This is a genomic window from Catenulispora pinisilvae (assembly GCF_015356865.1).
Taxonomy (GTDB): domain Bacteria; phylum Actinomycetota; class Actinomycetes; order Streptomycetales; family Catenulisporaceae; genus Catenulispora; species Catenulispora pinisilvae.
This window is the reverse complement of record NZ_JAAFZA010000042.1, coordinates 1-57,242: the sequence shown is the minus strand read 5'-3', so window position 1 is coordinate 57,242 and position 57,242 is coordinate 1. Positions and strand designations below refer to the sequence as shown.

The 57,242-nt window shown below is 70.4% G+C and carries 48 protein-coding genes and 1 pseudogene; 31 read left to right on the top strand and 18 right to left on the bottom strand.

The annotated features are described in order from the left end of the window. Positions 1 to 351 precede the first annotated feature (351 nt). Positions 352 to 630: a hypothetical protein gene (locus tag IZR01_RS14460; RefSeq protein WP_194897914.1), complete on the bottom strand. Its 279-nt coding sequence runs from the start codon at positions 628 to 630 to the stop codon at positions 352 to 354. Positions 631 to 984: 354 nt separating this feature from the next. On the opposite strand from IZR01_RS14460, the gene IZR01_RS14455 reads away from it, so the two are divergent. From IZR01_RS14455 to ispF, 3 genes are all read left to right on the top strand, one after another. Further along, entirely contained in the window at positions 985 to 1,467 is a 483-nt protein-coding gene (locus tag IZR01_RS14455; protein WP_194897915.1) for a CarD family transcriptional regulator, read from the top strand. 135 nt (positions 1,468 to 1,602) lie between these two features. Then, positions 1,603 to 2,391: a 2-C-methyl-D-erythritol 4-phosphate cytidylyltransferase gene (gene ispD, locus IZR01_RS14450; RefSeq protein WP_228559448.1), complete on the top strand. Its 789-nt coding sequence runs from the start codon at positions 1,603 to 1,605 to the stop codon at positions 2,389 to 2,391. 175 nt (positions 2,392 to 2,566) lie between these two features. Then, the gene (gene ispF, locus IZR01_RS14445; protein WP_194924119.1) at positions 2,567 to 3,049 is read left to right on the top strand and encodes a 2-C-methyl-D-erythritol 2,4-cyclodiphosphate synthase; all 483 of its coding nucleotides are present in this window, start codon (positions 2,567 to 2,569) and stop codon (positions 3,047 to 3,049) included. A gap of 206 nt (positions 3,050 to 3,255) precedes the next feature. Here ispF and IZR01_RS14440 read toward each other — a convergent pair whose 3' ends face one another. After that, positions 3,256 to 4,890, bottom strand: a complete 1,635-nt coding sequence (locus IZR01_RS14440; protein ID WP_194897925.1) for a phytoene desaturase family protein — start codon at positions 4,888 to 4,890, stop codon at positions 3,256 to 3,258. 147 nt (positions 4,891 to 5,037) lie between these two features. On the opposite strand from IZR01_RS14440, the gene IZR01_RS14435 reads away from it, so the two are divergent. Further along, positions 5,038 to 6,267: a tetratricopeptide repeat protein gene (locus tag IZR01_RS14435; protein WP_194924118.1), complete on the top strand. Its 1,230-nt coding sequence runs from the start codon at positions 5,038 to 5,040 to the stop codon at positions 6,265 to 6,267. Positions 6,268 to 6,329: 62 nt separating this feature from the next. Here the strand turns inward: IZR01_RS14435 and IZR01_RS14430 are convergent, their stop codons facing one another. Next, entirely contained in the window at positions 6,330 to 7,394 is a 1,065-nt protein-coding gene (locus IZR01_RS14430; RefSeq protein ID WP_194924117.1) for a serine hydrolase domain-containing protein, read from the bottom strand. 213 nt (positions 7,395 to 7,607) lie between these two features. Between IZR01_RS14430 and IZR01_RS14425 the strand changes: the two genes are divergently transcribed. Then, complete coding sequence (locus IZR01_RS14425; RefSeq protein WP_194924116.1) at positions 7,608 to 8,327, top strand: GbsR/MarR family transcriptional regulator; 720 nt, start codon at positions 7,608 to 7,610, stop codon at positions 8,325 to 8,327. A 170-nt stretch (positions 8,328 to 8,497) separates the two neighbouring features. Here IZR01_RS14425 and IZR01_RS14420 read toward each other — a convergent pair whose 3' ends face one another. Further along, positions 8,498 to 9,700, bottom strand: coding sequence for a multidrug effflux MFS transporter (locus IZR01_RS14420; protein WP_194924115.1), 1,203 nt, complete (start codon positions 9,698 to 9,700; stop codon positions 8,498 to 8,500). Between the two features lie 122 nt (positions 9,701 to 9,822). Between IZR01_RS14420 and cysS the strand changes: the two genes are divergently transcribed. The 10 genes from cysS (at position 9,823) to IZR01_RS14370 (ending at position 22,023) form a co-directional block, all read left to right on the top strand. After that, a complete protein-coding gene (gene cysS / locus IZR01_RS14415; protein ID WP_194897922.1) occupies positions 9,823 to 11,232 on the top strand; it encodes a cysteine--tRNA ligase in 1,410 nt (469 codons plus the stop codon). A 161-nt stretch (positions 11,233 to 11,393) separates the two neighbouring features. Further along, positions 11,394 to 12,419 carry a 23S rRNA (guanosine(2251)-2'-O)-methyltransferase RlmB gene (gene rlmB / locus IZR01_RS14410; protein ID WP_194924114.1) on the top strand — a complete coding sequence of 342 codons (1,026 nt, stop codon included), beginning with the start codon at positions 11,394 to 11,396 and terminating at the stop codon, positions 12,417 to 12,419. 174 nt (positions 12,420 to 12,593) lie between these two features. Next, a complete protein-coding gene (gene speB / locus IZR01_RS14405; protein ID WP_194924113.1) occupies positions 12,594 to 13,577 on the top strand; it encodes an agmatinase in 984 nt (327 codons plus the stop codon). 28 nt (positions 13,578 to 13,605) lie between these two features. Beyond that, entirely contained in the window at positions 13,606 to 14,451 is an 846-nt protein-coding gene (locus IZR01_RS14400; RefSeq protein ID WP_323747004.1) for a PHP domain-containing protein, read from the top strand. A 125-nt stretch (positions 14,452 to 14,576) separates the two neighbouring features. Next, positions 14,577 to 15,425: a carbon-nitrogen hydrolase family protein gene (locus IZR01_RS14395; protein WP_194899381.1), complete on the top strand. Its 849-nt coding sequence runs from the start codon at positions 14,577 to 14,579 to the stop codon at positions 15,423 to 15,425. Next, positions 15,422 to 17,140, top strand: a complete 1,719-nt coding sequence (locus tag IZR01_RS14390; protein WP_194899382.1) for a flavin monoamine oxidase family protein — start codon at positions 15,422 to 15,424, stop codon at positions 17,138 to 17,140. Before IZR01_RS14395 ends, IZR01_RS14390 begins: the two co-directional genes overlap by 4 nt. 147 nt (positions 17,141 to 17,287) lie before the next feature. Next, the gene (locus IZR01_RS53220) at positions 17,288 to 18,133 is read left to right on the top strand and encodes an AraC family transcriptional regulator (RefSeq protein WP_369125481.1); all 846 of its coding nucleotides are present in this window, start codon (positions 17,288 to 17,290) and stop codon (positions 18,131 to 18,133) included. A gap of 67 nt (positions 18,134 to 18,200) precedes the next feature. Continuing rightward, complete coding sequence (locus IZR01_RS14380) at positions 18,201 to 18,782, top strand: dihydrofolate reductase family protein (protein WP_194899383.1); 582 nt, start codon at positions 18,201 to 18,203, stop codon at positions 18,780 to 18,782. A gap of 132 nt (positions 18,783 to 18,914) precedes the next feature. Then, positions 18,915 to 20,102, top strand: a complete 1,188-nt coding sequence (locus IZR01_RS14375; RefSeq protein ID WP_194899384.1) for a mannosyltransferase family protein — start codon at positions 18,915 to 18,917, stop codon at positions 20,100 to 20,102. A gap of 1,501 nt (positions 20,103 to 21,603) precedes the next feature. Next, positions 21,604 to 22,023 (top strand): MFS transporter, encoded by a 420-nt coding sequence (locus IZR01_RS14370; RefSeq protein ID WP_194924112.1) that lies wholly within the window; start codon positions 21,604 to 21,606, stop codon positions 22,021 to 22,023. Here IZR01_RS14370 and IZR01_RS14365 read toward each other — a convergent pair. Together IZR01_RS14365 and IZR01_RS14360 are read right to left on the bottom strand one after the other, a co-directional pair. After that, positions 22,009 to 22,878, bottom strand: a complete 870-nt coding sequence (locus tag IZR01_RS14365) for a LysR family transcriptional regulator (RefSeq protein WP_194924111.1) — start codon at positions 22,876 to 22,878, stop codon at positions 22,009 to 22,011. The genes IZR01_RS14370 and IZR01_RS14365 overlap by 15 nt on opposite strands. A gap of 16 nt (positions 22,879 to 22,894) precedes the next feature. Then, positions 22,895 to 23,752 (bottom strand): NAD-dependent epimerase/dehydratase family protein, encoded by an 858-nt coding sequence (locus tag IZR01_RS14360; protein WP_194924110.1) that lies wholly within the window; start codon positions 23,750 to 23,752, stop codon positions 22,895 to 22,897. 242 nt (positions 23,753 to 23,994) lie between these two features. On the opposite strand from IZR01_RS14360, the gene IZR01_RS14355 reads away from it, so the two are divergent. Continuing rightward, positions 23,995 to 24,762: an SDR family NAD(P)-dependent oxidoreductase gene (locus IZR01_RS14355; protein WP_194924109.1), complete on the top strand. Its 768-nt coding sequence runs from the start codon at positions 23,995 to 23,997 to the stop codon at positions 24,760 to 24,762. Between the two features lie 54 nt (positions 24,763 to 24,816). Continuing rightward, positions 24,817 to 26,229 carry an amidohydrolase family protein gene (locus tag IZR01_RS14350; RefSeq protein WP_194924108.1) on the top strand — a complete coding sequence of 471 codons (1,413 nt, stop codon included), beginning with the start codon at positions 24,817 to 24,819 and terminating at the stop codon, positions 26,227 to 26,229. A 9-nt stretch (positions 26,230 to 26,238) separates the two neighbouring features. Here IZR01_RS14350 and IZR01_RS14345 read toward each other — a convergent pair whose 3' ends face one another. Both IZR01_RS14345 and IZR01_RS50490 read right to left on the bottom strand, forming a co-directional pair. Beyond that, entirely contained in the window at positions 26,239 to 26,688 is a 450-nt protein-coding gene (locus IZR01_RS14345; RefSeq protein ID WP_194924107.1) for a nuclear transport factor 2 family protein, read from the bottom strand. A gap of 15 nt (positions 26,689 to 26,703) precedes the next feature. After that, a pseudogene (locus tag IZR01_RS50490) lies at positions 26,704 to 26,880 on the bottom strand (SDR family oxidoreductase); the annotation flags it as partial. Between IZR01_RS50490 and IZR01_RS14335 the strand changes: the two are divergent. Beyond that, positions 26,870 to 27,133 (top strand): helix-turn-helix domain-containing protein, encoded by a 264-nt coding sequence (locus IZR01_RS14335; protein ID WP_228559444.1) that lies wholly within the window; start codon positions 26,870 to 26,872, stop codon positions 27,131 to 27,133. The pseudogene IZR01_RS50490 and the gene IZR01_RS14335 overlap by 11 nt on opposite strands. A 1-nt stretch (position 27,134) precedes the next feature. Here the strand turns inward: IZR01_RS14335 and IZR01_RS14330 are convergent, their stop codons facing one another. Then, positions 27,135 to 27,323: an antitoxin gene (locus IZR01_RS14330; protein WP_194924105.1), complete on the bottom strand. Its 189-nt coding sequence runs from the start codon at positions 27,321 to 27,323 to the stop codon at positions 27,135 to 27,137. A 157-nt stretch (positions 27,324 to 27,480) separates the two neighbouring features. Between IZR01_RS14330 and IZR01_RS14325 the strand changes: the two genes are divergently transcribed. Together IZR01_RS14325 and IZR01_RS14320 are read left to right on the top strand one after the other, a co-directional pair. Beyond that, positions 27,481 to 28,530 carry an ATP-binding cassette domain-containing protein gene (locus tag IZR01_RS14325; RefSeq protein ID WP_194924104.1) on the top strand — a complete coding sequence of 350 codons (1,050 nt, stop codon included), beginning with the start codon at positions 27,481 to 27,483 and terminating at the stop codon, positions 28,528 to 28,530. Next, a complete protein-coding gene (locus IZR01_RS14320; RefSeq protein ID WP_194924103.1) occupies positions 28,527 to 29,312 on the top strand; it encodes an ABC transporter permease in 786 nt (261 codons plus the stop codon). Before IZR01_RS14325 ends, IZR01_RS14320 begins: the two co-directional genes overlap by 4 nt. Here the strand turns inward: IZR01_RS14320 and IZR01_RS14315 are convergent. The 4 genes from IZR01_RS14315 to IZR01_RS14300 form a co-directional block, all read right to left on the bottom strand. Beyond that, positions 29,290 to 32,517, bottom strand: coding sequence for an ATP-binding protein (locus IZR01_RS14315; RefSeq protein ID WP_194924102.1), 3,228 nt, complete (start codon positions 32,515 to 32,517; stop codon positions 29,290 to 29,292). The two genes, IZR01_RS14320 and IZR01_RS14315, sit on opposite strands and share 23 nt — an antisense overlap. Before the next feature lie 49 nt (positions 32,518 to 32,566). Beyond that, a complete protein-coding gene (locus tag IZR01_RS14310; protein ID WP_194899873.1) occupies positions 32,567 to 34,021 on the bottom strand; it encodes an APC family permease in 1,455 nt (484 codons plus the stop codon). Between the two features lie 69 nt (positions 34,022 to 34,090). Continuing rightward, positions 34,091 to 35,296 (bottom strand): alanine racemase, encoded by a 1,206-nt coding sequence (locus tag IZR01_RS14305; protein ID WP_194924101.1) that lies wholly within the window; start codon positions 35,294 to 35,296, stop codon positions 34,091 to 34,093. A 15-nt stretch (positions 35,297 to 35,311) separates the two neighbouring features. Continuing rightward, the gene (locus tag IZR01_RS14300) at positions 35,312 to 36,556 is read right to left on the bottom strand and encodes an ROK family protein (RefSeq protein ID WP_194924100.1); all 1,245 of its coding nucleotides are present in this window, start codon (positions 36,554 to 36,556) and stop codon (positions 35,312 to 35,314) included. A gap of 337 nt (positions 36,557 to 36,893) precedes the next feature. Here IZR01_RS14300 and IZR01_RS14295 point away from each other — a divergent pair, with 337 nt between their 5' ends. The 8 genes from IZR01_RS14295 to IZR01_RS14260 all read left to right on the top strand — a co-directional run bounded on the left by IZR01_RS14295 (position 36,894) and on the right by IZR01_RS14260 (position 46,377). Continuing rightward, positions 36,894 to 37,655, top strand: a complete 762-nt coding sequence (locus IZR01_RS14295) for a polysaccharide deacetylase family protein (RefSeq protein ID WP_228555196.1) — start codon at positions 36,894 to 36,896, stop codon at positions 37,653 to 37,655. A gap of 193 nt (positions 37,656 to 37,848) precedes the next feature. Beyond that, the gene (locus tag IZR01_RS14290) at positions 37,849 to 38,679 is read left to right on the top strand and encodes a glycosyltransferase family 2 protein (protein ID WP_194896493.1); all 831 of its coding nucleotides are present in this window, start codon (positions 37,849 to 37,851) and stop codon (positions 38,677 to 38,679) included. Then, positions 38,649 to 39,260: a hypothetical protein gene (locus tag IZR01_RS14285; RefSeq protein ID WP_194924099.1), complete on the top strand. Its 612-nt coding sequence runs from the start codon at positions 38,649 to 38,651 to the stop codon at positions 39,258 to 39,260. The genes IZR01_RS14290 and IZR01_RS14285 overlap by 31 nt, the downstream gene beginning before the upstream one ends. After that, entirely contained in the window at positions 39,257 to 40,435 is a 1,179-nt protein-coding gene (locus IZR01_RS14280) for a glycosyltransferase family 4 protein (RefSeq protein ID WP_194896495.1), read from the top strand. Before IZR01_RS14285 ends, IZR01_RS14280 begins: the two co-directional genes overlap by 4 nt. A 56-nt stretch (positions 40,436 to 40,491) precedes the next feature. Further along, complete coding sequence (locus IZR01_RS14275; RefSeq protein ID WP_194924098.1) at positions 40,492 to 42,879, top strand: DUF2206 domain-containing protein; 2,388 nt, start codon at positions 40,492 to 40,494, stop codon at positions 42,877 to 42,879. Continuing rightward, positions 42,876 to 44,048, top strand: a complete 1,173-nt coding sequence (locus IZR01_RS14270; protein WP_194924097.1) for a glycosyltransferase family 4 protein — start codon at positions 42,876 to 42,878, stop codon at positions 44,046 to 44,048. The genes IZR01_RS14275 and IZR01_RS14270 overlap by 4 nt, the downstream gene beginning before the upstream one ends. 3 nt (positions 44,049 to 44,051) lie before the next feature. Next, positions 44,052 to 44,504 (top strand): hypothetical protein, encoded by a 453-nt coding sequence (locus tag IZR01_RS14265; protein WP_194896498.1) that lies wholly within the window; start codon positions 44,052 to 44,054, stop codon positions 44,502 to 44,504. After that, positions 44,497 to 46,377: a lipopolysaccharide biosynthesis protein gene (locus IZR01_RS14260; RefSeq protein ID WP_194924096.1), complete on the top strand. Its 1,881-nt coding sequence runs from the start codon at positions 44,497 to 44,499 to the stop codon at positions 46,375 to 46,377. Before IZR01_RS14265 ends, IZR01_RS14260 begins: the two co-directional genes overlap by 8 nt. A gap of 30 nt (positions 46,378 to 46,407) precedes the next feature. Here the strand turns inward: IZR01_RS14260 and IZR01_RS14255 are convergent, their stop codons facing one another. Both IZR01_RS14255 and IZR01_RS14250 read right to left on the bottom strand, forming a co-directional pair. Continuing rightward, complete coding sequence (locus tag IZR01_RS14255) at positions 46,408 to 47,196, bottom strand: glycosyltransferase family 2 protein (RefSeq protein WP_194924095.1); 789 nt, start codon at positions 47,194 to 47,196, stop codon at positions 46,408 to 46,410. Beyond that, positions 47,193 to 48,437, bottom strand: coding sequence for a cellulase family glycosylhydrolase (locus IZR01_RS14250; RefSeq protein ID WP_194924094.1), 1,245 nt, complete (start codon positions 48,435 to 48,437; stop codon positions 47,193 to 47,195). Before IZR01_RS14250 ends, IZR01_RS14255 begins: the two co-directional genes overlap by 4 nt. A gap of 119 nt (positions 48,438 to 48,556) precedes the next feature. Here IZR01_RS14250 and IZR01_RS14245 point away from each other — a divergent pair, with 119 nt between their 5' ends. Next, a complete protein-coding gene (locus IZR01_RS14245) occupies positions 48,557 to 49,726 on the top strand; it encodes a glycosyltransferase family 4 protein (RefSeq protein WP_194924093.1) in 1,170 nt (389 codons plus the stop codon). A gap of 38 nt (positions 49,727 to 49,764) precedes the next feature. On the opposite strand, the gene IZR01_RS14240 is transcribed toward IZR01_RS14245, so the two are convergent. Continuing rightward, positions 49,765 to 51,012 carry a carboxylate--amine ligase gene (locus IZR01_RS14240; RefSeq protein WP_194896503.1) on the bottom strand — a complete coding sequence of 416 codons (1,248 nt, stop codon included), beginning with the start codon at positions 51,010 to 51,012 and terminating at the stop codon, positions 49,765 to 49,767. Positions 51,013 to 51,364: 352 nt separating this feature from the next. Continuing rightward, positions 51,365 to 52,558: an FAD-dependent oxidoreductase gene (locus IZR01_RS14235; protein ID WP_194896504.1), complete on the bottom strand. Its 1,194-nt coding sequence runs from the start codon at positions 52,556 to 52,558 to the stop codon at positions 51,365 to 51,367. A 61-nt stretch (positions 52,559 to 52,619) separates the two neighbouring features. Between IZR01_RS14235 and IZR01_RS14230 the strand changes: the two genes are divergently transcribed. After that, positions 52,620 to 53,429, top strand: coding sequence for a DUF1295 domain-containing protein (locus tag IZR01_RS14230; RefSeq protein ID WP_194896505.1), 810 nt, complete (start codon positions 52,620 to 52,622; stop codon positions 53,427 to 53,429). Here the strand turns inward: IZR01_RS14230 and IZR01_RS14225 are convergent. Then, positions 53,385 to 56,042: a winged helix-turn-helix domain-containing protein gene (locus IZR01_RS14225; RefSeq protein ID WP_194924092.1), complete on the bottom strand. Its 2,658-nt coding sequence runs from the start codon at positions 56,040 to 56,042 to the stop codon at positions 53,385 to 53,387. The genes IZR01_RS14230 and IZR01_RS14225 overlap by 45 nt on opposite strands. 128 nt (positions 56,043 to 56,170) lie before the next feature. On the opposite strand from IZR01_RS14225, the gene IZR01_RS14220 reads away from it, so the two are divergent. Then, positions 56,171 to 57,242 (top strand): CocE/NonD family hydrolase (locus IZR01_RS14220; RefSeq protein WP_194896507.1); only part of this gene is annotated, 1,072 nt, incomplete at its 3' end.

Genomic DNA, 57,242 nt, shown 5'->3' with positions numbered 1-57,242 from the left:
GGCGGGAGGGTGCTCTTCACGGCGGAACGGCTCCTAGACGGTCCAACTGGCTCACGGGCCGCCGCCGGTGTCGACCGTGGTGGGGCCGCCGATCCGGATGGATTTCGTGCGACTTTCCGACCATCCGATCAACGGCGGCTCGCAGCCAGTCTAAAAGGGCCTCAGATCAGGCCCGGGCCCGGGGGCCGTTCCATCGCCGTGATGTTCGCTACGCCGGCTGACCGAGCACGCCGGAAGGCGCCGTGGCGGAGCGTGTCAGAACCGTGCCGGCGGCGGCACGCGGTACCGCCGCCGGAGATCGGCGCAGAGCGTCTGCAGGCGGTAATGCCGGCAACGCAATAGCGCAGAGCGTCAGCTGTCACCGGGGAAGCGTCGCCAGAAGACCAGGAAGCCGAAGGCGTGCCCGATCCGCCGCACGAGCCGGGCCAGCGCCCGGAACGGCCACGCCAGCACCGCCCCGGTCTTCGCCCGGACCTTGGCCCACGCGACCTCCCGTCGGTAGGCCCGCACCTCGGCGTCGAGGGCGGAGATGTCGTCGGGGACGACCACGACTATGAAGCCGCCGTCGTCACCCGGATCGCCGAAGGAGCCGAAGGACTGATCGCCGTTGTCGCGACCTGGACTGTTCACCGGTGTATGCACCCACCCCACGCGTCGTCGGGAGCCGTAGCGTCATTGTGCGCTTCGCAGAGCGTTGTGCCCAGAGTTGCGGGGGCGTCAATCACGCGGGGAACAAACGATTTCCGCACGGCGCCGGCGATCGACTTCGATCGGGATCGACCAAGATCCACCATCGCGGTATACGGAGCTCGGCCGCCGCGCGATATGGAGATCGAATGGCGCGGATCGACGGCCATTGAACTGCGCAAGCACGGCGCGGGCGGGTTTGTCAAGCCCCCACGGGTACGCTGACCTGCGCAAACGGTCTTCAGAACGGGCGTACAACGTGGTATCCTGGAGAGCCACGGAAGGGGCACATATCACATGACGTTCAAAGTTGGCGAGACCGTGGTCTATCCCCATCACGGGGCCGCGCTCATCGAGGATATCGAGATCCGCGTGATCAAGGGCGAGCCGAAGGAATACCTCGTGCTCAAGGTCGCACAAGGTGATCTGACAGTACGCGTGCCCTCTGAGAAGGCCGAGTACGTCGGCGTGCGCGACGTGGTCGACCAAGGCGGTCTGGAGAAGGTCTTCGACGTGCTGCGCGCGCCGCACACCGAGGAGCCGACCAACTGGTCCCGCCGCTACAAGGCGAACATCGAGAAGATCCAGTCCGGCGACGTCATCAAGGTGGCCGAGGTGGTACGCGACCTGTGGCGCCGCGACCGCGACCGCGGGCTGTCGGCCGGTGAGAAGCGGATGCTGGCCAAGGCACGGCAGATCCTGGTCAGCGAACTGGCGCTGGCCGAGGCCACCAACGAGGACAAGGCGGACGCCATTCTCGACGAAGTCTTGGCTTCCTGACGCCTCTGACATCATCGCTTGTTCTGAATTACTTGGCACCATTCTTCTTTTCAGCATGAGCACGCCATCCGGCCCCGCGGCGATCAGCCGCCGGGGCCGGCGGCTTGTTGTGCGCTAATGTCCCGGGCCGTGAGCATGAGTACTGATCCCGCCGCCGAGGCCGGCCCCGCGACCGGGACCGACACCGGCGCTGACGCCGAGGCCGGACCCGACGCCACCGGCTCCGACACCACCGGCCGCGGCCGGGTGGCCGTGATCGTCCCGGCCGCCGGCAAGGGCGAGCGGCTGGGCCCGGGCGCCCCGAAGGCCCTGCGTGAGCTGGGCGGCTTCCCACTGCTGGTGCACGCGGTCCGCACCCTGGTGACGGCCCGTTCGGTGGACCTGGTCGTGGTGGCCGCGCCGCCGAGCGCCGAGGGCGTGGCCGAGGTGCAGCGGCTGCTGGCCGATCTGCCCGGCGACACCCGCGTGGTGGCCGGCGGCGACACCCGCCAGGAGTCGGTCGCGCTGGCGCTGGCGACCCTGCCGGAGGACTGCGACGTGGTGCTGGTCCACGACGCCGCTCGGGCGCTGACCCCGGTCGACGTGGTCGAAGCCGTGGTCGCGGCGGTCCGGGACGGGGCCGGCGCGGTGATCCCGGTGCTGCCGGTGGCCGACACCATCAAGGCGGTCGACGCGGACCTGGTGACCGCGACCGTGGACCGCTCCACCCTGCGCGCGGTCCAGACGCCGCAGGGCTTCACCCGCGACATACTCACCAAGGCACACGCGGCGGCCGACCCGACGCTCCCGGCGACCGACGACGCCGGACTGGTCGAAGCCCTCGGCCTGCCGGTGCGCACGGTGCCCGGACACGCCGAGGCCTTCAAGATCACCACCCCGTTCGACCTGGTCCTCGCCGAAGCCGTGCTCAGGAGACGCCGATGAGCGCGGCCCGGCACTCTGTCCGCCGCTACCCTGTCCGCCGCTGCCCCGACCGACTCGGGAAGCCGCCGATGACCACCACGAAGCCGCTCCCGCAGGCTGGCGGCACTCTGTCCGCCGCCACCCTGTCCACCGCCGCCACCCTGTCCGCCGCCCCGGCCAACCCAGGAAGCCGCCGATGACCACCGCACTCCCCCTCGTCGGCATCGGCGTCGACGTCCACGCCTTCGAAGAAGGCCGCGAGCTCTGGATCGCCGGGCTGCACTGGCCCGGCCAGACCGGCCTGGCCGGCCACTCCGACGCCGACGTGGTCGCGCACGCCGCCTGCAACGCCCTGTTCTCCGCGGCCGGCCTCGGCGACCTCGGCGCGCAGTTCGGCACCAGCGATCCGGAATGGGCCGGCGCCTCCGGGCTGAAGCTGCTCGGCGAGGCGGCCCGCCGGGTCCGCGAGGCCGGGTTCGAGATCGGCAACGTCTCGGTCCAGCTGGTCGGGGTCCGGCCCCGGGTCGGCAAGCGCCGAGCCGAGGCCGAGCAAGTACTCAGCGAAGCCGCCGGTGCCCCGATCCGGCTGGCCGCCGCGACCACCGACGGGCTCGGGTTCACCGGAAAGGGTGAAGGACTCGCCGGAATCGCGACCGCGATCGTGTTCCCGCGGACGTGAGCCTCAAGCAATCGTCAAACCGCGCCGACGGATTCCCGACCGCCCGGCGATCGCCCGGCGATCGCTCGCGCTCAGCCGCCCGCCGGTCACAGAGTGCCGACGCTGACCACCACGAAAATCATGATGATCACCCACGATCGTGGGTCTTAATTCGCGGACCCGGCACAACGCCGAAACCCCGTGTGCTAGGAATGGAAACGTGAACCTCATATCCCGCTGCTGCGCCTACGACCCGCGTCGGCGACGCGGTCGAGAACTGCACGTGCAGCGTTGTGGCCGGGGATTCCGGACACACCTCCTCCGCGGCGCGCGCCAGCGCCGCAGATGAGCACGTTGTCGATCCCGGTCTCCACGCCCCACTTGCCCACCTGGTCCGCGCGCTCGGCGTAGGGCCAGGACAGGTCCCGGTGGAAGATGTGCCCGCCGGGCATCGCCAGTTCGTCCTGCAGGTCCTCGGTGGTCTTGGCCTCCAGGCAGGGCTTGCCCTCGGCGTCCAGCGCGAGGCAGTCGGCCAGCGGCTCCTCCAGGTACGCGTCCAGCCCGGCCACCGCGCTGCGCACCATCTCGTCCTTCGTCGCGCCGCCGGGCAGCGTGTGCAGCGAGAACAGCGTCAGGGTCTGCACGTCCGGCCGCTTGAGCAGGTCCTTGCCCAGGATCGAGCGGTCGGTGAGGGTGTGGCAGTAGACCTCGGACGGCAGCGGGTCCGGCAGCTTGCCGGCGTGTGAGTCCTGATAGGCCTGCCGCAGGTGCGCGGCGCCCTCGTCGATGTGGAAGGTGCCGGCGAAGGCCACGTGCGGGTCGGCCCCGGACTTCAGCCGCGGCAGGTGGTCCAGCAGCATGTTGATCTTCATCTGGGTGCCCTGCGGCTGCGGGGCGTCGGCGCTGCCCCGGCCGAGCAGCCGGGTCAGTACCGCCGGGGCCACTCCGGCCAGGACGTAACCGGACTGGATCACCTGCTCGGTGCCATTGCGGTCGCGGTAGGTGACCTCGGCGCGGCCGCCGCCGGCGTCCGGTTCGATGTGCGTCACCTCAACCCCGGTGAGGATCCGGGCCCCGGCGTCGACGGCTGATCGGTGCAGCGCCTCGGTGACGCTTCCCATGCCGCCGATCGGCACCCGCCACTCGCCGCTGCCGTTGCCCATCACGTGGTACAGGAAGCACCGGTTCTGCTTCAGGCTGGCGTCCCCGGCCCAGGTGTCGGTGCCGATCAGGGCGTCGGTGAGCACGACGCCGCGCACCGTGTCGTCGCCGAAGAAACGCTCCACCGCCGCGCCGATCGGCTGCTCGAACACCCACTCCCAGGCCTGTCCGGCGCCCTCCTCGCGGACCAGCGCCTCCAACTGCCCGCGGCCCAGCAGCGGGTTCAGCAGGGTCGGGGAGATCGCCCGGGCCAGCCGGCTGAGCTGTTCGTAGAACCGGTTCCAGGCCTTGTACTCGGCCTCGCCCCCGGTCAGCCGGCGGAAGCTGTCCTCGGTGGCGGCGCCGGGGCGGCGCTCGACCAGCAGGCCGGTGTCGGCGCCGGCCCGGCGCACCGGGGTGTAGGAGGAGACCGGACGGCTGCGCAGCTCGATGACCAGTTCCAGGTTGCGCACGATCGTGTAAGGGAGCAGCGACACCAGGTAGGAGTAGCGCGACAGCCGGGCGTCCTGCCCGGCGAACGGAGAGGCGCTCACCGCCGCGCCGCCGACCGTGTCCAGCCGCTCCAGCAGGGTGACGTGCATCCCGGCCCGCGCCAGGTAAGCCGCGGCCACCAGGGCGTTGTGGCCGCCGCCGACCACGACGACGTCGTGCCGCGAGGCACCGGGGCGGGGCGTGCGCGCGGCTCGTTCAGGCAGTGCCACTGTCACGTCGGGCGTCCTTCCCTGGAGGAGTCCCGATCATCCCACGTCCGACTCCGGTAACGGCTGGGGTCTGGCATCCCGGCGTGCCGGTGGGGTATACCAGGCGACTGATAACCGGCGGTGCGTCCGGTCGAGGGGGGTTGCGGGATGTCCGGCGAGGCGAGTGAGCAAGAGGTCTGGTATCCGGCGGCGACGATGGACGCCGCCATCAAGGCCGAGGTCCGGGCAGCCGTCAGCGCGGCCGGGGAGGTGCTCGCCGCGGCCGACGAGGGCGACCCGGCCGGGGCGGCCGATCTCGAGGAAACCATGGTCGTGAAGTACGTTCCCCTTCCGGCCCCGGTGGAATCCGCCCCGGCCCGGGCTGTGACCACAGCGGAACCGACCGGCGGCCCGAGCCCGGACCAGATCGGCCGGCACATCGCCCGCGCCGAGGCGCTGGCCGAACTCGGCCGCCGCCGGCAGGCGCTGGACGTCCTCAACGAACTGATCGCGGCCGGCAGCCAGGACGTCCGGGTCTGGCGCTCGCTGGCCGCGGTCTATCTGGAGACCGGCGACGGCGAGAAGGCACTGCGCGCGGCGGACTGGGTCGTGACCTTCGCCCCGGGCGACGAGTGGGGCTACCGGCTGCGCGCCTCGGCCCTGCGGCTGCTGGAGCGCACCGACGAGGCCGTCGCCGCGGCCGAGGAGGCGGTGCGCCTGGGACCGCGGGTCTGGCAGAGCCGGGCCAGCCTGGCCGCCGCCCTGGAAGCCAGCGGCGACCTGTCCCAGGCCGCCGCCGAGGCCCGCCGCGCCTCCGAACTGGCCGCCGAACTCGACCCGGAATCCGAGCCGGAGGCACGGCACTTCGAGGAGTCGGTCGCCCGGGCCGACGAGGACGTCCCCGAACCGGTCGCCTTCGTCGCCGACCTGGAAGCCGTCCTGGCCTCCCGCCCCGGCCCGGACGACGAAAGCCTGGCCCACGTCGGCAACATGGTCCTGCGCGGCATGGAGTTCAGCGCGATCGCCGGCTGGCTGGTCGCCTTCGGCGGCGTGGCCATCCCCGGCTTCGACATCAGGTTCCTGATCCCGCTGGCGGTCGTGGCGGTGCTGGCCGTCTTCCTGGTCGGCCCGGCCCGCAAAGCCGGCCGCGACCTGTGGCGCTACCTGGTCGAGTACCTGTGGCAGGACACGAAGACCCGGGTGGCGCTGGTGATGACCATCGCCGCCCACGTCTTCATGATCACCGGCAGCTCGCTGGGCCACGTCCAGGGCGGCTCCACACTGATGGTGGGGCTGATCAGCCACCTGGTCGGCCGGCTGACGCTGCACCGGAAGGCACCGGAGCTGAGCCCGGTACGGCGCGGCGGCGCCCCGGCCGCACCGCGTACGGCGGCGTGACCGGGGACGCTCGGTTGAGGGGGACGCTCGGTTGAGGGAGGCGCCCGGTTGAGGGAGGCGGATCAGGCTTCGGCGAAGACCTCCGCCAGAAGCTCCGGGAACAGCTCCAGCGGCGGCATTCCCCAGTCCCCGTTGACGTTCACCACCGCGACCCGACGGCCGTCGCGCGTGCCGAACAGGTAGGTGAAGCTTCCGGAGATCAGGCCGCCGTGGCCGAACAGTTCAGTGCCGTCCGGAAGCGTGAAGGACGATATGCCAAGGCCGTAGCGGTAGCCGTCGAGCCAGACGCCGTCCGGGACCGGCGTCATCGCGAACATCTCGGCCGTCTGCTTCGGCGCCAGGAAGCGGCCGGAAAGCAGTGCGGACAGCAATACGGCCAGGTCTTCGGCGGTGGAGACGACCGATCCGGCGCCGAATCCGTCGCTCGCGTTCCGCTCGGTGACGTCGTGCAGCCGAGCGTCCAGGTCAGGCGAGTTCAGCTTGCTGTACAGCCGAGCCCCCTCGCCCCGATAGAACCGATCGGTGCCGGGGGAATACGTGTGCTTCAACTTCAGCGGCCGCGCGATGCGGTACTCGATGAGGTCCGCGAAGGACATGCCGCCGGCCTTCTCCAGGATCATCGCGGCGAGCACGAAGTTCGTGTTCGAGTATCCGAATCGCTCGCCCACCGGGAACTCGGCGGGATGTGACGTGGCTATCGCCACGAGTTGTTCGGGCGTATATGTGTCGTCGAGGTGATCGGGCAGGGCGGCGGTGAAGTAGTTCTCCATCAGCTGCGGATCACTTGTATAGGGGAAGATCCCACTGGTCTGACCGACCAGCCGCCGGATGGTGACGTCGGTCGGCCGCAGCCCTTCCGGCAGCAGCCCCGGCAGCCACCGCTCGACGGTGTCGTCCAGGCTGAGCTCTCGCTCGGCGGCGAGTTGGAGGACGAGCAGCGCGGTGAAGGTCTTCGTGATGCTGCCGACCCGGAATTCGTCGGTGGGCCGGCGCTCCCGACCGCTGACGATGTCGGCGACACCGGCGGCGTGGAACTCCGAGCGGCCGTCGGCGCGGATCAGGGCGACGGCGCCGGGGTAGTCGGCGACAGCGGCGGTGAGGACGGCCTGGATCGAGGTGGCGGACATGGCTGGCTCCTTGGGCTTGAGGTGGTGGTGCTGCGTGTTTGCGACAATCGAAACGCTATGTTGCGTTCACAGAATCATCAAGCACCGATTCGTGAAGCAAGTGCTGTCGGCACTGGTTAGGGCCTCGGGATTCTTGCAATGAGTTTGAAGGTGAATGCACGGAAGTCGGCATCGATGTTGCAATGAGATCCGGTCCGAGCGCAGACTGGATCCATGCCCGGAGGCCGTCTGACCCACTCCGACCGCCGCGCCATCGCCGCGGGGCTGGCCGCAGACCTGTCGTACAACGAGATCGCGAAGCGCCTGGAGCGTCCGACGTCGACCGTCACGAGAGAAGTGATGCGCAACGGCGGGCCGCTCGCCTATCGCGCGGACGGCGCGCACCAGGCGGCGCACCGCAAGGCCCGCCGCAGCAAGGCGGCGCGCGCCGCCGGACCGGGCGCGCTACCGTCAGCGGACTTCGGCCGCGACCCGGAAGTGGTGCGCGCGTACGCCGAGAGCCTGACGGGGATCCTGGAGAGTTCGGGAATGCCGCGGATGATGGCCGGCGTGCTGGCCTGTCTCTACACGGCCGACTCGGGCGGGATGACGTCCGCGGAGCTGGTGGCCCGGCTGCGGGTGAGTCCGGCCTCGATCTCGAAGGCGGTCGGATATCTGGAAACCCAGGAGCTGATCCAGCGCGGGCGGGGCCCGGACCGCCGCGACCGCTACGTCGTCGACGACGACGTCTGGTTCCGCGCGACGCTGGCCAGCGCGCGGCTGAACGACAGCATGGCGGCGGCGGCCCGCTCCGGCGTGGAGGTGCTCGGCGCCGGCACACCGGCCGGGGAACGTCTCCGCGAGATGAGCCGGTTCCTGGACCAGATCTCGCGCGATCTGGTGGCTTCGGCCGAACGGTGGCGGGCGGTACCGCCCGAGGCTGACGAAGCCTGACGCCCGCTACGCCGCGGACTGCCGCCTCACGCCACCGCGGCCTCACGCCAGCGCCAGCTCAAGCAATCGTCATCTCACGCCACTGCCAGTTCACGCCACCACCGCCACACGCCAGCGTCGGCTCACGCCACCACCGTCTCAACCCACTGCCAGTTCAAGCCACTACCAGCTCAAGCCACAGCCGGCTCCGCGACCGCTTCGCCGCCACCGGCCTCGCCGCCCTCCACCACCGCCGCCGGCGTCCGCACCAGCACCAGCCGCATCACCACCGCGGCGGCGCTCAGCCCGAAGATGACCAGCGCCATCGGCATCCCGCTGCTCTTGCTGCCCAACCCGGTCAGCGGCGCGAAGACGGCGCCGAACAGGAACTGGCCGGTGCCGATCAGCGCGGAGGCGGCGCCGGCCACCGCGGGTTCGTAGCCGGACAGCGCCAGCGCGGTGGCCTGGGGCGAGATCACGCCGATCGAGGACACCATCAGGAACAGCCCGGCCAGGGTCCCGGCCAGGTCGCCGTGGAAGAACGCGGTGGCCGCGAGCAGGATCGCGCTGCCGCCGAAGCACATCACCAGTCCCACACCGAGCAGCCGGGCCGGTGCCACCCGGCCCACCAGCCGGCCGCTGGCCTGGCCGGCGATCATAATGCCCAGGGCGTTGGCCCCGAAGGCGAAGCTGAACTCCTGCTTCGACAGGCCGTGGATGTTCTCCAGCACGAACGGCGAGCCGGAGATGTAGGCGAACATCGCCGCGAAGGCGAAGCCGCCGGTCAGGATGTAGCCCATGAAGCGCCGGTCGCGCATCAGGACCCGGAACGTCCGCAGGGTCGCCGGCAGCCCGCCGCGGGACGCGCCGCGCGCGGACGCGGGCAGCGTCTCCTTGAGCCCGAGCGTCGCGGCCAGCAGCAGCACTGCGCCGATCACCGTCAGCACCACGAACACCCCGCGCCAGCTCATGAACCGGGTCAGCTGGCCGCCGAGCACCGGGGCCAGGATCGGCGCGAGGCCGTTCACCAGCATCAGGGTGGAGAAGAACTTGGTGAGCGCGTCCCCGTCGTAGAGGTCGCGCACGATCGCCCGCGAGATAACCAGTCCCGCGGCGCCCGCGAGGCCCTGGAGTAGCCGCGCGGCGGTGAGTGAGTACACGTCGGGGGCCAGAGCACAGAACAGTGAGGTGGCCGCGTAGGCGACCAGCCCGACCGCCAGCGGCTTCTTCCGTCCCCAGGCGTCCGACATCGGCCCGGCCACCAGCTGGCCGACGGCCAGGCCGATCATGCAGGCGGTCAGCGTCAGCTGGACGTTCGCCTCGGGAGTGCGGAAGGAATGCGCAAGATCGGGAAGGGCCGGGAGGTACATGTCGAGCGACAAGGGCCCGAACATGGAAAGCGCTCCCAATATCAGGAGCAACTTCAAGGGAGCCCCACCTGAACGCTTCACCACCCTATGGAAGCACAACGCCGGAGAGGCCGATTCCGGCTGCCAACCCCCGGTATCCTTGGGGAATGACACTCCGCCTGTATGACACCGCCGCGCGAGCCACGCGCGAGTTCGTACCCGTCACACCAGGCAAGGTCTCGATCTACCTGTGTGGCGCCACCGTCCAGGCCCCGCCGCACATCGGCCACGTCCGCTCCAACCTCTCCTTCGACATCGTCCGGCGCTGGTTCGAGTACCGCGGGTACGACGTCACGTTCGTGCGGAACGTCACCGACATCGACGACAAGATCATCCGCAAGGCGGCCGAGCAGGACGTGGAGACCTGGCGGGTCGCGCAGGCCAACGAGTACGCGTTCCAGGACGCCTACCGGCTGCTGGGCTGCGAGGACCCCTCGGTCGAGCCGCGGGCGACCGGCCACATCCCCGAGATGATCGCGATGATGCGGACGCTCATCGACAACGGCCACGCCTACGCCGCCGGCGGCGACGTCTACTTCCGGGTGCGCTCCCTGCCCGAATACGGCGCGCTGGCCCACTTCAACGTGAACAACCTCGAAGAGCAGCCGCTGGACGACGTGGCCCCGGAGACGCACAAGGAGGACCCGCACGACTTCACGCTGTGGAAGGCGTCGAAGCCGGGCGAGCCGTTCTGGGACACGCCGTGGGGTCCGGGCCGTCCGGGCTGGCACCTGGAGTGCTCCGCGATGGCGCACCGCTACCTGGGGACGAACTTCGACATCCACGGCGGCGGCGTCGACCTGATCTTCCCGCACCACGAGAACGAGCAGGCGCAGTCGCACGCGTTCGGCGACAAGTTCACCAACTACTGGATGCACAACGGCTGGGTCACCCTCAAGAACGTGAAGATGTCCAAGTCGCTGGGCAACTCGGTGCTGGTCACCGAACTGGCCAAGCAGTACCGCCCGGTGGTGCTCCGCTACTACCTCGGCACCCCGCACTACCGCTCGATGATCGAGTACACCGACACCTCGCTGCACGAGGCCGACGCCGCGTACAGCCGCATCGAGGGCTTCGTCACCCGGGCCCTGGAGACGGTCGGCCCGACCGAGGCGGCGGCCGAGGTCCCGGCGGCGTTCGCGGAGTCGATGGACGACGACTTCGGCGTCCCCGGCGCGGTGGCGGTCCTGCACAACACCGTGCGCGAGGGCAACACCGCCCTGGCCGGGGGCGACAAGGAAGGCGTCGCGACGCACCTGGCCTCGGTGCTGACGATGCTGGACGTCCTGGGCCTGAACCCGCTGGCCGAGCCCTGGAGCGGGGCGGCCGGCACCGCCGGCTCCGGCACCGACCTGCGGCCGGTCGTCGACACCCTGGTCAAGGTGGCGCTGGAGCAGCGGCAGGCGGCGCGCGAGCGCAAGGACTACGCCGCCTCCGACGCCATCCGCGACCAGCTGGCCCGGGCCGGCGTCACCGTCGAGGACACCCCCGGCGGTCCGCGCTGGACCGTCAACTAGCGGATAGCTAGCGGGCCACTAGCAGGCCACTAACGGGCCACTAACCAGCGGGGCCGGTCGCCTAGGCGGCCTCACCCGACCGTGCCCCCGCCGCGCTCCAGGTAGCGTGAGGCGGGGGCGCGTTTCCCTGAGCACCGGACTTCACGAAGGAAACAGACATCATGGCGAGCAAGGGCGGCGGCACCGGCGGCCGAGCGAACAAGCCGGGCGCTTCGAGCTCGAGGAAGGGCGCCCAGAAGGGCTCCGGCGGCCAGCGCCGCCAGGGCCTGGAGGGCCGCGGCCCGACCCCGAAGGCCGAGGAGCGCACCGGGCACCCGGCGGCCCGCAAGGCCAAGTCCGCGGCCAAGCGCGGCGCGGCTGCGAACGCCGCGAACACCCGCTCGGCCGCCGGCACGCGCGCCACGTCCCGCCCGGTCCGGCGCACCCCCGGCAAGGGCGAGGCCGAGCAGGTCGCCGGCCGCAACTCGGTGGTCGAGGCGCTGCGGGCGCAGGTGCCGGCCAAGGCCCTGTACGTCGCGCAGTACATCGACAGCGACGACCGGGTCCGGGAGTCCATGAAGCTGGCCATGGAGCAGGGCGTCCCGCTGCTGGAGGCCCCGCGGCACGAGCTGGACCGGATGACCAACGGGACCCTGCACCAGGGCATGATGCTGGTGATGCCGCCGTACGAGTACGCGCACCCGGACGACCTCCTGGAGCAGGTGTTCGCCGCCGGCGACACCCCGCTGTTCGCGGCGCTGGACGGCGTCACCGACCCGCGCAACCTCGGCGCCGTGATGCGCTCGGTGGCGGCCTTCGGCGGGCAAGGCGTGATCGTGCCGGAGCGGCGCGCGGCGGGCATGACGGCCGGCGCGTGGAAGGCCGCGGCCGGCGCCGGGGCCCGGCTGCCCGTGGCCCGCGCCGGGAACCTGACCCGCGCGCTGGAGGCGTACAAGAAGCAGGGCGTGATGATCGCCGGCCTCGCCGCCGACGGCACGGTGCCGCTGCACAACCTGGAGATCGCGACCGAGCCGCTGTGCCTGGTCGTCGGGTCCGAGGGCAAGGGCATGTCGCGACTGGTGTCCGAGCTCTGCGACGTCACGGTCTCGATCCCGATCGCCTCCACGACCGAATCGCTGAACGCCGGTGTGGCGGCCGGGATCGCACTCTACGAGGTCAGCCGGCGGCGCGCCGAGTCGCGTGGTTGAACCTGGTTGAAGCTGGTTGAACCCGCCGCATCGGGGCACCAGGCACTCTCGCAACCCGCACCACTCAGGCACTCACGCACCACGTACGCACCGCCGCAGCACGCAGGCACCACCGCACCACGCAGGTTCCACCGCACCACCGCACCACAAGTTCCACAGCAAGGAGGCGGCTCAATGCCGAGCACCGAAGAGGGCAGCACCGGACGTCCGGCCCCGATAGGCCCGATCGACTCCTCGAAGACCCCGCGCTACGCGGGCTTCGCGACATTCGCCCGGCTGCCACGTCTGGACCAGCTCCCAGCCGGAGAGAAGGCGGACGTCGCGATCCTCGGCGCCCCCTTCGACGCCGGCGTGTCCTACCGTCCCGGCGCCCGCTTCGCCCCGGCGGCGGTGCGTGAGGCCTCGCGGCTGCTCCGGCCCTACAACCCGGGCCTGGACTTCTCGCCCTTCGAGGCGGTGCAGGTCGCCGACGCCGGCGACATCGCCATCAACCCGTTCCTGATGAACGAGGCGTTGGAGCAGATCGAGGCGCACTCCGACGAGCTGGTCCGGGCCGGCTCCAAGCTGGTGACGATCGGCGGCGACCACACCATCGCCCTGCCCCTGCTGCGCACCATGGCCCGGCAGCACGGCCCGGTGGCGCTGCTGCACTTCGACGCGCACCTGGACACCTGGGACACGTACTTCGGCGCGCCGTACACCCACGGCACCCCGTTCCGCCGCGCCTTCGAGGAGCGCATCCTGGACTCCTCGGCGGTGGCGCACGTCGGCACCCGGGGCCCGCTGTACAGCAAGCGGGACCTCAGCGACGACCAGCGCATGGGCTTCGGCATCGTGACGTCCGCGGACGTCATGCGCCAGGGCGTGGACGCCGCGGCGCAGGCGCTGCGCGAGCGGATCGGCGACCGGCCGGTCTACATCTCGATCGACATCGACGTCCTGGACCCCGCGCACGCCCCCGGCACCGGCACCCCGGAGGCCGGCGGCATGACCAGCCGCGAACTGCTGGAGATCCTGCGCGGCCTGGACGACCTGAACCTGGTCGGCGCCGACGTGGTCGAGGTGGCCCCGGCCTACGACCACGCCGAGATCACCTCGATCGCCGCCGCGCACGTGGCCTACGATCTCGTGACGTTGCTGGCGATGCGGGGGCGGTGAGGCGCCGCCCCTGAAAGGGGGAGTTCCGGTGCTGCCACCCGACAACCACGTCCACAGCGAGTACTCGTGGGACGCGCTCGCCGGTTCGATGGAGCGGACCTGCGAGCGCGCCGTCGCGATCGGGCTGCCGTCGGTCGCGTTCACCGAGCACGCGGACTTCAGCATCTCGGAGCTGATGCCGGAGAACTGGTACCCGGAGCAGTGGCAGCGCTACGTCGAGGTGGTTGACGGTCACAGCATTCTCACTCCTCCGGCGATAGACCTCGCCAGCTATCTGGAGACGCTGGAGCGCTGCCGCGACCGCTTCCCGACGCTGCGCATCCTGTCCGGGGTGGAGCTCAGCGAGGCGCACTGGTTCCCGGACCAGACCGCGGATCTCCTTCACCGCGGCGGGTTCCAGCGGATCCTCGCCTCGCTGCACACCTCATCAGCGCGCGACGAGGATTACGCCGACATAACCGCGAGCATCAAGCGGGGCGACCCGATCGCCGAGTACCGCGGGTATCTAGCCGAGGCGGTGCGGTTGATCGAGGAATACGACGGGTTCGAAGTGCTCACGCACATCGACTATCCGGTGCGGAATTGGCCTCACGAGCGGATTCCCTTTGATCTCTCGGTCTTCGAGGGCGACATCCGGCTGGTACTGCGGACACTGGCGAGCGCCGACAAGATCATGGAGTTCAATACCCGGATCCCGCTCGATCCGCGGGTGGTCGGCTGGTGGCGGCAGGAGGGCGGCAAGGGCGTCTCCTTCGCGTCGGACGCACACGTGCCCGAGGCAGTCGCGCGCGGCTTCAAGGAAGCCGCCGAGGTGGCGCGCGCCGCCGGGTTCAAGCCCGGCGCAGATCTGTTCGATTTCTGGGTCCGCGACTGATCCGCGACTGATCCGCCACCGCCCCACCTCGCCGCACCCTCGCCCCACCCACATGTCGAGTCCGCTCCACCACCCTCGCCACCACGGCGAGATGCGATCCGCCGCTCCGCACCTACGCTGAACCTATGACTCTGCGGCTGGCCTGCCTCCAAGCCCCGGCGACCGATCACCCCGACGGCGCTCCCGACCCGGTCGCCGACCGCCGCGCCAACCTGGCCGCGCTGGCCGACGCCGCGGCCCAGGCCTCGGCCGCCGGCGCGCGGCTGCTGATCACGCCCGAGATGTACCTCACCGGCTACCACCTGGGCGCCGAGGTGATCGCCGGGCTGGCCGAGGAACGGTTCGGGCCGTCCCAGCAGGAGGTGTCCGCGACCGCCGCCAAGCATGGGATCGCCATTCTGTACGGCTACCCCGAGCGGGACGGCGACGGCGTCGTCTACAACGCCGTGCAGCTGATCGGCGGCGACGGCGTCCCGAAGGCCAACTACCGCAAGACGCACCTGTTCGGCGACGTGGACCGCGAGGCGTTCGCGCCGGGTTCGGAGCTGGTGGTGCAGGCGGACCTGGACGGCGTCCGGGTCGGCTTCCTGATCTGCTACGACGTCGAGTTCCCGGAGGCGGTGCGCGCACACACCGACGCCGGGACCCAGCTGCTGCTGGTGCCGACCGCCTTGATGCGGCCGTACGAGTACGTGCCGCGGCAGATCGTGCCGGCCCGGGCGATCGAATCGCAGCTGTTCGTGGCCTACGTGAACCGGGTCGGGGTGGAGCGCGACTTCGTCTACGCCGGCGAGACCCGGGTGGTGGCGCCGGACGGCCGGGAGCTGGTGGTCGGCGCGGACCACGAGGAACTGCTGCTGGCCGACGTGGACCCGGCGGACCTGGCCGCCTCCCGCGATCTGAACACGTATCTGCAAGACCGGCGCACCGACCTGTACCGCACCGCCGGCGTGACCCCGAAGGCAAACTCATGACGTCCGCTGTCCCGGCCACCGTCCACGAGGTCACCGACCACGTGCAGTGTGAGTCCCACAAGCCGATCACCATGTTCGGCCCCGATTTCCCGTTCGCCTACGACGACTACGTCGCGCACCCGGCGGGCCTGGGCTCGGTGCCGGAGGCGGCGTACGGGACCGAGGTCGCGGTGATCGGCGGCGGGCTGTCCGGGATGGTGGCCGCGCACGAGCTGCTGAAGCTGGGGCTCAAGCCGGTGGTGTACGAGGCCGACGAGCTGGGCGGCCGGATGCGCTCGACGCCGTTCCCGGGCGTGCCGGGCTCGATGGCCGAGATGGGCGCGATGCGGTTCCCGCCGTCCTCGACGACGCTGTTCTCCTACTTCGACCGCGCGGGGCTGCGCACCGAGCCGTTCCCGAACCCGCTGGACGCCGCGACCCCGTCCACGGTCATCGATCTGAAGGGCGTCAGCCACTACGCCACCGGCCTGGACGACCTGCCGGCGGTCTACCACGAGGTCGCCGACGCCTGGGCCGACGCGCTGGACGACCCGGCGCACGGCGCCGAGTTCTCCGCGATGCAGCAGGCGATCCGGGAGCGGGACACCGCGACGGTGCGCGCGATCTGGGGCCGCCTGGTCCCGCGGCTGGACGACACCTCGTTCTACGGCTTCCTGGCGGCCAGCCCGGCGTTCAAGTCCTTCCGGCACCGCGAGGTCTTCGGCCAGGTCGGCTTCGGCACCGGCGGCTGGGACACCGACTTCCCGAACTCGATGCTGGAGATCCTGCGCGTCGTCTACACCGGCGCCGACGACCACCACCGGCGCGTGGTGGGCGGCTGCCAGCAACTGCCGCTGCGGCTGTGGTCGCAGGCCCCTGACACCCTCGCCCACTGGCCGGCCGGCACCACGGTCCGGTCCCTGCACGAGAACGGCCACCCCCGGCCCGCGGTCACCCGCATGTACCGCACCGGCCGCGGCGTCACCGTCGCCGACGCCGCCAACGAGATCCGCACGTATCCGGCCGCGGTCTTCACCGCGCAGGCCTGGATGATGCTCTCGAAGATCAAGGTGGACGAGGCCCTGCTCGCCACGGACGTCTGGACCGCGGTCGAGCGCGCGCACTACATGGGGGCCTCGAAACTGTTCGTGGTCGTCGACCGCCCCTTCTGGCTCGATCCCTCCCGCGAGGACCCGACCCGCGACACCATGTCGATGACCCTCACCGACCGCATGCCGCGCGGCGTGTATCTGCTGGACGACGGACCGGACAAGCCGGGCGTGATGTGCCTGTCGTACACCTGGGTCGACGACTCGATGAAGTTCGTGCCGCTGTCCCGCGAGGAACGCCTGGAGGTGGTCCTGGCGTCGCTGGCCGAGATCTACCCGAACGTCGACATCCGATCGCACATCATCGGCACCCCGCTGACCGTCTCCTGGGAGACCGAGCCCTACTTCATGGGCGCCTTCAAGGCGAACCTCCCCGGCCAGTACCGCTACCAGCGCCGCCTGTACACCCACTTCATGCAGGAAGGCCTGCCGGAGCACCAGCGCGGCCTGTTCCTGGCCGGCGACGACATCTCCTGGACCGCCGGCTGGGCCGAGGGCGCGGTGACCACTGCGTTGAACGCGGTGTGGGGTGTGATGAAGCACTTCGGGGGATCCACGAGCCCTGAGAACCCGGGGCCGGGCGACGTCTTCGACGAGATCGCGCCGCCGCTGTTGGACGAGGGGTAGTCGGCGGGCGGCGGGGCGGCGGGTCAGCGGGTCGGCATGCCGGTTCTGGCAGCGCGGTGCGCGGCTGGAATGACCGGCAGCATGGTGCGCGGCCGGGGCGGTGCGCGACCGGGCGCTCGCGCGGACACGCTGCGCATAAGGGATGCTGTGCGTGTGGAGTACGTGTCCAGAGTGCCGCGACCGCCCCTGGACGGGCTGATCGATGACCTCTACTACCTGGAGGGCGCGCCGCCGTACGCCCGGCTGATGCTGCCGCCGATGCCGGCGGCGCTGCTCATCGTCAACCTCGGGGAGCCGTTCCGCATCCGCGGCGGCATCGACACCGAGACGGCCGAGTACACCGACGGCTGCGTAATCACCATGCCCACCCGCGCGTTGGAGTTCGGCTACCCACTGCGGACCCGGTCCGTCGGCGTGCACTTCAAGCCGTGGGGGCTGGCGCCGTTCCTGTCGATGCCCGCGGCCGAGCTGTGTGACCGGCCGGTGACGATAGAGCAGGTTTGGGACCGGCCCGCCGTTGCTGAGCTGCGAGACCGGCTGGCCACGGCGGACGGGCCGCACGAGATGCTGGCGCTGCTTGAGCAGGAGCTGACGCGACGGCTGTGCGAGACCGCCGGCCTGGGGCTGGTCCGCCACACGAGCAGCATCATCGCGGCGACCGGCGGGGCGGTGGCGATCGGCGGCCTGAACGCGGCAGCCGGTGTCAGCAGCACTCATCTGGCCCAGCGGTTCAAGGAGCTCATCGGCATCACGCCGAAGCGGCTGGCCCGGACCCACCGCTTCGCCGCCACCGTGTTCGCGATCAACCCCGCCGGCCCCGTCGACTGGGCCGACCTCGCCGGTGACGCGGGCTACTTCGACCAGGCCCACTTCGACCACGAGTTCCGGGCCTTCACCGGGCTCACGCCGACCCGGTACCTCGAAGTCCGGCGGCGGTTCCTGCGCGAACATCCCGGCCACGTGCTGGACAGCTGGCCACTGCCGGCCGATTGATTTCTTACAAGACCGACAGCTCACAACACGTTAACTTCGAGGGACCCCAAAAGCAGAGGAGGGCCCCGTGGGCAAAGTAGTCATGTACAGCTCAGTGTCGGTAGACGGCTTCATCGCGGACGAGAACGACCAGACCGGACCGCTGTTCGACTGGTTGCTCAGCGGTGACGTGCCGTTGGACGAGAGCGGCGTCTTGAAGGTGTCGCAGACGTCCTACGACTACGTCCGGCCGTACTGGGACCAGATCGGGGCGACGATCGTCGGCCGCCACGTCTTCGACATGACGAACGGCTGGGACGGGACCCCTCCGGCCGGGGTCGACCACGTCGTCGTCGTGACCCACCGGGGCAGGCCCGAGGGCTGGTACCCCGAGGCGCCGTTCTCCTTCGCCGACGGCGTCGAGGCCGCCGTGGCCAAGGCGCAGGAGCTCGCGGGTGACCGCGTGGTCGAGGTCGCCGCCGGCGACGTCGGTGGCCAGGTGCTTGCCGCGGGCCTGATCGACGAGGTGCGCATGGACGTCGTACCCGTGGTGTTCGGGTCCGGCAAACGCTACTTCGGGCCGGTCGACGCACAACGCCTGTTGGAGGATCCTGACGAGGCGATTCAGGGCAACCGGGTACTCCACCTGCGCTATCGAGTACGCCAGTAGCACTCCAACCACCGCGGGCCGAGTAGGCAACGCCGTTCCCGGCACGCTACGCTCGGCCCGCATGTGGTCCATAGCTCTTCTGTGGACGGGGTAAGCGGGCGCTCACCGTGCGCTCGGTCTGGGAGGTACGCGGTGGCGGCTGTCGTTCAGGAGGACCCCGGTCCGGCCGTTCAGGACCCCGGTTCGAGGACGACCGCGGCCGATCTCGCGGCGACGTTCCGCCGAGCGGCCCTGACCCGCGCCAACAGCGTGACAGCCGGCGTCTACCTCGGACTGCACCTGATCTCGGTGCTCTCGCTGCTGTGGCTCCTGCATGTGCGGAAGCAGTCACTCGACGTCCTGGTGCACACGCCTCCCCACGCGTGGGACTCGACCTTCTACATCGAGGTGGCGCGCGGCGGCTACCAGCGCGGGTTCGACTACGCCTTCTTCCCGCTCTATCCCGCCCTGCTGCGCGGGGTGCAGACAGTCTCCGGCCTGAGCTACCTACAGGCCGGCGTACTGGCCTCGGTCATCGCCGGCACGGTCGCGGCGCTGGGCATCCGGCGCGTGGGCGAGCGGGTGGCCGGCCCCCGGGCCGGACTGGTGCTGGTGGCGCTGTTCGCACTGGCGCCGACGGCCGTGGTGCAGGTCGCACCCTACGGCGACGTGCTGTTCGTCGCGTTCGCGGCGTGGGCGCTACACGCACTGCTACGGCGCGCGTGGATCACCGCCGGAGTGCTGGCCTTCTTCGGCGGCCTCACCCGACCATCCGCCTCCGCACTGATCGCGACCGTCGGCCTGGTCGCCCTGGTGGCGGTCATCCGCCGCCAGGACGGGTGGCGGCCCTGGGCGGGTGCGGCGATCGCGCCCCTGGGGATGCTGGGCTACATGGTCGCCGTCGGCCGCCACTTCGGCCACCTCGACGCCTACTTCAAGGTCCAGCGCTCGCTGTGGAACAACTGGTTCGACGGCGGCGCCACCACCTTCGACGAGTTCTCGAAGCTGGTAGACGGCCGCCTCGACAACCCGTCGACGATGGAACTGATCGCCATCCTGGCCATGGTCACGGTGCCGTTCCTCCTAGCCCTGATGATCCGCCGTACCCTCCCCTGGGAACTGATCGCGTACTGCGCACTCGTGGCGGCCCTGGTCCTGGGCAGCCACCGCTCGATCACCACGACACCACGCGAGCTGATGCCGGCGTTCCCGTTGCTCATCCCCGTGGCGCGGACGCTTTCCCGGTCGGGGACGCGGGGGCTCGCGGTCTGCTTCGTTGCTGTCGCGGTGATGTCGGCTTGGTTTGCTTGGTATTTGCCGATTCAGTATGGGGTTCCGTAGCGGGGCTGGTTGCGGTTTGTTTGTGGGTTTTAGAAGCTTTTTACGGCCTTCGGTAGAAGTTGTGCCGGTTCGGGGTTCGGGGCGGTGGGTGTGTTTGTCGGCTGCCGGTTTACGTGTTCACGACCCCGGCGCATCTCAGGCCTCTTCAACTCCGGCAAGTTGGAACAAGAGCCAGATCGAGATCAACAGCAAGGTCAACGACACAGGTCAAGGGCAAGATCAACAGCAAGATCAACAGCAAGATCAAAAACTGTGATGAAGAGCCCGGCGCCTCCGGCGGGGGCTCTCGGCTCCCTCGGGGAACTGGCGCTGCTCCATAGGGTGGCCGGGTCAGGGCCCTGCGGCGGCGGTTTGTGAGGTGGTTGCGGTCCGTTCCCCACGGCCGCGTCGTCAGCCCCAAGGGGTACAGCGCCGAACCCCGGGAGTAAAGTCCGCGCCCTTGCGGTCAGGCGTGCAGGTGGCGGCCGCGTACAGCGCGAACTTGACTCCCGAGAACCGGCACTGTAGGCAAAGCCCTGCCGACGCGACCGAGGGGAACGAACCGAAAACCGACCGGAAGAAAAGCAATCACAGGGCCCGTAGACGCAGCCTAGCGATGCGGCCGCCGGTGAGGCCCCGGGGACGGGCCGGTGGTCAGCTGGTCGGCGACATACCCGCCTTCTGATGGTCTGTCTCGGTACACCCGCTATCCCGGCGGTATCGGTTGTGGCCACCGGGCCGATCCGGCGGCCGCCAACCCGACGTGCGCACCCCAAGCGCCGGTGCGTTGGCCAGCAGCTAGACCGGCAGCCGAACTCGCGAAGCCGCCGGTACCACACCACCAGTTTTGTACTTCTCCGGTCGGTTTTCGGTTCGTTCCCCTCGGTCGCGTCGGCAGGGCTTCGCCTACAGCGCCGGTGGCCGGGAGTCAAGTTCGCGCTATACAAACCGCAGCTTGCAGGCCTGACCGCAGCGGCGCGGACTTTACTCCCGGACACCGGTGCTGTACCCCTTGGGGCTGACGACGCGACCGTGGGGAACGAACCGCAACCACCTCACAAACCGCCAGCGCAGGGCCCTGACCGGACCACCCTATGGAACCGCGCCAGTTCCCCGAGGGAGCCAAGAGCCCCCGCCGGAGGCGCCGGGCTCTTCATCACAGTTCTTGACCTTGATCTGGCTGTTGACCTTGCTGTTGATCTTGCTTGTGTTCTTGATCGCGCTCTTGACCTGTCTCTTGCCTGTGCTCGCGCTCTGACCTGCCGGAGTTGAAGAGGCCTGAGGTGCGGCGGGATCGTGAACGCGAAAACCGGCAGCCGACAAACACACCCACCAACCCGAACCCCGAACCGGCACAACCATAACCGAAGGCCGTAAAAATGCTTTGAAACCCACAGCCCAGCAGCAACCCGGCCCACAAACCCTAACTCCCCAAAAGAGGATCCGAACCCTGAACAGCCCACAGCCAGGACCCACCCCGCGCAACCGCCGCCACGACCACGCAGCGAACGAATCTCTTTCGGTGACCGGGCTGAGCTTCACCGGCGCCGCGCTCGCCTGGGCTGCGGCGTCCTGGGCGCAAGGTCGCCTGCTGCGGGATGTCGGGCGCCATCATCTGGTACGCGCGGGTGCTGTCGTTCTGGCCGTGGCAGGCCTGTTCGCCATCGCGGGATCGTATCCGGAGACTCCGGCCTTCACCGCGGCGGCGGCGCTCATCCTCGCCGGCGGCGGCATGGGGATGCTCGTGCCCTGCCTGACCGTGCTGTCGCTGTCCCACAGCCCGGCGCACTGGCAGGGCTACGCGAGCTCGGCCATGCAGACCATGCAGAACTTGGGGCAGGTCACGGTGATGGGCCTGGCAGCCGCCGTGTTCGCGATCGGCTCCGACTCCGGCACTGGCTCCGGATCCGGATCCACCCGAGCAGGCCTACTGTTCGGGTAGAAGAGTGACGGCAGCCTCGACGAACTCCTCGACCAGTCCTCCGGTCTGCCCGATCGGCCAAGCCGCCGCCACGCGGTTGGGACCGAGATCCTCGACCGGGATCACCTCGATGCCCGGCCGGGTGTAGAAGTTCGCGGTGGAGGCCGGGATCACGGCGATCCCCTGTCCGCCGGCGACGAGTTCGAGCTTCTCCTCGACGCTGTGGATCGCCGGCACCGGGCGGCGTTCGCCTGTCCGCAGCTCCACGGCGATGTCGCGCCATTCGGGGACTGCGCCAGGGTCCTGCAAGAGGTGGTCGGCCGCCAGGTCGGCGACGCGTACGGCTTCCTTGCCCGCGAGGCGGTGCGCCGAGGCCACCACGACGACCCGTGGCTCGGTGAACAGGGGCCTGATCTCCAGGCCCGCCGGGTCGATCGGCAGGCGCACGATGCCGACCTGCGCGCGGGCGTCGTGGAGCACCTCCACCTGGTCGTGCCAGCCGGTGCGCAGCATCCGCACGTCCAGCCCGGGGTGGTGCTCGCGCAGCAGGCGGACGACCGGGGTCACCGTGATTCCCGGCATGAACCCGATCGTGAAGCGGGTGACGCCCTCGCCGGCCGCGCGCACCCGTCGCAGCAGCGCGTCCGCTCCCGCCAGCAATGGCCTGGCCTCCTGGACCAGCTGTTCGCCGGCCGGTGTCAGCTCGGTGTGGCGGCGGTCCCGCATGAACAGCTCCGCGCCCAGTTCGCCTTCGAGCGCCCGGATCTGGCGGGAGAGCGCGGGCTGGGCGATGTGCAGGCGCTCCGCGGCGCGTCCGAAGTGGAGTTCCTCGGCCACCGCGAGGAAGTAGCGGAGCTTGCGCAGGTCGACGTCCATGCGGTTCCTTCGGATGTCAGATCCGCTCGAAGGTTTCGAGCGGATCGTCATGCTTCGGTGCCCAGCCCAGCTCCCGGCGGGCCTTGGCCGAGGTCAAGCGCTGGTCCAGCGCGAACGCGTCCGCGATGGGCCCCATCTGGGCGCGGGCCTGTTCCATGGTGATCGACACCGTCTTGCCCGCGAGCCCGGCGCCACGCGCCGCCGCCTCGGCGACTTCCTTCATCCTCGGGTGGCTCTCGCCGACCCCGATATAGACCGATCCCGCCTTCGCCGAGAGCGCCGCCGCGTACAGGGTGGCTATGTCGTCGATGTGGACCAGCGCCCACCGGTTGGCGCCGTCACCGATATACGGAACGGCACCACTCAGCTTACCCGGCGTGACGAAGAAGTGGTCGATCAGCCGGTTGTCACCTCCATAGAGCAGCCCCGGTTGCACGATGACCGGCCGGCCGCCTTCAGCGGCGCGCGCCAAGACCTGGTCTTCGACCGGCTTGCGCCAGGCCACCACGGTCGGCGCGTTCCACGACGCGGTCTCGTCCTGCACGCCCTGGGTGTCGCCGTAGACCCAGCTGCCACCGGTGTGCACGTAGGTTCCGGCTCCGACGCCGTCCTGCATGGCCGTGGCCGCGGCGAGATCCGTCTGCGCGGAGTCGGCCTGCGCCAGATGGATCACCGCTTCGGCGCGCACGGCCGCGTGGTTGAGCACGTCCAGGTCGGTGAGCCCGCCGCGCACCGCGACCGCCCCCGCCGCCGTCACGGCCTGTGCCGAACCCTCGCTGCGCGCCAGCGCCTCCACCATGTGGCCGCGGCGCACCAGCTCGGCGATCGTGGCCCGGCCGATGTAGCCGGATCCGCCCGTCAGGAAAATCCTCATGTCTCATCCCTCGTCGTTCTTTCAGGTTCGCTTCCAGCCTGCGGCCTGATCAACGCCGACGTCCAAGACCTGTATCACGCTCTGTGATGCCCGAAAGGCATCACGGCCGCGGAGATGCCCTAAGGGCATCACAGGACGCGCGACAGGTCTTGGACAGCGCGAGGCCGGGAGATCGACAGTGGATGTGTCGCCGCGACAGCGGCCCGAGATGAATCTCGAACACTTCTCCTGAAGGTCTAACGATGGCTCACGTCCTGATCACCGGATCCTCCGACGGGCTCGGCCTGATGGCCGGTCGACTGCTGGTCGGCCAGGGCCACGCGGTCACTCTGCACGCCCGCAACGACCAGCGGGCCGCGCACGCACGCGCCGCTGTACCCGACGCCGAGAACGTGCTGGTGGGCGATCTGGGATCGCTCGACGGCATCCGATCGCTCGCCGCCGCTGCCAATGCGGCGGGCCGGTTCGACGCCGTCATCCACAACGCGGGCATCGGCTTTCGCGAGCCGCGCCGCGTCCAGACCGTCGACGGCCTGTCCCAGCTGTTCACCGTCAACGTGCTCGCGCCCTACCTGCTGACCGCGCTGATGACGCGCCCCGACCGGCTGGTCTACCTCAGCTCGGGCCTGGCCCGCGGCGGGGATCCGGACCTGTCCGATCCGCAGTGGACCGACCGCCGCTGGAGCGGCACGCAGGCCTACAGCGACAGCAAGCTGTTCGATGTCCTGCTCGCGTTCGGGATCGCCCGGCTATGGCCGGACGTGCTGTCGAACTCGGTGGAACCCGGCTGGGTCGCGACGAAGATGGGCGGCCTCGGCGCGCCGGACGACTTGGATCAGGGCCCTGTGACCCAGGCCTGGCTCGCCGTCAGCGACGACGAGGCCGCGATGCTCACCGGTCGGCACTTCTACCACCGGCAGGAGCGCTTCGTCTCCGCTGAGGCGCACGAGGCGAAGGCTCAAGACGCCCTGCTCGACTACTGCGCCGAGCTCACTGGCACAACGATCTGAAACAACGACCTGAAGCAACGGTCTGAAACAACGACCTGAAACGGAGAGTCCACCATGTCCGACGAAATCCTGATCACCGGCGGCCACGTCGTGACGTTCGACGACGCGCTCGGCGACCTGCCCGGCGGCGACGTGCGCGTGCTCGACGGCGTCATCGCCCAGATCGGCACCGGCTTGCGTCCGGGGCCGGACGCCGAGGTCGTCGACGCGAAGGGCCGACTGGTGATCCCCGGCCTGATCGACACCCACCGGCACGTGTGGCAGGGCGCGATCGCCGGGTTCACCCCGCAGATGACCGGATACGGCTATGGACCCGCCGTACTGACCGGGATCGCCCTCAATCACACCCCGGCCGACATCTACGCCGGCACGCTGTGGGGAGCGTCGCAGGCGCTGGACGCGGGCATCACCACGATCGGCGACTGGGCCCACGCGCTTCAGTCGGCCGACCACGCCGACGCCAATCTGCGGGGCCTGCTCGAATCCGGGATCCGCGGCGTCTTCTTCTACGGCGGACCCGGCCCGGCCAGCACCGACCCCAATCCGCCGCACCCGCTCGACGCCCGGCGCATGCGCGACGAGCAGTTCCCCGCCGACCGCGATACCGCAGGGCGCGAAGGACTCGGCGAGCACGGCGAACCCGGAGGACGAGGAGGACGCGAAGGACACGGACAACCCGGAAAGCGCGGAAGACTGCACATGGGCATGGCGCTGCGCGGCCCCTGCTTCACCTCACCCGAGCGCAACCGCGAAGACTTCGCCTTCGCCCGCGAGCTGGGCCTGCCGATCTCCATCCACGTCGGGATGGCCGGCACCGCGGACGCGGTCACCCAGCTCCGCCGAGACGGGCTGCTCGGCCCGGACGTCAACTACATCCACGCCAACCAACTCACCGACGAGGAGATGGACCTCATCGCCGCCTCCGGCGGGACCGTCACCATCACCCCGAGCACTGACCTGCTCATGCAGTTCGGCACCTACCCCGCGACCGGGCGCGCCTTGGAACGCGGCATCGTCTCCGGACTCGGGGTGGACACGATCTGCAGCGCCGGCACCGACCTGTTCTCCGAGATGCGCCTCGCGCTGGCCGCCGAACGCTCCCGGGCGAACGCCGGCTCCCTGGCCCGCAACGAGATGGTGCACGAAGTCGCCCTGCACCAGCGGGACATGCTGCGGCTGGCCACGCTCAGCGGTGCCGAGGTACTCGGCCTGGCCGACCAGACCGGTTCGCTCACCCCCGGCAAGCAGGCCGACATCACCGTCGTCGACCTGCGCTCGCCGCACCTGGACGGCTTCGGCGATCCGGTCGCGATGCTCGGACTCGGCGCCGGCCCGGCCGACGTCGAGACGGTCCTGGTCGGCGGAGAATTCGTCAAACGCGATGGCATCCTGGTCGGCGCGCACGCGATCGAGGCACGAGCCCTCATGCACGAGACACAAGACCGGCTGCGCGCCGCGATCGGCTGAAGACCGGTCTCAGTCCAGCTTCGAAACCTGGTAATGGTCGAGAAGCCAGCCCTCTGACTCCCTCTTGGCCAGAACACTGATATACACCGTGAGCGCCGGCCGGTCGGTGAGCCCGAAGGACACGCGCAGGTATCCGAGCACCAGACCATCGGCGAGGCGCCGGCTGTGAAGGATCTGGTAGTCGGCCGTCATGCCGAGGGGCTGCGATGCGTAGTACTCGGCGACGCCGGGCCGCCCGACGCTATAAGGGTGCAGGCCCTGGAACAACGCCTCCTCGGTGAAGACGGCGGCGACGTGCTCGGGCTCGTGCGCGTCCACGTGGGTCTTCCAGCGGTCGAGGACGTCGCGGAGCGCCGTCTCGTTCTCGACCGCAGTCGTGGGCGTGGGCGAGGGCGAGGGCGAGGGCGAGGGCGAGGGTCTACCAGTACCAGTACCAGTAGGCGTACTCGTGGTGTTCATGGTGACTCGCCTTCCTCAGTGGCCCGCACTCTGACCGCCGTCGACGTGCAGGGTCTCCCCGGTCACGAATGAGGCCTCCTCCAAGTAGAGCACCGCCTCGACGACGTCGCCGATCTCGCCCATCCGCCCGAGCGGGTGCAGCGCGGCGAGGAAGTCGTGGGTGTCCTCGGGGTGCATCGGCGTGCGGATCAGCCAGATGGTCGTCGCCTGCGACGGCATCGTCACCGCCGGCGCCGCCTTCGGGCACATCGACCTCGCGCTGGCCATCGTCCGAGCCGGCAGCCCCGCCCTCGCCGACCTGGTGACCCGCTACCTGGTGGTCGACGAACGCCCGTCGCAGTCCGCGTACACCATCCCCAGCTCCCTGGCCCAGAGCGATCCCACCGTCGCGGCCTTCGAACGCTGGACTCGCGAGCACCTGGCCGAGCCCCTCAGTATGAGTTGAGCTAGCGCCGCTCGTCCGTGGGCGGACGGTTCCCGACTTGGTCGGCGAGCTTCTTCTGAACCGTGTCGACCTGGCCCTGGTACTTGTTCCCGGTCTTCGAGTCGAAGACGTCGCCCGCCTTATCGATGCCCTTGTGCGCCTGGTCCTCATGGCCCTTGAGCAGGCCCTTGATCTTGTCGAGAATCGACATGGCCATCCTCCTCGCGATCGTCCGGCTGTCCCAGGATCGCCCGATTCGTCCCCGGCCGCATTTCGAGCGCCGCGCCATGGGCTCTGACCAGGGCTGACGGCACCGGTGAAACCGCGCTGAAACCGCGCTGATCCGCCCCGGACGCAGCCTTTCCCGCATGACGGACCCCACCGAACACCCGGCCGCGATCACGGTCTCGGGCCTGCGCAAGGCCTACGGCCGCCACACTGTCCTGGACGGCGTCGACCTCGTGGTCGCCGACGGCTCGATCCTCGCTCTGCTCGGCCCGAACGGTGCCGGCAAGACGACGGTCGTCAACATCCTGTCGACGCTCATCGCCGCTGACGGCGGTACAGCGGTCGTCGGCGGGCACGACGTGGCGCGGGACGCCGAGGGCGTGCGCGGCGCGATCGGCGTCACCGGGCAGTTCTCGGCCGTGGACGATCTGCTGACCGGCCGCGAGAACCTGATCCTCATGGCCGACCTGCACCACCTGGGCAAGAAGGCCGGGCGGGCGCGCGCCGCGGAGCTGCTGGCCCGCTTCGATCTCACCGAGGCCGCCGGGAAGACCGCGGCGACGTACTCCGGCGGCATGAAGCGCAAGCTCGACCTGGCCATGACGCTGGTCGGGAACCCGTGCGTGATCTTCCTCGACGAGCCGACCACCGGCCTGGACCCGCGCAGCCGCCGCACGATGTGGGCCACGATCCGACGCCTGGCCGACGACGGCGTCACGATCTTGCTCACCACGCAGATGCTGGACGAGGCCGATGAGCTCGCCGACCGCGTCGCGGTGCTGGACGACGGCCGGATCGTCGCCCAGGGCCGGCCGGCCGAGCTGAAGGCCCGCGTGTCCGGCGGCCACATCGAGCTCGCGTTCGCTGATCTGGCCGCTCTGGACGCCGCCTCGCGCGTCCTGCAGGTCATGGCCCGCGATGACGACGCGCTCACGCTCCAGGTGCCCGGCGACGGCGGCGTCCCGGCTCTGCGCGCCCTGATGCGCCGGCTCGACGACACCTCGATCGAGGTGCGGACGCTGTCGGTGCACAGCCCCGACCTCGACGACGTCTTCTTCGCCCTGACCGGCCGCGCCACCACCGACCTGAACCGCGCCGACCGGAACCGCACAGACCAGAACCGCACTGACCAGAACCACGCCGCCGACCAGGACCCCACCACCACTGAGCAGATGGAGGACGCGCGATGAGCTCCCATGCCTTCTTCGCCGACTCGGCCACCATGACGCGCCGCAGTCTGCGGCAGACCGTCCGCTACCCGGTGATGATGATCTCCTCGCTCGTCGTCCCGATCATCTTGTTCCTGCTGTTCGCCGGCGTCTTCAGCGGTTCGATGAAGGCCTCCGTCGCGGCCTTCGCCCCCGGCACCTCGTATGTGGACTACATCGTCCCCGGCATCGTGCTGATGACCGTCGGCTACGGCAGCTCGACGACGGCACTGCGGGTCAACAGCGACATGACCTCGGGCATCATGGCCCGCTTGCGCACCATGCGGATCACCCGGACGGCCGTCCTGACCGGCCACGTCATCGGCGCCGTCATCAGGACCCTGATCGCCATCTCGCTCGTCCTGTGCGTCGCGGCCCTCAGCGGCCTGCACACCCGTGCCGACGCGCTGGCCTGGCTCGGCCTGCTGGGTGTCATCAGCCTCCTGACGATCGCCATCACCTGGCTGTCCGTGGCGATCGGCCTGGCGGCGAACAAGCCCGAGGGCACGAGCGGCTTCACGCTGCTGGTCCAGGTACTGCCGTTCATCAGCAGCGCGTTCGTCCCGATCGGGTCGCTGTCCGGGGCGCTGCGCTGGTTCGCCCGCAACGAACCCTTCACCCCGATCATCGACACCATCCGGGGCCTGCTGCTCGGCATGCCGATCGGGCACAGCGGCTGGGTCGCCGTCGCGTGGTGCTCGGCGATGGCGCTCGGCGGCTACTTCTGGTCGCGCGCCCTGTTCAACCGCGGCCCTTCGCGGTAGCCCGGGCCACGGTTCGCAGCCCGTCCCGGCCCAGGCCGGCGTAGGAGGACACGGCGTCCTCGTACGCCGGCCCGTCGGCGGCGCGGGCCACGGCGGTGATCCGGGCTGAGGACAGCGTGGGCTGGAGGGTCTTCGGGAAACCGAAGCGCTCGGCGAGGGCGATGGTGCGCGCGCCGTCGGCCCCGGCACCCCGGCCGATGTCGTCGACCGCCAGCGCGATCAGCAGCACGCCGTGGACCGGGGAGTCGAACTGGTAGAACGACTGACCGGCCGAGTTCTCCAAGATGGCGAGCAGCTTGCGGGCGAGCTCGGACACGATGGGGCCGACCAGGTCCAGGCGGTCGTGGGCGGCGTGCGCGATGACGCAGCACGCCTGGGCGGTCAGGGTGGACGGCTCCAGGCCCGGCGGATCGCTCCGGTAGAGCGGATCGCTGGTCCCCAGTGCCGGATCGGCGGCGCGCCGCCACAGCCGCAGGCCGGCGTCGATGTCGCCCTGCTGGAGGCGGAGCTCGGCGCACACCCCGAGGCGGTAGGACGTGGAGGCCGAGGACAGCTCGGTCCCGGTCCGCTCGGCCTGCTCGATCCAGTGCTCGGCCGCGTCGGCGTCGCCGGTCACGAGGTTGGCCGTGGCCAGCGACCACATGATGCCGAACCTGTCCTCGTTCCCGCCGAGGATGTCCAGCGCGGCGTGCAGGTGCCGACGGGCCGCCTCGCCCCGCTCCAGGTTCAGGCTCAGCTCGGCGATCCGGCCGTGCGCCACCAGCCGCGTCCACCGCGGCCCGGCCTCCCGGATCACGGCGAGCATGCGCTCGGCGCAGGCCAGCGCCCGGTGGAGGTCGCCGTCCTGCTCCCAGACGTAGCTCGCGGCCGCGTTGGCCAGGCCCGCGAGCAACGGCTCCGGACTGTCGCACAGGGCGATGACCTCGGCCGGGTCCGAGACGGTGAGCACCGCCTGCCCGGCGCGGATGACCGTGTCCGGCGGGACTGTCGGGAGGCGCCGGAGCACGACTCGGAGCCGGAGCGCGGCCGGACTGGGAAACACCAGGCTGTTGAGCAGACACAGCAGCGCGGCGGTCCGGCTCGCCTCGATGAGGGCGGTGTCGTCGGCGGCGGGACGCAAGTGGGACAGCGGCCGGGCGATGTCCTCGGTGAGCGCGGCCATCCGGGAGTATTCGGCGCGCAGGCTCCAGAAGACGCCGAGCGCCGCGGCCGTCGCCGCCACCGCCTCGCCCCGGTCCGTGTCGAGCGAGTGCCGCAGCGCGAGTTGGAGGTTGTCCTGCTCGTACCCGATGTGGTCGAGGTTCGGGTAGGCGTCGGTACCGAGCGCGGCTTCGTAAGTCGCCAGCGCGAAGTCCTCGGCCCAGTCCAGGAATCCGGCCAGGACGGTGTCACATTCGCCGGCCGCGCGCCGCTCGGCGGCGCTGAACTCGCGGACCGTCTCCAGCATGTGGAAGCGCAGGCCGGCCGGCGTGTCAGCGATCTTGAGGAGCGACTGGTCGACCAGCTGTTCCAGGACGAGGTCGTCGCCGAGGAGGTGGCGCGCGGCCTCGGCGGTGAAGCCGTCGGGGAAGACCGACAGGGCACGCATGGCCTTGCGAGCATCCGGATCCAGGAGGTTCCAGCTCCAGCCGACGACCGCTTCCAGCGTCTGGTGGCGTTCGGGCGCGTCCCGCACGGTCGCGCGCAGCAGCGCGAACCGGTCGCCCAGCCGCCGGGTGATCTCGGGCACCGACATGACGCGGACCCGGGCCGCGGCCAGCTCGACGGCGAGCGGCAGACCGTCCAGGCGCGCGCAGAGTTCGCCGACGGCGGCGGCGGGGAGTTCGACGCCGGGCCGGGCGGCGTTGGCGCGCTGCGTGAAGAGTTCGACGGTCGTTTCGAGATCGAGCTCGGCGAGGCGGTGGACGGACTCGGAGGACAGGCCGAGCGGGGTGCGGCTCGTGGTCAGGATCCGCAGGTCCTTCATCGCCGCGACGAGTGCCCGGACGAGTTCGGCGACGCCGCCGACGATGTGCTCACAGTTGTCGAGGACGAGCAGGACCGGACCGCTGCCGAGCACTTGCGCGATGCCCGAGACCAGCCGGGGCGGGACCAGTCGGGGCGGGACCGCGGCGCCGCGCCGGGCACCATCGTCGGGGACGCGGGCCGCACCGCCGGCTGCGTGCGGATCGGCGGTGGCGCCACGCACCGCCGCCGCGAACCCCGCGGCCGGGGCCCAGACCGCCTCGCTGACTCCGAGCGCCGAGGCGACCTCGAGCGCGACTTCGCCGTCGTCTCGCACGCCCGCCAGTGGGACGAAGTGCACCACCTGCTGCCGCGCGCTTCGGCTGACGGCGTGTGCCAGCCGCGTCTTGCCGAGTCCGCCGGGCCCGATGATCGAGGTCACCCGGGACATCGCCACCAGCTCGGTCACCGTCGCGATCGCCTCGTCTCGCCCGAGAAGCGGGTTCGGTTCGTACGCGACCCCGTGCCGGACTACCGGCTTCTCGCCGGTCAACAGTTGCTGGTACCCGGCCTTGAGGACGGCGCCGGGATCGGTTCCAAGCTGGTCCCGCAGAGCCCTGCGATAGGCGTCGTACCTGCCGATCGCCGCCGACGGTCCGGCCGTGGCCGCCTCACAGCGCAGCAGCTCCAGCAGCGCCTCCTCGTCCCGCGGACGCTCGCGCACCACCTCGGTGAGCCCCTCCAGGGCCTCGGCCGGACGTCCGAGCCGCGCCAGGGCCAGCGCCCGGGCGCGGACCAGGGCCCGACGGGTCGCGGTCCGTTCGGTCCGCAGCACCGACAGCGGGTCCTGAAGCGCCGGATCAGCGTCCTCCGCCTCGTTCCAGAGCGCGAGTCCGGCCTCGGCGTGGGCCAGCGCCGCCGAGTGCTCGCCGGCCCGGGCCTGCTGTGCGCCGGCCGACAGGCTCACCACCGCCGCCGACGTGTCCAGCTGGTCCTCGGCCAGCGCCAGCCGGTACCCGACCGCCGTCTTCACGATGACGTCCGATCCCAGGCGGGACCGCACCCGCGAGACCAGGATCTGCAACGCCTTGGCCGGATTCTCCGGCTGCTCATCGGGCCACAGTCCGGCTGTCAGCCTGGCGGTTCCGCAGCCGCTGCGCAGGTCGGTGGCGAGCAGCGCCAGCAGGCTGTGCAAGCGCGCGCCGTTGATCTCCTCCCCCGCGAAGGAGACCTTGGGCAGCAGCCTCAACTCGATGGACACGCAGCCCAGCGTAGAACTCGTAGAGCTCGTAGAACTCTTCCGGCGGCGACTATTCCGCGCCCCAGACCCGGCCCATGGCCTCGATCCGCTCTGGTGTCCGGCGTCGTACGACTATGAAGTAGCCGCCGCCGACCAGGAGCCAGATCAGGATCAGGTACGGCACGCCGTTGCTGGGCCAGGTCGGGATCGGCCACAGCTGGCCGTAGATCGGCAGGAGCATCAGGAGGCTGCCCAGTGCCGGCAGCGCCCCGTGCCGCAGCCAGGAGAACTGGTCGCGGTGGCTGCGCAGGTAGTAGCGGATCAGGCCGATGTTCATCGCGATGTAGATCAGGATCATCGCGATGCCCAGGACCGAGCCGAGCAGTCCGTAGGCGCCCATCGGGGTCTGCCACCAGCTCAGCGTGAGGGTGATGACCGTCGCCATGATCATGTACACGGCGGTCGCGTGCTGCGGGGTGCCGTTGCGGTCCGTCCGGCCGAGCAGGCGGGGCAGCAGGCCTTCGCGGCCGAGGGCGAACAGCATCCTGATACCGGCCGTGGACCCCGCCAGGACGTTGGCGAATTGGCTGTTGATGACCGTCAGGGCGATGATCCACGCCACCTTGCCGGACCAGAACGTGTTCGAGATCGTCGTCCACGGGTCGCTGGCGCCGGCCAGGTCCGCGCTGCCGTGCGAGCCGAAGCCGATCGCGGCGACGTAGCCGGCCAGGACGTAGACGACGCCGATCATCAGGACCGCCGCGAACAGCGCGAAGGGGACGCCCTTACGCGGGTCGCGCGTCTCCTCGGCCAGGGTGCCGGCCGATTCGAAACCGACGAACATCAGCACGCCCCACAGCATCGCGAAGCCGATGCCGCTCAGGCCGGTCAGCGAATGCCCGGGGTTGAACGGCTGGATGCTCAGCGAGTTCCCGCCCGCGCCGCCCTTGACCAGGACGGTGCCGAACAGGGCCAGCAGGACTCCGAGTTCCAGGGTCAGGAAGATCAGGGCCGCCTTCGTCGACTGGCCGATGCCGCGCGAGGCGATGAACCAGACCACCGCGACGAACACCAGGCTGACGATCGCCCACTTCACATGCCAGTGGAACTGCGTGGACAGGAACTGGCTGCCGAACCCGCCGATCGCCGAGAACAGCATCGGGCCGGTCGCCGCGTAGGCGAGGATCAGCAGCCAGCCGGTCAGGAAGCCGGCGCCCTTGCCGAACGCGTGGGTGGTGAAGGTGAAGGCGAAGCCGGTGGCCGGCAGCTTGCGGGAGAAGGCCGCGATCGTCGAGGCGATGATCAGGCAGGCGAGCATCGCCAGGGCGATGCCCACCGGCATCGCGTAGCCGGATTTCTGCGCGGCCAGCGGCGTGTTGAAGAAGATGCTGGTGGCCGGGCCCATGAAGGCCATGGCGACGATCGCGGCGCCGATCGAGCTCAGGGCGCCGCGGCGCAGGCCGCCGGGTCCGGTGCCGGCTTCGGATCCGGTCGACGGGGTGGCCGGTGCGGTGGTTTCGCTCATGACGACGGTCCTTTCTGGTGCCGCGGCGGGTGGCGTGGGCTGGTGACGTAGGTGACGTGGGCGGGGCGGTCACCCCGGGAGGTCGGCGGCCGATCCGTCGGCGGCGTAGACACCGGCCACTTCGGGCCGTCCGGTCGCGACGCCGCGGATGCCGGCGACGTAGGCGCGAGTCACGAACGCCTGGATCCGGAAGCCGAACAGGACGGTGTCGCCCTCGCGGATCGCGCCCTCGGGGAATCCGCCGATCGGCGCGTAGTAGTCGATCGTCGCCGGATCGGGGATCTCGACGTCGTAGAGCGCGTCCGCCGAGACCGTCGGCGACCCCGAGACGAGCGCCCGCGCCTGGTACGGCGGGAACACCGGGTCCACGTACAGCCCGCCGCCGAACGCCCACGCCTCGCCCCGGTGCAGGTGCGAGACCTCGGACAGGTAGGCGACGGCCGGGACCTCCGGCAGGTCCCGGGTCGCGTGCAGCGGCGTCGTGCCGGTCAGCCCGTGCCCGGGCTCGACCTGGGTGGCGCCGGCGTTCGCGAGCGCTTCGAGCATCACCGACGACGTGGTGCCCGGCGCGTTGACCCGGATCCCCTCGCGTCCGGCCTTGGCCAGGGCCTCGACGGTCCGGTGCAGCGTCTCCAGGTTCGGCGTCGGCTGGACGGTGCGCGCCGCCGCGTCGAACAGCAGCGCGGGGAAGGTCGTGATGCCGGCGAAATGCGCGCCGTCCAGGGCGTCGAAGAGCATTGCGATCTCGTTGATGTCACGGCCCTCATCGATGACGAACCCGCCCTCCTGGCTCCGGTAGAACGTGTCGCCGGCCGCGACGACGCGCGCCAGCAGCGCCTGGTCGCGTCCGAGCGCCCGGGACGCGGCCGCGGCCTCGCGCGCCTTGTTCTCGCTGAAGACGGTCCAGTTGGCGGGGTCCAGAGCCGCGGCCTCGGCGGCCTGGCCGCGCGGGACCTGGACCAGATGCCCGAGGTGGCCGAGCCGCATCCCGGCCCGGCTCGTGGCGCGGGCGTCGGGCATGTCGACGGCGACCACCGTGTCCAGGCCCGCACGCTGGAGCGTCCGGCAGACGTCGGGGTTGCGGCCGAGCTGTTTGGTCATCGCGAACACTTCGAGCCCGAACTTGTCGGCCTCGGCCTTGATCAGGCGCGCGTTGGCCTGGACCGTGTCCAGGTCGACGACATAGGTGTTCGGCGGCAGAGCGCCGCTCTGGTGCAGCGAGATCGCCGCTTCCAGGAAGGCGGGATTGCGGCGGCGGAGCAGGTCGAGGAACATCTGCTGGCTCTCCTTTCAGACGGGCAGGCGGCCGGCGGACAGGCGGTCGAGGTCGGGGGCGGGCACTGTGATGCCTATGGGGGCGGGCGCGGCGAAGAGCTGTTCCTGGGCGGTCCGCAGCGCGACGGCGACCGCGCCCAACAGTCCGGCCCGATCTCCCAGGGCGCTCGCGCGGACCTCGACCGGCCGGGCCATCAGCTGCGCGAGCACGCTTCGGACCGGTCGCAACAGCTCCTCGCGCGCGCCGATGCCGCCGCCGAGGACCACGAGCTCGGGGTCCAGGACGGCCGCGACGGCGCTGATCGCGAGGGCCAGCACCCGGGCCTCGTCGTGCAGCGCGGCGATCGCCGGCCAGTCGCCGCGCGCCGCGCCGTCGAAGACGGCCGGAACCAGGTGGCGATCGCCGGCGACCGGGCCCGCGGCGGCGGTGCCTTGGAGCGCGACGTACCGCCGGGCCAGTGCCTCGCCGCCGGTGGCCATCTCCAGCGGGCCCTTGGCGCGGTTCGCCGGGTCGAACGGGTCGGCGCCGATCGGCATGTAGCCGATCTCGCCGGCGGCCCCGGTCGCCCCGGTGCGCAGCTCGCCGCCGACGACGATGCCCATGCCGATACCGGTGCCGACGGCGATCACCACGAAGTCCTGGAGCCCGCGTCCGTGCCCGGCCCACTGCTCGCCCAGCGCGGAGACGTTGACGTCGTTCTCCACGACCGTGGTGACCCCGCCGAGGCGGGCGCCGAGCTCGGCGGCGACGTCGAGGTCGCCGAAGGAGGGGATGTTCGGCGCGAACGCCATGACGCCGGTACGGCGGTCGAGCGCGCCGGGGCTGCCGAGCGCCAGGCAGGCGACCCGGCCGACGTCCAGGCCCTCGGCCTGGGCCAGGCCCCGCGCCAGTTCGGCGATCTGGTCGATGACGACGTGTCCGCCGCGCGGATCGGTCGCGACGGTCTGCTCGCGCAGCACCGCGCCGCCGAAGTCGCCGAGCGCCGCCCGGATCTTGGTCCCGCCCAGATCGACGCCGACGACCAGCCCGGAGGCCGGATCGACCTCGTACAGCGCGGCGGAGCGCCCGGCGCCGCCGATGACGCTCTCCCCCGTCGCCCGCAGCCAGCCGGCGGCCTCCAGCTGCGCGACGACCTCGGAGACCGTCTGCTTCGACAGGCGGCACCGCCGCGCCAGCTCGGCCCGGCTCAGCGGCCCGGAGGTCTGGAGCTGGTCCATCACCGCTCGCACGTTGAGCAGGCGCGAGGACTGGTCGGCCATGAGGACTCCGTCGGGTTCGTTCGTAAAGTTGACAAACTAATAATCGCACCCATGATCACCGCGGTCAACACACTCTCGCAACATTTCGCCGGCACTCTCGCAACATTCGCGGCCGACTCGCGGAACCACCGGCCCGCCCTTGCCGCACGGCGACCACTTCGCGCTGTCAGGGGCCTGCGACGACACCGATCGGTCCTCGACCGCGCCGACGAATCTGACGATCTGGCCGGATGAGCCCGGCCCTCTTCCGTGGAACGCTGCTGAGATCGAGGTACCGGGGCATATGCTGCCCACTGGCAGACCGGCCGTTTCGACTTGTATTGGAGTCGGAAACCCAATGACCGCAGCGCTTTCCCACGACTCGGCACCATCAGGCCGGCGCCTGCCGCACCTGCCGTTGATCATGATGTACCACTCGATCGGCGTCCGTCCGCACGACCCGAACGACCTGGCCGTGACCCCGGAGCGGTTCGAAGAGCAGATGGCGGCGTTGAGCCGTCGCGGGCTGCGCGGCGTCTCCGTGGCCGAGTTGCTCGCCGCCCGCGCCGCCGGGTCGGCGCGCGGGCTGATCGGTCTCACCTTCGACGACGGATACGCCGATGCCGTCGAGCACGCGCTGCCCATCTTGCAGAGCTTCGGTTTCTCCGCGACGTCCTTCGTTCTGTCCGGCCGGATCGGCGGGGCGAACGAGTGGGACGAGGGCACCCCGTGGCCGCTGCTGGACGAGGCCGGGATCCGGCGCTGGGCCGACGCCGGGTTCGAGGTCGGGTCGCACGGCGCGATGCACGTGGCCCTGGCCGGCGCGGACCCGGAGGTGCTGCGCACGGAGGTCGCGGACAGTCGCAGGAAGCTGTCAGACCTCGTCGGGAAGCCGTTGAGCGGCTACTGCTACGCCTACGGGTCGATGGACGCCGCGGCCCGCTCGGCGGTGGCCGAGGCCGGTTACGACTACGCCTGCGCGATCATCTCCCGGCTGTCCCTGGGGCCGCAGGCCCTGCCGAGAATCTACGTCGGCCAAGGCCATACATCGAAGCACATTGTCAAAATGCTCTACACGTATCGGCTCCACCGCCGGATTTCCGGCCGGAATACCGACTGATTCCAGAGCGCACGCCGACACGGTGCCCGAGGTGAATTCGATCACCCGTGTTTTATCTCAGAATCCTTTCCTTCACACGCCCCCCGAATACCTGCACCACGCGTAAGCTGTCGTACACCTTCCGCCACGAGCCGATGCGGGCTGCAAGGCTCGGCGGGTACCACCGTCAGACTTTTCCCTTGGGGGGACTCGAATGCGTTCGCTGTCGGTTGTAATTCCAGCATATAACGAGGCTGGAAACATAGAAGAGGTAATCGCTTCCATACCGGTATCGCAGTTGGCCGACCTGGGCTGGTCGACCGAGATCGTCGTGGTGGACAACAATTCCAGCGACGGGACCGGGGCGCTGGCGCGGGCCTGCGGCGCCCAGGTCGTGTTCCAGCCCGAACAGGGCTACGGCAACGCCTACAAGGCCGGCTTCGCCGCCGCCGAGGGCGAGGTGATCGCCTCCGGCGACGCCGACCGGACCTACCCGTTCGACTACCTCCCGGAGCTGCTGGCCAAGCTGGAGAGCTCCGGCGCGGACTTCCTGACCACCGACCGCCTGCACTCGGGCAACCGCGGCGCCATGAAGCACTCCCACTTCTGGGCCAACCACATCCTGAGCTTCTTCAGCCGGCTCATCTTCCGGCACGACATCCGCGACTCGCAGTCCGGAATGTGGGTCTTCCACCAGCGGGTCTGGGCCGGGGTGGACGTCCGCTCCCCGGGGATGGCCTTCTCCCAGGAGATCAAGAACGCGGCGGTGCTCGCTGGCTATAAAGTGGCCGAGACGACCATCGAGTACCGGGTGCGCGGCGGCGATGTGAAGCTCAACTCAGTGCGCGACGGTGTTCGTAATCTGGCCCAACAGTTCGGCCACCGGATCCGGCACGACGGCCCGGCGTCCGGCGATTCCCACCAAGACCAGGCCAAGCGCGATCTGCTCCCGGTAATGCGTTCGGTGAACGTGTCATCGGCGATCGTGGCAGAGGCAGAAGGAGCAACACCGGGATGCCAGCCCAGCAGCGGCAGGGCCGCCTGAGCGATGCGTTCGCCCGGCTGTTCGCGGCGCGATTCCGGAAGCCACTGCCGCAGCCGACCCCAGAGCCGGCTGACCCGAATACCGGTCCTGATACCGGCCCGAACGCCAACACCATCCCCGTCCCCTACCTCGACGCCGAGTCACCGCGGTCATCGTCCGCCATCCGGTCCCTGCTCACACGGCAGCGCCGACGGCTCACGATGAGCGCGGCGGGCGTCGCAGCCGTCGGCGTCCTGCTCGCGCTGCCGCCGATCCGCACCGAGCTGCGAAACTCCTTCACCCGGCTACCGCAGCCGTACACAGCCCTCTACTTCACCTCACCGCCGCGGGTCGACAGCACCGTCCTGACCGTGCCGGTGAGTGTGCACGCCGTCGACACCAGCACGGACGCCTACAGCGTCCGAGTGTGGACGGTCGACGCCAAAGGCCGGGTCGACGACAGCCAGAGCGCCGACCTCAAGTGGGACGGTCAGGCGTTGAGCGCCGTCGTCAGCATGCCCGTCAACCCCCAAGCCGACTACGTGTGGGTCTCGCTCACCGGCAGCGATGAGACCCTCCACTACAAGATCGCGGTGGCATGACCCAGCAGAGCTCCCCCGAGCACATACCCGGCACCGGCTCCGCGCCGGGCAAGCGCCGACACATCGTTCAGGTCACCCCGAACTACCCGCCGCTGCTCGGCGGCCTGGAGCAGGTGGTCCAGATCCTGGCCACCCGGCTCGCGGCCCGGAACGACGTCAGCGTGGTCACCACCGACAACCAGGCGGACGGCACGCCGCACAGAGCGGTCGAGCAGGGCGGCGTCAAGGTCCGGCGACACCGGGCGCTGACCGTCGCGCACACCTCGCTCGCCCCCGGCATGTTCGGCTCGCTGCTGCGGATCCGGCGCGGCACGGTGATCCATCTGCACTGCGCGACCGCGGTCGTGCCGGAGCAGGTCTGGATCAGTGCCCGAATACGCGGCCTGAAGTACCTGCTGCACTTCCACATGGAGGTCGACGCCTCCGGGCCGCTCGGCCGACTGCTGCCGTTCTACAAGACACACCTGTTCGGCCGGGTCGTCCGGGGCGCGGCCGGGGTCATCGTGCTCACCGAGTCGCAGCGCGACTTCCTGGCCGAGCGCTACGGCGTGGACCGGGCGTTGGTCCACGTGGTCCCCAACGGCGTCGCCGAAGAGTTCTTCCTGCCGCTGCGCGCGGCGAGTACGGAGCCTGCGACCGGTTCGGATCCTGATCCGCTGCGGCTGCTGTTCGTCGGCCGACTCGACGTCCAGAAGAACGTCGCCCGGCTCCTGGACGCGATGGCGCGGGTCACCGAGCCGGTGCGGCTGCGGCTCGTCGGCGACGGCGACCTGCGCCAGGCCCTGCTGGCGCAGGCGAGCCGGCTCGGGCTGGACGACCGGGTGGAGTTCGTCGGCCGCAAGCACGGCGAGGACCTGGTCAAGGAGTATGAGGACGCTGAGTTGTTCGTCCTGCCGTCGGACCGGGAGGGCATGGCGCTGGTGGTGCTGGAGGCCATGGCCGCCGGGCTGCCGGTGCTGGCGACCGCGGTGCCCGGCAACATCGAGACCGTCCAAGGCGTGGGGATCCTCGTCGAGCCGACCCCGCAAGCCCTGGCCACCGCGATCGACGGCCTGGCCCGGGACCGCTCGGCGCTGGCCGCCCCGGCGGCGGCGGGCGCGGCGCGGGTCGCCGACAGCCGCTGGGACCGCGTCGTGGCGGCGATCGAGGACGTCTACGAGCAGGTGGGATTCTGAAGACGGAGAGTTCGGACGCCAGAAAAGCGCTCCTGGCGAGCGTCGTCCTCGCCGGTGTGACCGCCTCCTTCGGCGCCCACTACCTCCCCGGCCCGCTGGCCACCGTGGCCGGACTGTGGCTGATCCTCGGCGCGCCGACCGTGTTCTGGGTGGCCCTGGCGCGGCGCGTCGTGTCCCGGCTGGACTCCGCGCTGCTGCTCGCCTTCGGCTTCGCCGTGGTCACCGACTTCGCTGTGTTGCTGCTCGTGAACTTCGGCGCACCGCTGGTCGGCTACAGCAGGCCGCTCGCGGAGGTGCCGCTGGCGGCCGGGTTCGCGTTGGTGGACCTGGGGATCGGCGCGTTGTCCCCGGAGTGCGGAGAGGGGACGTGGGCCCGGATCCGGCGGGTGCACCTGCCCGGACTGCGGGTCGTCGCGGGCTACGGCGCGCTGTGCCTGGTCCTGGCCGTCGCGGGCGCCACCCGGCTGAACAACGGGCTCGGCCCGCAAGTCAGCATGCTGGCGTACACGGCGATCGCCGGTTTGCTGGCGCTGCTGCTGATCCGGCACAACCGATACGCGGTCGAGGTGCTGGAACTGGGCGTCTTCCTCGGCGCGGCCGCCCTGCTGCTGCTGACGGCACTGCGCGGCTGGCTGATCACCGGGCACGACATCCAGGTCGAGTACGAGGTCTACCGGCTCAACCTCGGCGGCGGGCGCTGGGTGATCACGGACTATCCGACCTCGTACAACGCCTGCCTGAGCATCACCTTGCTGCCGCTGGCGCTGACCAAACTCACCGCGATCTCCGCGACCGGGGTCTGGAAGATCGTCTTCCCGCTGATGTTCGCGGTGGCTCCGGTCGCGCTGTTCCGGTCGGTCCACAATCTGGCGTCACGGCAGGTGGCCCTGCTTTCCGCGGCGCTGTTCCTGACCTTCCCGACGTTCTTCACCGACATGGCGTACATGGCACGCCAGGAGATCGCGTTCGTCGTGCTGGGCGCGGTGGCCGTGGTGATGTCCGAGCAGCACCGCGACGCCCGGCTGCGGCGCTACGCGATGATCCCCTTGCTGGCCGGGATCGTGCTCGCGCACTACGCGACCGCGTATGTGCTGGTGATGGTCCTGGGGTCCGGGGTGGTGGTCACGACAGCCTGGCGGCTGCTGGACCGGATCGGCGAGCGGCGGCGGACCCGGGACAGCCGGCGGGACCCGGCCGACATCTGGGACTACGGCGACTGGGACTACGTTGAGGACAGCAGCGAGGACGACAGCGAGGGCTCAGTCCCCGTCCGGGATCCGAGTGGCGACCCGGCGCCGGAACGGGCCGCCCCGGCGTTCCTCACCGTCTGGCTGGTCGCCCTCACCGCGGTCCTGGCCGTGGCCTGGGCCGGTCCGATCACCCACACCAGCGGGCAGCTGACCAGCACTCTGCTCTCCTCGTGGAAAGAGGTCATCGGCCACTCCTCGGACGTCGGCTCCGCCGACACCAGCAACAGCCTGGTCGGCGGCTCCAACGTCACCGACGACCAGCGCATGGCCGCCTACCTGGCCGAGACCCGCGCCGCGACCGCCCACGACCGCGACCAGGGTCTGCTGTACCCGCAAGACGTGATCGACAAGGCCCCGACCCCGGTCACCTCCATCCCGGACCTGCCGCTGACCTCGGTCGGCACCGGCTTGCAGCACCTGGGCCTGCCGGTGGCGAGCCTGAACGGCCTGGTCCGCTTCGGCATCGCCGCCGCGATCCAGCTACTGCTGGTGATCGGCACGGCCGTGGCCCTGCTGGGCCTGCGCTACCGGCGGCTCCGGGCCGAGCTGACCCCGAGCCGGGACCAGGCCGCGCTGGCTGTGGGCTCGATCGCGGTCCTGGTCCTGCTGACGCTCGTGCCACAGCTGACGGTCGACTACAGCGTCCTGCGAGCGCTCCAGCAAGGCATCTTCTTTTTCGGCCCGTTCATGGCCGCCGGCCTGCTCTGGGCGCTGCGCTGGTGCGGCCGCTACCGGACGCCGGTGCTCGCCGGGGTGCTAGCCGTGATGGCGATCGACCTCACCGGCGTCGTGCCGCGCTTCACCGGCGGCTATCCGCCGCAGCTCGCGCTGTCCGACTCCGGCCAGTACTACGACGAGTACTTCCCGACCCCTGAGGAGCTGGACGCGGCCGCCTGGCTCCAGAGCGTGTACGACCACATCCCGCCCGACGCGCAGCAGACCATGCTGCTCCAGACCAGCCAGGACGTCTTCGAGCGGATCCAGAGCGTCTACATCGGTCCGGCCGAAGGCACGGTCGATCCGCTCCTGCTGCGACCCGGGAGCTACGTCATGCTCGGTCACGCGGAGGTGGACCAGGATCGGGCGTCCATCGACTATCGGGGTACGGCGGTGCCGTATGTGTACCCGACCGCCCTGCTCGAAGACCTGAAGGACAAGATCTACGTCAGTCCCGGAGTGGAGATCTACCGATGAGCCACGACGACGCCGGACCACTCAAAGTCCTTATGGTCAGCCACTACTACCCGCCGCACCTGGGCGGCATAGAGAACGTCGTGCACGCCGAGGCCCGGCACCTGACCGCCGCCGGAGTGCAGGTGACAGTGCTCACCAGCGGGGAACGGAGCAGCGTCACCGTCGAGGACGGGGTCCGGGTGGTGCGGGTCCGGGCCTGGAACGGGCTGGAGCGCAAGGCCGGGGTGCCGTTCCCGATCCCGGGACCGAAGCTGCTGCGCCGCGCGGTGCGCTGGGCGCGGTGGGCTGACGTCGTGCACATCCACGATGCCTTCTATCTGACGTCGTGGGCCGCGCTCACCGCGGCGAAGCTGACCCGCACCCCGATAGTGGCCACGCAGCACGTGGCGCTGGTGCACCACGACTCGGCCGCCGTGGGCCTGGTCCAGAAGGCCGTCTACGCGACGGCCGGACGGCTGCTCATGCGCGGCTCGCGATCCGTCTTCACCATGAACTCCGACGTCGCGGCCTTCGCCCGCGGCCTCGGCGCGCGGCCGGAGCGGGTGCGCCACCTGCCGAACGGCGTCGACACCACACTGTTCCGGCCGATCCGGGACGCCGCCGAGCAGGCCGCGGAGCGGGAGCGGCTGGGCCTGCCGCGAGCGGGCGTGCTGGTGCTGTTCGTCGGGCGGTTCGTGCCCAAGAAGGGCTTCGACCTGCTGCTAGCGGCGGCCGATCCGGGCTACCGGCTGGTGTTCGCCGGCGGGCCGGCCGAAGAGCTGGCCGGGGCGGCGGAATCAGTGCTCTACCTCGGCTCCCTCGCCCCCGCCGAGGTGGCCGCCGCCTACCGGGCCTGCGACGTCTTCGCCCTCCCCTCGACCTCCGAGGGCTTCCCGCTCACCGTCCAGGAGGCGATGAGCTCCGGGCTCGCCGTGCTGACCACCGACGACACCGGCTACGCGGCCTATGACCTGGATCGTGATCGCGTATCGTTGGTGAACCGGGACACGGAGACGCTTCGCGTCCGGCTGCGGGAGATCGCCGCGGACTCCGAGCTGCGCCGGCAGATGGGCAAGTACGCCCGGGAGTACGCGGTGGAGCGTTTCGCGTGGCCGGAGCACGCTTCCCTACTGATCGAGGCCTACCGCGCGGCGATCCGCCCGAGAACGAGTTCCGCCGACCGGGGATGACGTATGAGGACGCTGTGCCGGCCCGCCGCCGAGACGCTGATGGTCGCCGGGCTGCTGGGCTGGGCCTATGTGGCCCTGGTCGCGGTGCTGCGGCCCGACGTGCTCAGCACGCCGGTCAGCACCGTGCTGCCGATACGGCGTGACACCTTCGGTGCCCTGAGCCTTGCGGTGTCGTTCGGCTGCGCGTACCCGCTGCGCGCCCGGACCGGCACGTTCTGGGCCCGCCGCGCCGGCCGGCCGGACCCGGCCGAGGCCGCTCTGGCCGCGATCGGCGGGTACGCGTTCCTGGTATGGGTCTACCTGTGCCTCAATAACCTGATCCACCCCTGGACCACCGGGTACCGGCTCACCCACTTCTTGGCACACCCGTCGGAGGGCACAACGGCCGTGCTGTGCTTCGTGCTGCTGTCCGGTTGCCTGTTCGGCCTGCGGGTCCGGAAGACCCGACATGGCTAGGGGGCACCGCCGGGCGGCCACCGAATCAGAACCCGATGACCGGAAGTCCGGCGACCCGGACGCCGCATATCCGGACACTGACTCAGAGTTCTACGGCCCAGGGCTCAAGGACTCAGACCTCGATGGCTCGGAACTCGACAGCTCAGAGCTCGACGGCACCGACGCCGAGGACGCCGGCGGCGGCCCGGGCACGAAGATGCTCCGGAACTCCCTGTTCCTCATGGCCTCCGCCGGCCTCACCGCCGGCATAGGCTTCATATTCTGGGCGCTCGTCGCCCACCTCTACAGCTCGACCCAGATCGGCCTGGCCACCACGCTGCTGTCGGCGATCTCGCTCATCTCGTTCCTGAGCACGTTCGGGTTCGGGGCCACGATGATCCGGTTCCCGGCCCGCGGCGCGGCGCGGCACCGTCAGGTGTCGATGATGCTGGCGCTCGTGGCGGCCGCCAGCTTCGTTCTGGGCACCGGCTACGTCCTGGCCGTGAGGCTGATCTCCCCGGATCTCGCCTTCGTCCGCGACAAGCCCGTCTACGCGCTGGTCCTGATCGTCATCTGCGTCTTCGCCACGGTGAACCTGGTGACCGACTCGGTCTTCATGGCCGCGCGCCGGGCCGAATACAACACGCTGGTCGACGGCTTCATCCAGAGCGTGGCCAAGCTGGCGATCCCGGTGTTCGTGGTCGGCATGGGCGCCATGGGCATCGTGGCGGCCTCCGGGACCGGTTACGTCGTGGCCACCCTGGCCTCGCTGTACTTCATGTACCGGAAGCTGGATTTCCGATTCTCCTTCCGGCTCGGCGGCACCCGGATCCGGGAGACGGCCGGCTACTCGGCGACCACACAGTTCTCCTCGCTGCTGAACCTGATACCGCAGCTCGCCCTGCCGATCATCACGCTGCGCTGGCTGGGCCCGGACGACGTCACCTATTACTATCTGGGCTCGCAGATCGCGGCCCTGCTCTCGACCGGCTCCTACGCCATCGGCGACGCGCTCTTCTCCGAGGGCGCCCACGACCCCGAGCAACTTCGCAGCTTGATGAAGCGGTCAGCGACGATCATGACCGCGGTGATGGTGCCGGGCGTCGCGGCCGTGATCTTGGTGCGCGAGCCGCTGCTGAGCCTGTTCGGCAGCAAGTACCCGGGACACGCGCAGGGGCTGCTGACGATACTGGCGCTCGGCGCGCTCGCGGTCGCGTTCCACACCTGGGCCAGCAGCGCGCTGCGGATCACGGGGCGGATGACGGCGCTGCTCGGCAGCAACCTGGTGTACCTGCTCACGACGCTGGCGCTGGCGCTCGGCTTCGCCCACCGGGGCCTGAACTGGATCGGCTGGGCCTGGGCGCTGGGGAACCTGGCCTCGGGGCTGTTCGCCGTGGCGTTCGTGCCGGGGGCGAAGATGGCGGCGCTGGATCAGGCCGGCGAGGACCACGGCTCCGCCGAGCGGTTGGAGCCCGAGCAGGACTTCGCGCGGGTCGCGGTGAACGACTCGACGGCGATCACCGAGCCGATGTTCTTCCCGTGGAACCGTCCGGAGGCACGAGGGCGAAGCGACCGGTTCGACGCGTACGGCTCGGAAGATGCCGGCCATGCCCCGCCGCAGCTCTACGGACGGGAGAGCTGGCGGCCGGTCGGGGCCGGGGGCCTGCGAGTACGGCCCCGGTCGGTGCCCCGCCAGGCGCGACCGACAGTGCCGCGGCCGTCATCGGAGCCGGAGCCGCCGATCGTCCGGCCGATCAACGTGCCCGAGTCATTCTTCCGGCCGGAGCCCGAAGAAGATCGCGATCCGCGCCCGGAGCCGGGACCGGAGCCGCCGGTGGATGACGCCTCGGGGGCGGGCGCGGCGGACGGCCCCTGGCGACCGCCCAGCCAGTGAGCAGGCGCCCGAGCGCCCCGCCACCGACTGCTACCAGCGCCGGTTCACCAACTGGACCCCCACCCAGGCCAGATGCTTCATCCGGGCCACCGGCACGCTGTATCCCAGCCGCCGGGCCGCCGCCAGCTTCTCACGCCGCAACAGGCCGCTGCTCGGCATGATCTTCGCCCGGTGGCTGAACTGCCCCTCGTGCACCCGGTAGCGCACCAGCTCCTCCGGCAGCGCGGCCGCCTCGGCCCGGCCGAGGATCCGGAGCCAGAGGTCGTAGTCCTCGCACTGGACCGCGGCGTCGCGGAAGTCTCCCGCCTCGCGCACCACCTCAGGCCGCACCATCACCGTGGACACGGTCACCGCGTTGAACAGCAACAGTTTGCGGGCCAGCGCGTCGGACTCGGCCGGGCAGCGGCGCGGGCCGAGGTCGGCACCGCTGTCGCTGTCGAAGCGGCGGGACCAGGTGGCGAGCATCCCCAGGGCGGGACGGCGGTCGAATTCGGCGACCTGCTGGGCCAATCGCCCGGGTTCGCAGAGGTCGTCCCCGTCGCAGAACGCCACCAGGTCGCCGCGGCACTCGGGCAGACCGGCGTTGCGGGCCGCGGCGATGCCGGAGCGGGGGCGCGCGGTGAGGACGATCCGGACCTGGTCGGCGGGCAGCACGGCGGCCATGCGCCGGTTCTCTTCGCACTCGCCGTCCAGCACCAGGACCACCTCCCAGTCCTGGAAGGTCTGCTTCTGGATGGAGAGCAGCGTCTCCTCCAGGTAGTGCTGACGCGGGGCGCACGGTATGAGCACGGAGACCCGTGGCGCCCGGCCCGCGCTCATTGCGCCTTCTTCGCGTCGGCGATGATCTGCTGCAGGGTGTCGAACGCCGGCCGGTAGGTCCCGTCGCCCCGCCGCAGCCCGAAGAACAGGCGGTCGGGGGGCGAGTCCTGGTAGGAGAACCAGAAGAACGACGCCACGTTCGGATACGAGGACAGCACGTCCACCTCCCGCTTGGCCTGCTGCACCTGCTGCGCCTCCTGCGGCTTGACTTGGTCCGGCGGCCCGAAGATCAGGGCCGGGATGTTCGCCCCGGTCTCCGTGATCCAGATCGGCATGTTCGGGGCCCCGGCCTGGTTCAGCGCGGTGATGATGCTCTTCGGCGACTGGCTGATGGCCAGGAACGTGCTGCTGGTCGCCGGGTCGCCGTCGGGGTAGGGGTGGTAGCCGATCCCGTCGACCGCCTTCAACCCGCCGGCCTTGGCCACCGCGGTGATGAAGTCGTACGGGGCGATGAACGGCGCGCCGGGGCTCGGGTGGTCCGCCGCGAGGCCGCCCATCAGGATGAAGGCGTGCGGGTCGGCGGCGCGGATCGCCGCGGAGACCGTCACCAAGAGCTTGGTGTAGTCCGCCGGGTCCGGGAGCGGGGCCCAGGCCGTGATGTTGGGCTCGTTCCACACCTCCCAGTAGTGGACGCCCCGGGCCGAGTAGCGCGCCACCGCCTGCTTCACGAAGTTCGCGAACACCGCGTTGTCGGCGGGCGGGCAGGCGGCGGTGTCCTTGCAACTGGCCCGGCGCGCCCACGGCGGCGGGAAGTCGATGGTGGCCAGCACCTTCAGGCCGCGGGCGTTCGCCCCGGCGACGACGTTGTCGAACTTGGAGAAGTCCGGCGGGTAGTTCGCGAAGGACTGATAGTCCTCCCAGCCGAAGTCGACGCGGATGTAGTCCATCCCGAGTCGCTTGGCGTCGTCGAGCGCGGTGTTGAGCTGGTCCGGCGTGTCGAACGTCAGCGTGTCGCTGTAGTCCAGACCCCACTTCAGGTCGGCCGGCGACAAGGTCTTGGTGTCGCTCGCGGCCGGCCCGGTCCCGGCGGCGGTGCCGGGCGCGGAGCTCTGGCCGGCACCCGGGGTCGTGGTCGCGCCGGAGGTGTCCGTGGCGGTCGCGGCCGCCGACGGCGGGTTGCCGAACGCCTTGGGCTCGCCGGGGTCGCCGCCGGAGACGGCGGTCGCGATGCCGGCGGCCAGGACGATCGCGGCCGCGGCGGCCCCGACGAACGTCCAGTGCCGTCGCTTGCTGTTCGCCATTATGATTTCCCGCCTGTAAGGGTTCATAGTCCCATGGTTCGGCCGTCTTCGGTGTGCTTGTGCCGATTCTCGATCCCGGGCGGTTCGAACCCTGACATTTCGAGGATTGCGCGGCGCCGGTGAGAATTCTGCACATCGTCAATCTGGGCTTCGAGGCCGGTGGCGCGGAGAAGTTCGTCCGTATGCTCCGGGACGGCCAGGCCGCCCGAGGGCACCAGGTCCGGGTGGTGGCCCTGGACGCCCCGGCGGGCGACCGGGCCGTGTTCGCCGACGATCTGGTCGAGCCGGTGGCCGGCGGCCCGGTCGGCAAGCTGGCCGGGTTCGTCTGGCATCACCGGGCGTACCGCGAGGTGCGACGGATCATGCGGGAATTCCGGCCGGACTGCGTCCATCTGCACACCGTCGGCGGGTTCGGCCCGGCCGTGTTCCCGGCCACCCGCGGCGCCGTGCGGATCCTCACCATCCACGGTCCCGAGGACTGGACCCGGAAGCTGCTGCGCTGGCAGGTCGCCGACAACGCCGGCCGGATCACACCCGCCGCCCTGCCCCGCTACCTGCATCTACGCTTCCTGATGCGCCCGGCCTACCGGCTACTCGGGCTGCGCCGGATCGACGGCTTCGCGGCCCCGAGCCGGTTCGTCGCCGAGCTGATCCGCGCCGACGCCGGCCCGGTGCCGGTCCGGGTGATCCCGCACGCCGTGGACCCGGTCTTCACCCCGGCCCCGGCCTCGGACGTGTGGCAGACGGTCTACGTGGGCCGGCTCAGTCCCCTGAAGGGGGCGGACGTCCTGCTGGAAGCGTTCGGCATCCTGGCTCGGACGCAGCCGAAGGCCCGGCTCGTGGTGGTCGGCGACGGCCCGGAGCGCGCCCGGCTGGAGGCTCGGGCCGCCCAGCTGGTGGCCGCCGGCACGGTCGAGTTCCGCGGCTGGCTGACGCCGCCGGAGGTCGCCGAGTGCCTGCGCGGCTCCGCGCTGCTCGCTGTGCCGTCGACCACTCCGGAGATCTTCGGGCTGACCGCCCTGGAGGCGCTGGGACTGGGTCGGCCATTGGTCGCCAGCCGGATCGGGGCGCTGCCCGAACTAGTCGGGCCGGACAACGGTGTGCTCGTCGCTCCCGGCGACGCGGCCGCGCTGGCCGAGGCGCTGGCCGGGTTGGTCGGCGACGCGGAGAAGCTGGCGCGGCTGGGCGCGGGCTCGGCCCGGCGGGCCGAGGCGTTCGGCCTGGACCGCTGCCTCGACGAGTACGAATCCTGGTACCGCGAGGCCGTCGCGGCGCGTGGTCGTCGGTAGCGCTGGGTCGTGCATAGCGCTGATCAGAGTTCGTGGCCCTATCGGTGCAGGCGGTGTTCCGCGGCCTGCCACAGCGTCCGAGCGCCGGTCAGGAAGAACGGCGCGGGGTCGTCGAAAGCGAACCAGGCAGCCTCGTCCGCGCTGCGCACAGAGGCCAGCCAGTCGCGCATGCACAGGCGCCCCTCCCGCCGATAAGCGAGGGCGGCGATCGGGTCGAAGTTCTCCACGACCAGGGTCCGGTCCGGCACCGCCTCCCCCGCGGTGACGCCGCGCCCGGTGAGGTCCAGGTGCAGGGCCCGGACGACGTCGATGCCGGCCGAGTCCTGGAACAGCCGGAACTGGGCGCCCAGCCGGGGGTTGAAGTCCAGGAGCCGATAGCTGTCGTCCCGCGGGTCCCACCGGTAGTCGAGGTCGACAGTCCCCTGATAGCCCAGCCCGGACAACAGGGCGACCGCCTCCCCGCGCAGCCGCTCGTTCGGCGCCCACCGGCCGTAGCTGGTCAGGCCGGCATGCACCGGGAAGGACCGCACTTTGATCCCGGTGTGGCCGAACAGGCAGCGCGAGCTCGCGTCGAAGTAGCCGTGGAAGAACCAGTCCTGGCGTGTGCCGGCCGGCCCCGGCGCGAGGTATTCCTGGAGCAGCAGGCCGGTGTCCGGGCCGTCGCCGGTCGCCCGGCGGGCCCGGGCGACCAGCCCGAGCATCTCGTGCCTGCTGTAGATGACCGTCGTGCTCTGCAATCCGACCGCTTTGTCCGCCGTCCAGGGCAGATTCACCTTGGCGACGACCGGATATCCGTAGGCATCCGCGAAGGCGGTGGCCTCGGCGGCATCCACCGGAACCATGGTCGCCGGATGCGGCACCCCGGCGGCGCGGCAGATCTCGGCGAGCGTCGCCTTCCCGGCCACCCGGCGCGGCAAGTCGGCCGGGGGGTGGGGGAACAGGTAGCGGGGTCGCAGTTTGTCGCCGTGCTCGGCCAGCAGGATCGCCCCCGCGTCGTCCGTGGCGACCAGGAGGGCCGGGCCGGGTAGCCGGCCGGCGAGCCGGTCCAGCAGTTCGAGCACGTCGTCGGGATCGGGGCGGGCCGGCATCGGCAACGCCGACCCGCGGGCGTATCGGGATGACCCGGCCGGAGCGAACCGGTCCTCACGCATGGCGTGGACCCGGATCCCCAGCCGCCCGAGGCTGCGGATCACGCCCAGCCCGCCGTGGTGGAAGATGTTCCGGTCGAGTTTCAGAAGCACGGCGTCGGTCGCGGTATCCGCGTCCACCGACGCATTCGGTGACATGGCGATCATCTTATGTTGAAGCTCAAGGTAGTCATCGTCCTGCTAAAACGCACGGAGTCGTGATCTATCCGCCGACGCGGATTTCCCGCGTTAGAGCGACCGAGGATTGGTGGCCGGTCTGGCGAGGCGGCGCAGCCGCCGCAGCGCACGGAAAACTCGGCGGGAACGAGCCTGGGCGTGCCGGACCATCGCCCTCGACCCGGCCCGCGCCTGCGCGCAAATCGGCACGAGCGTCGTGGGCGATGGGCTTGCAAGCGCAGCGCCGCAAGGCACCGGTGCGGCCAGGCTCGGAGCTCCGACGCTGGTTTCCCAATGTCGCTCAGCCCGCCCGGCCACCAATCCTCGGTCGCTCTCAATGCGGCAACCTCGCCGCCACGGTGCGGGACGCGAACGCGGACCCGAACACGAAGCGCATGGACGGCCCGAACGTCGCCGCCGCCGCCAGCCCCACGATGCTCAGCCCGGGCACCGAGGTGTCGAAGCCCGCGCCGAGGTCCGGCGGGCCGTACGAACCCCGCAGGCCGCGGACCCGGCCTCGCAGCCCGTCGCCGAGCACCGTCAGCTTCCTGACATCCACCTCGTACCCGGTCGCGGCCACCACGTGGTCGGCCTCGAGCTCCCGGCCGTCGGACAGCTCCAGCAGGACCCTGTCACCCTCCGGCCGGGCCGAGGCGATCCGGGTGCCGGTGCGGAGGTGCTCGGCGTCGAACGACTTCTCAAAGCGCTCGCGGAGCCACCACGAGCCGGCCGGGCCGAGGGTGTTGGCGACGATCTTCACGCGGCGCTCCCCCGATAACCGCCGGAACAGGATCGGCATGTCGGCCAACACCTTGTTGTACCACCCGGGCCCCAGGCCGGTGTCCGGGTAGCGGAGGCGCTGCCACCAGCCGGCGGCGAGGTCCCCGGGGAGGTCGTTCCACTTCAGCGTGCCGGCCCGCGCCACCAGCGTGACCTCCGCCCCCGCCTGGTCCAGCAGCGCCGCGGTCTCCACCGCCGACTGGCCCGCGCCGACCACCGCGACCCGCTTGCCGCCGAAGCCGGACACCTCGTTCACCGCGCTGCTGTGCAGCACCTGCGGCGCCTCAAGCCCGGCGAGCGCCTCGGGGATCCGCGGGAACGGCAGGAAGCCGACGGCGAGCACCACCGAGCGGGCCCGCACCGAGGACCCGTCGGCCAGCTCCAGCCCGAACACCGGGCCTTCCCGGTCGACCCGCAGCACGTCGGTCTCGTGCAGGTCCGGCGCGGTCTGCTGTCGGAACCACCGGCCGTAGTCGGCGAACGTCTGAATGGGCGTGGGCAGACCGTGCGCGTACGGCAGCCCGTTGACCTGGCAGTAGGCCTTCAGCGTGTACCGGCCGCGCGGGTCCGACAGGTGCGAGGCCCACGGTTCGGACTTGAGTTTCATGCCCACCGGCATGTGCTCGGCCCAGGCCCGCATCGGCGTGCCGAACACCCGGGTACGAGAGCCACGCGCCTTAGCGTGCGCCGCCACCGAGAGGCCGTAAGGCCCGGCACCCACCACGGCGGTATCGAGGATCTCTGTCATGGCCTGATCGTAGGGCGGGGTGGTGCTGCCCTTCTACGATGCAGGACCTTACAGTCGGCCTATGGACGCGCTCAGGATCTGCTTGTATGTGTACGCAGGAGTCAGCTTCACGACCTGGCTGATGTCGGTCCTCACGCGCGAATACTCGTGGGTGGACCGGATCTGGTCGCTCGTCCCCCTGGCCTACACCGGGATCTTCGCCGGAGCGGCAGGCTTCCACGACGCGCGTCTCAACGTCATGTTCGGCCTGGTCACGCTGTGGGGAGTGCGGCTCACCTTCAACTTCGCGCGCAAGGGCGGCTATGCGCGCGGCGGTGAGGACTACCGCTGGGCGGTGCTACGGGCCCGGATGGCGCCTTGGCAGTTCCAGCTCTTCAACCTCTTCTTCATCACGTTGTACCAGAATGCGATCCTCCTGCTGATCACTCTGCCGGCCAAGACCGCGCTGGACCACCGGACGTCGTTCGGCATCGCGGACGGCATCCTGACTGTGCTGTTCGCCGGGTTCCTCCTCGGCGAGACGGTGGCGGACCAGCAGCAGTGGCGATTCCAGCAGGCGAAGCGAGCCGACCTCGACGCCGGTCGCGAGCCTTCGGCGCGCTTCCTCACCACGGGCCTGTTCCGGTTCTCCAGGCATCCCAACTTCTTCTTCGAGCAGGCGCAGTGGTGGGTGATCGCGGGGTTCGGTGTGGCGGCGGCCCGAGCGGTGCCCTGGACGGTGCTCGGCGCGGTGCTTCTGACCGCGCTGTTCATCGGCTCGACCCGCTTCACCGAGAGCATCAGCGTTTCCCGGTACCCGGAGTATGCGGACTATCAGCGGCGGACGTCAGCGGTCATTCCGTGGCGGCCTCGGCGCCACCAGGCCGTATGAGCGGGCGAGTTCCACGGCTTCGAAACGGCTGTGCGCGCCGAGCTTTTGGTAGACGTGCCGCATGTGCGTACGGACGGTGTTGACCGACAGCGACAGCTCTGCGGCGATCTCCGGCCCGGACAGGTTGGTCGGCAGGTATCGCAGCACTCGCATTTCGCTTCCGCTCAGCGGCTCGCGCAGGTGCGCCGGCACCGTCACCGACACCGACACCCCCGGCGCCGTGGACGTCTGGGCCGCGTCCTCGTCTGCCCGAAGCCGGCTCAGGACTTCACCGATCAGCACGGTGTGCGCGGTGTGCGCCCCGGCATGCCGCTTGAGCAAGGCGGGTGCGGGGTGCAGGAGGAACGGGAGTAGCAGGTTGTCCAGTGCGGCGGCGTCGAAGGCTCGCTCCAGCGCGTCGGAGGCATCGTGCGGACGGCCGAGGGCGTCGCAGGCCATGGCGTCGAGAAGGAATGCCGTCACTCGCCACAGCGGACGAGTCCCAGCCCGCGGGTCGTCGGCAGCTGACGGGAGCAAGTCGCGCGCCGCCTGCGGGTTGCCCTGCGCGAATCGCAGCGCTGCCTCCGCAGTCCGCGCCGGCGTGCCGTCGCGCTCGTCGGCGTCCAGGTCCGCGAGGATCTGCTCGACGCGTTCGGTCTCGTCCAACCGGATCAGAGCATGCAGCATGTGCGCACGCGCCATCGGCCGCAGTACGTGCGGTGTGCCGAGGGCGCGTGACAGTTGCTCGACTTCGTCGAGGGTGGCGAGCGCCGCGGCGTGTTCGCCGCGGGCCAGCTGGATGCGGGCGTGAACGTAGTGGAGCTTGAACGCGGCGACGGGGTTTTCCTGTGCGCGCAGCGTGCGTCGGGCCTGGTTGATCCAGAACTCGGCTTCCAGCGTGTGCCCTTGGGCGACGAGCGCGGCGGCGTGCACCGTGTGCGCGACGGCGGTGACCGGTTTGTCGTTCCATCCGTGTCGCTTCGCCAGTTCGATCGCCCGCAGGCTGAGATCGGCGCCGGCGGTGTAGGAACTGGCGACCACGAGTTGTGCCTCATGGACGAGTCCGGCGAGTTCGAGATACGGCCGGCCGATCCGCCGTGCCAGCTCTATGCCCTGTTCCAGGTGTCGGTTGGCGCCACCGATACGCAGTGCGGATATTTCGGTGCTGCCCAGGCTGATCAGGGCCAGAGCCTGTAACCCGTCGCCGATGCCCAACCGCTGCGCGTCCGCGGTCTCGACCACTGTGAGCAGCCGCTGTGCCTGTTCTGCCACTGTCGGGAGGTTTCCCCGTCGGCGGGCGATGCGCAGGCGAAGGACCGTGCACATGGCCTCGAAATGGGTACGCCGGTCGGCGGGCACCGCCGTGGACTGGTCGACCGCGAGGGCCAGGCGGCGCTCGGCCTTCAGCAGCGACCCGTGGTCGAGGTCTCTGACCGCCATCAGGACGGAGAGTTCGGCGTCAGCGGTGGCGACGCTCGCGGGGAAGCCGGCGAGGAGTTCTTGAGCGGTGCCGATCCGGCCGTCGAGGTACAGGTCGACCCAGTGGTCGGACAGCAGGCGCACGGCCTGGTCCCAGCACTGTGCCGCCTGGGCGTGCCGGACGGCCTCGATCACGTATCCGTTCGCGGCGTACCAGTCGGCGGCGGTGCTGTGCAGGGCGGGCAGTCGGGGCGAGTCGGTGCGCCGCAGTTCGTGCTGAAGGAGGTCGGCGAACAGGCGGTGGTAGCGGAACCAGGACCGTTGTGGATCCGCGGCCAGCACGAACGCGCCCGCGTTCTCCAGGTCCAGCAGGATCTGTTCGCTTTCCGAGCCCGCGGTCAGCAGGTCTGCGAGTTCGCCGTTCACTCTTTCCAGCACAGAGGTCCGCAGCAGCAGTTGCCGGACATGCTCCGGCTGCCGGTCCAGCACTTCGGCCAGAAGGTAGTCGGCCACTGTGCGCTCGCTGCCGGAGAACTCGGCCGCGAACCGCTCCGGGTCCGGGTGGCCCGCCAGTGACAGCGCGGCGAGCCGCAGCCCGGCGGCCCAGCCTTCGGTACGCCGGTACAGCAGGTCGACAGCCTTCTCGGACAGGATCACCCCTGCCGCGTCGAATAGGGCGCAGCTCTCTTCCCGCGTGAAACGCAGCTGGGACGCGCGGATCTCGGTCAGCTCGCCGTCGAGCCGGAGCCGGTGCAGGCCCAGTCGCATGTCATGCCGGGTCGCCAGCACGAACCGCAGCTCGGCCGGTGCCCGCATCATCAACAGTTGAAGTTGGTGCAGCGTCTGGGTGCCGGCCAGCTCGTGCAGATCGTCGATGATCAGCCAGAGGCGCTCGGCCAGCGGGCCGAGATCGGAGAGCAATTGCTCGACGACGGCCCAACCGTCCAGATCGGGCGCCGTGGTCAGCGGCCTGACCAGGGCCGAGCCGATCGCGGTGCCGCGGAGTGCGGCGACCACCGTCGGCCAGAACCGTTGCGGATCACGCGCCTCGCCGGACACCTGCGCCGCCGCGCGCACGGCCAGATCGGACGTCTCGACCCAGGACCGGAGCAGGGTGGTCTTGCCGCTCCCGGCGGGCGCCGACATCTCGGTGATGCGGCCCGCGCGGTCCAGCTGATCGAACAGCGCGCCACGGGAGACGATCCGGTCGCGCATGCGTCAAATGTAGCGCCGAGTGGATCACCCGCACCACCAAACGGATCACCAAGACTTGGTGACGTCGGCTCACCAGATCCCGCTGCACGCTTGGTTCGTCCAGCCCCGGCAGACAGGAATGGATCACCATGGTCGACGTCGACGTATCGCCCTTTGAAGTCGAAGTGCTCGGACGCACGGGAGACCTGCTGCGTGCCGACGTGTACCTGCCCTCGAACGGAGATGGCGTGTACCCGATCGTGCTGGGTGCCTCTCCCTATCAGAAGGCTCTGCGTTATCTGCCGCCCAACGGCGTGTTCCCGTTCACCGAGTACGGCCCGATCCAGCTGTATCTGGACAACGGCTACGCCTATGTCGCCATGGACCTCCCGGGCACCGGCCGCTCCGAGGGGACCTGGGACCCGGTCTCGCGCGGCGAGGGCGAGGCGATCCACGACATGATCGAGCACGTGGCCGGCCAGCCGTGGTCCACCGGCGCGGTCGGCATGATCGGCATGTCGCACTACTGCTGGAGCCAGTGGAACGCCGCGCGGACCCGGCCGCCGCACCTGAAGACGATCGTCGCCTACGACGGCGCGACCGACATGTACCGCGACTGGATGTACCACGGCGGCATCCCGATCCAGGGCTTCCTGAGCAGCTGGCTGTTCGGATCGGTGCTCTACCAGCACGAGCTGAAGGGCATCGACTTCCACGTCGGCGACAAGCACGAGTTCGTCTACGACGTGCTCTCGCACCCGCTCGACGATGAGTGGCAGCGCCGCAGATCGCCGTTCTGGGAGCTGCCGGAGGTCGAGATCCCGGTGTTCTCCATCGGCGTGTGGGGCAAGGCCGCGCTGCACCTGCGCGGCAACTTCTACGGCTACGAGCGGGTCAGCGGGCCGAAGAAGCTCCTGGTCGCGCACCCCTCCGGGTTCGCCGCGGCGCAGCAGTACTACTTCGACGAGCAATTCCACCGCGACGAGCTGCTGCCCTGGTACGACCATCACCTCAAGGGCGCCGAGAACGCGGTGATGGAGCAGCCCGCGGTGCGGTTCTACGTCAACGGCGAGGGTGCGTACCGCTCGGCCGAAGCCTGGCCGCCGCCGGACGCGCGGCCGACCGCGTTCTACCTGGCCGGTCAGCACAGCGGCGCCGTCGCCTCGCTCAACGACGGCTCGCTGACCGAGACCGCGCCGGGGGCGGGGCCGGTGCTGGGGC

Excerpts from the sequence above, each read along its gene's own strand:
- IZR01_RS14455 (WP_194897915.1), top strand. The coding sequence starts at position 985 with ATGACGTTCAAAGTTGGCGAGACCGTGGTCTATCCCCATCACGGGGCC.
- ispD (WP_228559448.1), top strand. The coding sequence starts at position 1,603 with ATGAGTACTGATCCCGCCGCCGAGGCCGGCCCCGCGACCGGGACCGAC.
- ispF (WP_194924119.1), top strand. The coding sequence starts at position 2,567 with ATGACCACCGCACTCCCCCTCGTCGGCATCGGCGTCGACGTCCACGCC.
- IZR01_RS14435 (WP_194924118.1), top strand. The coding sequence starts at position 5,038 with ATGTCCGGCGAGGCGAGTGAGCAAGAGGTCTGGTATCCGGCGGCGACG.
- IZR01_RS14430 (WP_194924117.1), bottom strand. The coding sequence starts at position 7,394 with ATGTCCGCCACCTCGATCCAGGCCGTCCTCACCGCCGCTGTCGCCGAC.
- IZR01_RS14425 (WP_194924116.1), top strand. The coding sequence starts at position 7,608 with ATGCCCGGAGGCCGTCTGACCCACTCCGACCGCCGCGCCATCGCCGCG.
- IZR01_RS14420 (WP_194924115.1), bottom strand. The coding sequence starts at position 9,700 with ATGTTCGGGCCCTTGTCGCTCGACATGTACCTCCCGGCCCTTCCCGAT.
- cysS (WP_194897922.1), top strand. The coding sequence starts at position 9,823 with ATGACACTCCGCCTGTATGACACCGCCGCGCGAGCCACGCGCGAGTTC.
- rlmB (WP_194924114.1), top strand. The coding sequence starts at position 11,394 with ATGGCGAGCAAGGGCGGCGGCACCGGCGGCCGAGCGAACAAGCCGGGC.
- speB (WP_194924113.1), top strand. The coding sequence starts at position 12,594 with ATGCCGAGCACCGAAGAGGGCAGCACCGGACGTCCGGCCCCGATAGGC.
- IZR01_RS14395 (WP_194899381.1), top strand. The coding sequence starts at position 14,577 with ATGACTCTGCGGCTGGCCTGCCTCCAAGCCCCGGCGACCGATCACCCC.
- IZR01_RS14390 (WP_194899382.1), top strand. The coding sequence starts at position 15,422 with ATGACGTCCGCTGTCCCGGCCACCGTCCACGAGGTCACCGACCACGTG.
- IZR01_RS14365 (WP_194924111.1), bottom strand. The coding sequence starts at position 22,878 with ATGGACGTCGACCTGCGCAAGCTCCGCTACTTCCTCGCGGTGGCCGAG.
- IZR01_RS14360 (WP_194924110.1), bottom strand. The coding sequence starts at position 23,752 with ATGAGGATTTTCCTGACGGGCGGATCCGGCTACATCGGCCGGGCCACG.
- IZR01_RS14355 (WP_194924109.1), top strand. The coding sequence starts at position 23,995 with ATGGCTCACGTCCTGATCACCGGATCCTCCGACGGGCTCGGCCTGATG.
- IZR01_RS14350 (WP_194924108.1), top strand. The coding sequence starts at position 24,817 with ATGTCCGACGAAATCCTGATCACCGGCGGCCACGTCGTGACGTTCGAC.
- IZR01_RS14345 (WP_194924107.1), bottom strand. The coding sequence starts at position 26,688 with ATGAACACCACGAGTACGCCTACTGGTACTGGTACTGGTAGACCCTCG.
- IZR01_RS14330 (WP_194924105.1), bottom strand. The coding sequence starts at position 27,323 with ATGTCGATTCTCGACAAGATCAAGGGCCTGCTCAAGGGCCATGAGGAC.
- IZR01_RS14325 (WP_194924104.1), top strand. The coding sequence starts at position 27,481 with ATGACGGACCCCACCGAACACCCGGCCGCGATCACGGTCTCGGGCCTG.
- IZR01_RS14320 (WP_194924103.1), top strand. The coding sequence starts at position 28,527 with ATGAGCTCCCATGCCTTCTTCGCCGACTCGGCCACCATGACGCGCCGC.
- IZR01_RS14310 (WP_194899873.1), bottom strand. The coding sequence starts at position 34,021 with ATGAGCGAAACCACCGCACCGGCCACCCCGTCGACCGGATCCGAAGCC.
- IZR01_RS14305 (WP_194924101.1), bottom strand. The coding sequence starts at position 35,296 with ATGTTCCTCGACCTGCTCCGCCGCCGCAATCCCGCCTTCCTGGAAGCG.
- IZR01_RS14300 (WP_194924100.1), bottom strand. The coding sequence starts at position 36,556 with ATGGCCGACCAGTCCTCGCGCCTGCTCAACGTGCGAGCGGTGATGGAC.
- IZR01_RS14295 (WP_228555196.1), top strand. The coding sequence starts at position 36,894 with ATGACCGCAGCGCTTTCCCACGACTCGGCACCATCAGGCCGGCGCCTG.
- IZR01_RS14290 (WP_194896493.1), top strand. The coding sequence starts at position 37,849 with ATGCGTTCGCTGTCGGTTGTAATTCCAGCATATAACGAGGCTGGAAAC.
- IZR01_RS14285 (WP_194924099.1), top strand. The coding sequence starts at position 38,649 with ATGCCAGCCCAGCAGCGGCAGGGCCGCCTGAGCGATGCGTTCGCCCGG.
- IZR01_RS14280 (WP_194896495.1), top strand. The coding sequence starts at position 39,257 with ATGACCCAGCAGAGCTCCCCCGAGCACATACCCGGCACCGGCTCCGCG.
- IZR01_RS14270 (WP_194924097.1), top strand. The coding sequence starts at position 42,876 with ATGAGCCACGACGACGCCGGACCACTCAAAGTCCTTATGGTCAGCCAC.
- IZR01_RS14265 (WP_194896498.1), top strand. The coding sequence starts at position 44,052 with ATGAGGACGCTGTGCCGGCCCGCCGCCGAGACGCTGATGGTCGCCGGG.
- IZR01_RS14260 (WP_194924096.1), top strand. The coding sequence starts at position 44,497 with ATGGCTAGGGGGCACCGCCGGGCGGCCACCGAATCAGAACCCGATGAC.
- IZR01_RS14255 (WP_194924095.1), bottom strand. The coding sequence starts at position 47,196 with ATGAGCGCGGGCCGGGCGCCACGGGTCTCCGTGCTCATACCGTGCGCC.
- IZR01_RS14250 (WP_194924094.1), bottom strand. The coding sequence starts at position 48,437 with ATGGCGAACAGCAAGCGACGGCACTGGACGTTCGTCGGGGCCGCCGCG.
- IZR01_RS14240 (WP_194896503.1), bottom strand. The coding sequence starts at position 51,012 with ATGTCACCGAATGCGTCGGTGGACGCGGATACCGCGACCGACGCCGTG.
- IZR01_RS14235 (WP_194896504.1), bottom strand. The coding sequence starts at position 52,558 with ATGACAGAGATCCTCGATACCGCCGTGGTGGGTGCCGGGCCTTACGGC.
- IZR01_RS14230 (WP_194896505.1), top strand. The coding sequence starts at position 52,620 with ATGGACGCGCTCAGGATCTGCTTGTATGTGTACGCAGGAGTCAGCTTC.
- IZR01_RS14225 (WP_194924092.1), bottom strand. The coding sequence starts at position 56,042 with ATGCGCGACCGGATCGTCTCCCGTGGCGCGCTGTTCGATCAGCTGGAC.